Source organism: Leptothrix sp. (in: b-proteobacteria) (genome assembly GCF_965250675.1).
Lineage (GTDB): Bacteria > Pseudomonadota > Gammaproteobacteria > Burkholderiales > Burkholderiaceae_C > Sphaerotilus.
On record NZ_CBDFPH010000008.1, the window covers coordinates 442,083 to 495,553 of the forward strand.

A 53,471-nucleotide genomic window follows, 5' to 3' on the forward strand; every position below is an offset into this window, starting at 1 on the left:
GCGCAGCACATCCAGTTCCACTACGACGTGTCGGACGACTTCTACGCGCTGTGGCTCGACCCGCGCCGGGTCTACTCGTGCGCCTACTGGCCCACCGGTGTGGACGATCTGGCGGCGGCGCAGGAGGCCAAGCTCGACCTGATCTGCCGCAAGCTGCGCCTGCAGCCCGGCCAGCACTTTCTGGACGTGGGCGCCGGCTGGGGCGGGCTGCTGTTCTGGGCTGCGCAGCATTACGGCGTGCGGGCCACCGGCATCACGCTGTCGCGCAACCAGCACGCACACGTCACGCAGCAGATTGCTGCGCTGGGGCTGGCCGGCCAGGTGCACATCGAGTTGGTCGATTACCGCGAGCTGAGCGCGCCCCGCCGCAGCGACAGCCCCTACGGCTTCGACCGCATCGCCTCGGTGGGCATGTTCGAGCACGTCGGCCGCGCCCAGCTCAGCGCCTATTTCGGCCACCTGCACGACCTGCTGGCGCCGGGCGGGCTGCTGCTCAACCACGGCATCACGGCCGGCGGCCTGCACAACCGCCAGCTGGGTGCCGGGCTGGGCGACTTCGTCGAGCGCCACATCTTCCCTGGCGGCGAACTGGTGCACGTCGCCCACGTCGCCACCGACCTGGCCGCCAGCGGGCTGGAACTGCTCGACCTGGAAAACCTGCGCCCGCACTACGCGCGCACGCTCTGGGCCTGGTCCGACGCGCTCGAAGCGCACCTGGACGCCGCTGCTGCGCTGGTGCGCTCCGACACCCTGCGCGCCTACCGGCTCTACCTGGCCGGCAGCGCGATGGGTTTCGAGCAGGGCTGGATGTCGCTCAACCAGCTGCTGGCCGCCCGGCCGGATGGTCATATCGACGCCACCGCCACCCGGCGCCTGCGCGGCGCACAATCCGACCATCCGTTCGAACGCTCCGTGCCCCCATGCTCTACAAGTTCAAGTCCAAAGCCGCCGGCGACGTGATCATGACCGGCCCGATCGGCGACCGCCTGATGGCGCTGCTCGACCGCGAACCTGCGCCGCAAGGCATCTTCCAGCCCGACGACATGCCCGGCACCATCGCCGCGCTGGAGGCGGCCATCGCCGCCGAAGAAGCCACCTACCGCGCGCTGCAGGCCGACGCCGAGCGCGAAGGCCGCCCGCTGCCGCGCCGCGAAGCCATCAGCCTGCGCCAGCGCGCCTGGCCGCTGATCGAGATGCTCAAGCGCGCCCACGCCGCCGACCAGAACATCGTCTGGGGCGTCTGACGGCCCTTTCCTCTGCCCCTTTTTTCCGACAAGAAAGCACCTGAATGAAACTCTGGAGCCACAGCTTCGCCGACGGCCAGCCCATTCCCGCCCGCTACGCCGCCGGCCAGCCCGATGCGCAAAGCATCGTCACCTTCTCCGACAACCTCAGCCCGCACCTGGCCTGGAGCGACCTGCCCGCCGGCACGCAAAGCCTGGTGCTGGTCTGCTGCGACCCCGACGTGCCCAGCTGCGGCGACGACGTCAACCAGACCGACCGCGAAGTGCCCGCCGACCTGCCGCGCGTCGACTTCTTCCACTGGGTGCTGGTCGACGTGCCCGCCACGCTGGCCGGCTTCGCCGAAGGCGAGTTCAGCACCGGCTTCACCACCCGCGGCAAGCCCGGCCCGGCCACATTGCACGGCGCCCGCCACGGCCTGAACGATTACACCGGCTGGTTTGCCGGCAACGCCGACATGGCCGGTCAATACCACGGCTACGACGGCCCGTTCCCGCCCTTCAACGACAGCCTCGTGCACCACTACGTCTTCACGCTCTATGCGCTCGACGTGGCGCACTGTGCCGTGCAAGGCAGCTTCACCGGCGCGGAAGTGCGCGCGGCCATCGACGGCCACGTGCTCGGCCAGGCCAGCCTCACCGGCACCTACAGCCTGAACGCCCGCCTACGTTGACGTCCTGTCCGAGATCGCCCTGATGCCCTACAGCCAGACCACCCGCGTCATCGCCATCCGCCATGGTGAAACCGCCTGGAACCGTGACACCCGCATCCAGGGCTTTCTGGACATCGACCTCAACGACGCCGGCCGCGCCCAGGCTGCCCGGCTGGCGGCGGCGCTGGCGCACGAAGAGTTGCACGCCGTCTACAGCTCCGACCTGTCCCGCGCCCGCGAAACCGCCGCTGCACTGGCCCACCAGCGCGGCCTGGCGCTGCAGCAGGACGCCCGCCTGCGCGAGCGCAACTTCGGCTGCTTCGAGGGTCGCAGCTTCACCGAGTTGGAGGCGCTCTACCCCGAAGACACCCGCCGCTGGCGCCAGCGCGACCCCGATTTCGGCCCCGCAGGCGGCGAACGCCTCAGCGAGTTCTACGCCCGCTGCGTGGCCGCGCTGTCCCGCATCGCCGCCGCCCACGCCGGCCAGACCATCGCCATCGTCAGCCACGGCGGCGTGCTCGACTGCCTCTACCGCGCCGCCACCCGCCTCGACCTGCAAGCCCCCCGCACCTGGTCGGTGGCCAACACCAGCGTCAACCGCCTGCTGTATTCGCCCGAAGGCTTCACGCTGGTCGGCTGGGGTGATGTGCAGCACCTGGACGGCGACCCGCTCGACAGCGGCATCGTGCCGGCGCAGCGGGTGCTGGATGAGGGTGGGGATGGGGGCAGGGCGGGCTGAGGCAGATCGCGGCTGAAGCCGCTCCTACAAAAGCCCGATGCTGCGGACCTCGTGTGTGCTTTGTTCGGACTTTGTGGGAGCGCCTTCAGGCGCGAGTCTTCAATGTCGCAACGTGCTGCTTTACGTCACAAGCCAGCGCGTTTGAGCAGGTCCGACACAGACAGCCCCAGCGCCACTGCGACCTTGGTCAGATTGACCAGCGTCAGATTGTGCTCGCCGCGCTCAATGCCGCCCAGGTAAAACCGGTCGATTTCTATTTCTGCTTCCAAGGCGAGCGCTTCTTGGGACTGACCGAATTCCAACCGCAAGCCACGAATGGCGTCACCCACCGCCCGCAGGGAGGGGTGTTGTTCGTGGTGGGGTGACTTGCGTGGCACATGGCGGATAGTCCGTATGTACGGGATCAAGAACCACGGGATATGATACCCATCAGGCAGTTGACAGAGATCAACTGACCGCGAGACGCGTCAGCGGTCTGGCGCGTTAATTTAATCTAAGGGAGTTCTATCTTGCGTAAATCTTTGGCGCTAAACATTTTATTCGTGGCTGCGGGTCTTAATGCTTGCGGTGGGGGCGAAGAATTAGTCGTAGATGATTTCTTGTATTACGAGGAGTCTGCGGCTCCTATATCAAATTGGACGCCAACTACCGCGGCCAAGACAGTAGATAATGTTGCGGCTAACGTTTATCTTTTCCCGCTGTCACTGCATCAGAGAACAATATCAAAATCGTATGTTTCTAAGGTTGGCACGACAGCAACAAGCAAATATAAAATTACAGGAGTAATGACGACGCCGACAGTTGCTGCAGGATCATACTCTGCCAATCAAACCACCAAAAAATATTTTGACTCCTCTGTTGCATTTGAAAATTTTTCTGTCACGCCTGTGGTTAATGAAAACAAAAGGTATGCAATAACACTTAATGGTCAAGCCGTCGAAGAGTTGAATTCAAATTCGACTAGCTATTTTGACACGACGTACGGATTCTATGTTGGTAGCAGTTCCGCAGGCTCCTACGTCGTACTCGACACTGCATTTTCAAATGCATTGCCGGTCCTGGCTGCGCCCGGTGATTATGGGGATTTCGTTGTATATAGGGTTTACTTGGATTCAACAAAAACAGTTCAAATCGGGGCTCGAGTTAGATCGTATAAAATTTTAAATGTGCTTGCGGTAGCATCAGATCAGTACAGGGCACGTGTTGAATGGACTACGCGAGATTACTCTTCACAGAAGATACTCCTCAGGCAAGCGGCAGTCGTTCAGGACTTGACTTACAGTGTCACGAAAGGTGCTGCAGTAACGACAGTTTCTGATGTAAGCGCTGATGTCAGCGGCACAATTACCTCGCACTTGACTTGGACAAAAATTTAATAATTTAATTAATCAAAAGTAAAATCCTCATAAAATAGGTAAAAATTTCATGGTCCTCAAAAAATTTATCCTTCTGTTCGCTAGCATTATTTTAATCGGCTGCGCTACGCCAGCTCCCTCAAAAGAAGATCGTGATGATGTTGAATCATTGGTTTCTATGTCTGAGGGTGGTGGTTTATGTGACTTGAATACTGCTCTCGATAAATTTGATGATGAACTTCTTATTCGTTTTGTCGGACACAAAATTTTAACAGGCGGCACACCGAAGGCGACTTCTGCGAAGCAGGCTGATTTTTATAGGCTTGCCCTAGAATCAAAAAAATTTCCGACTGATAAAGATAAAGAGGTTTTAATTGATGCCTACTCTGTTGGAGTTTCGGAAAAGTGTCGAAATGCAATGTTTTCTTTTAATAGCCCTATTTTGAGAGATGCGTTGGCTTCTGGATACCAAAAGAATTTACAGCTCATATCTGATATAAAAGCGGGTAGATTAACTTATGAGCAAATTTCTGTTAGAGCATCAGACCAAAATCTTCAGGGTTTTGAGCGTACTCTTTTTGCTGTTTTGCAACAGGATGCCGCTCTTCGGGCGCGTCTTGACAAGGCGTTGGAGAATTCCATCGGGGTGCGAGTTTTTGACCTATTGACAAAATATGATATCAACCCAAATTCTCGGTGATTTAGGTTGAAGAAATTTTTCTGAAACGGTGGTCTTGTCATGAATTGCAAGCCGGTTGAAGCTGCGGGTCCAGGTTTTGACAAGGCCGATCTGATCCGTGAGGCGGTCAAGGTGTTTGTGCGGGTGCAGGCGGGCAAGAGATTGGCTGCGCTGGGTGGAGTTGCTCCTGAAATGCAGGATATTCCACGCCGGCAGCCCGCTGCGGCGGTGGGTCAATAATGATATTTTTCTAAGCGCCGTGCGCCACTGGTAATTTGCGCGTTGAGCCTGACGGGCGTCACTTCCACCCATCGCGGCTAAAGCCGCTCCTACACAAGAAAATAAAAAGGAGCGGCTTTTTGCTTTTCTCAATAGCAATACCCTACCTGCGCCACCCACAGCGCATCCCCTTCCACCCGATAAACCATCCGATGCTCGTCTGTGATCCGGCGTGACCAGAAGCCGGACAGGGCGTGTTTCAGGGGCTCGGGTTTGCCGACGCCCGAGAAGGGTTCGCGCTGAACCTCGCGGATGAGTTTGTTGATGCGCTCGACCATGCGGCGGTCTTGCTTCTGCCAATAGAGGTAGTCGTCCCAGGCTGCGTCGGCAAAGATCAGTTTCACGGCACCAAGTCCCGCTCCGTGCCTTGGCCGGCGGCCAATTGGGCGGTGGCCGAGAGCAGGCGGCGTGCGTTGGCGGGGCTGCGCAGCAGGTAGGCGGTTTCCTCCAGCGCCTGGAAGTCTTCCAGCGACAGCATCACGACCGACTGTTCGCCGTTGCGCGTGATGATGAGCGGCTCATGGTCGTTGCAGACCCGATCCATGGTGCGGGCGAGGTTGGCGCGTGCGCCGGAGTAAGTGATGGCGTCCATAGCGGCTCCTAATTTGTACGGGTTATTGTACAAATGCAGGGTGCTTGTCAGATGCCGTGTGCAGCCAATGCAGTGGTGCTGAGTGGCGCAATTGGCTGAATCGCGCCACTTTTTCCTAAAATCGCGCCAAAATCGCGCCACTTTTTCTGGGAATCGCGCCATGACCACCGCCGCCGATCTGCTCATCACCCTTCAGCGTTTCTCGGATGGCCTGACGTTGGCCGAGGTGTTGGCGCACCACGCAGATGTGCCGCGCCGTACTGCGCAGCGCTGGATGCGTCAGGCGCTCAGCGAGGGGCGGGCTTTGGCTCAGGGCGAGGGACGGGCGCGCCGCTACTTCCTGGGCGAGCGAGCCGCGGTGCCGGCAGGGTTGCGTGTCGATGCCACGGATGAGGGAGTTTGGACGGGCGCGATTGCGCTCTCAGCCGATAGTCGAGACATCCTGGCTTATGTGGCGCAAGCGCCGCAGGCGCGCAGGCCGGTGGGCTACCAGCCGGAGTTTCTGGACAGCTATCAGCCCAATGTCACGGCCTACCTCAGTGAGCCACTGCGCCGCCAGTTGCACAACATGGGACGCACGGCGCAGGTGAAGGAAGCGGCCGGCACCTACAGCCGGGCGATATTGGGGCGCTTGCTGATCGATCTGTCGTGGGCCTCCAGTCATTTGGAAGGCAACACGTATTCGCGACTGGACACACTGGAACTGATCGAGCATGGCCGTGCCGCGCGGGGCAAGGGCGTGATCGAGACGCAGATGATCCTGAACCACAAGTCGGCGATCGAGTTGCTGGTGGAAAACATCGACAGCGTCGGATTGAACCGCTTCACGCTGTTGAACCTGCACAGCGCCTTGTCAGAAAACCTGTTGCCCAATCCCGCCGATGAGGGCCGACTGCGCCAGCATGCGGTGGACATTGGTCTGAGCGTTTATCGGCCCCTGTCTGTGCCGGCGCAGATCGAGGCGGCTTTCACGGCCTTGCTCGACAAGGTCAATCGCATTGACGATCCGTTCGAGCAGGCGTTTTTCATGATGGTGCACCTGCCGTATCTGCAGCCGTTTGCCGACATGAACAAGCGCACCTCGCGGCTGGCGGCGAACTTGCCGCTGTTTCGGGCCAACCTGTGCCCGCTGACGTTTCTGGATGTGCCCGAGCCGGCTTACAGCCGTGCCATTCTGGGCGTGTATGAACTGACGCGGGTCGAATTGCTGCGCGACCTGTTCGTCTGGGCTTATGAACGATCGACGCAGGAATATCTGGCGCTCAAGCAGGACGTGGCGGAGCCTGATCCGCTGCGGTTGGCATGGCGCGATTTGATCAAGGCTACCGTGCGCGCAGTGGTCAGCCAGCCCGACACGGATGCGCTGACGCAGATTGAGGCGGCCGTGGCGGCCGCCGTGCCGATGAACGAGCAGGCAAGCGTCAAGGCCTTGGTTATTGAGGAGTTGCGGCGCCTGCACGAAGGTGTGTTGGCGCGTTATGGCCTGCGCCCGGCTGTATTCGCTGCGTGGAAAGCTGCGGCTCGCGCTGCCTGACGGATCACACCCCGAACAAATCCGCCGCCCCGGCCTTGCTCGGCGGCGTCACGCCCAGGTGCCGGTATGCGGCCAGCGTGGCGATGCGACCGCGTGGGGTGCGTTGCAGGAAGCCTTGCTGGATGAGGTAGGGCTCGATGACGTCTTCGATGGTGCCGGACTCTTCGCCGATGGCGGCGGCGACGTTGTCGAGTCCGACCGGGCCGCCGTCGAAGCGGTGGACCACGGCTTCGAGCAGTTTGCGGTCCATGACGTCGAAGCCGCGCGGGTCGACGTCGAGCATGGCCAGCGCCAGGTCGGCCAGGGTCTTGACGATGCGGCCGTCGCCCTTGACGTCGGCGTAGTCGCGCACGCGACGCAGCAGGCGGTTGGCGATGCGCGGGGTGCCGCGCGAGCGGCGCGCCACTTCCATGGCGCCTTCCGGGTCGATCGGGGCGTTGAGCAGGCTGGCTGAGCGGGTGACGATGCGGCAGAGTTCTTCGGGCGTGTAGAACTCCAGCCGGGCGACGATGCCGAAGCGGTCGCGCAGCGGGTTGGTCAGCATGCCGGCGCGCGTGGTGGCGCCCACCAGCGTGAAGGGCTGCAGGTCGAGCTTGATGCTGCGGGCGGCCGGGCCCTCGCCGATCATGATGTCGATCTGGTAGTCCTCCAGCGCGGGGTAGAGGATTTCCTCGACCACGGGGCTGAGGCGGTGGATTTCGTCGATGAAGAGGACGTCGTTCTTCTCGAGGTTGGTCAGGATGGCGGCCAGGTCCTTGGGTTTCTCCAGCACCGGGCCGCTGGTCTGGCGCAGGTTGACGCCCAGCTCGGCCGCGATGATGTGGCTGAGCGTGGTCTTGCCCAGGCCGGGCGGGCCGAAGAGCAGCACGTGGTCGAGTGCCTCGCCGCGCATCCTGGCCGCGCCGATGAAGATCTCCAGCTGCTCGCGCGCCTTGGCCTGGCCGACGTATTCATCGAGCAGCTTGGGGCGCAGCGCGCGCTCAAGGGCTTCCTCGCGCGGCGAGGTCGGCGCGGTGCTGACCATGCGCAGCGGGGAGGGCGGCGCGGCGGCGAAGGAGTCGGTCTGGATGGCCATGGGCGCTCCTCAGTGAAGTGTCATCAGGGGATTTCGCAGGCGTCGGCCGCGTCAGGCCAGGCCCTTGAGCGCGAGCTTGATGCCGTCGCTCACGCTCACGTCGGCCGGCAGCGACTTGATGGCGGCGGCGGCGTCACGGTCGTTGTAGCCGAGCGCGATCAGCGCCTGGACGATGTCGGCCTGGGCGTCGCTCTGCGGCGTGGCGCCGGGCAGGCCCAGGTCGGCGCCGAGCTTGCCCTTGAGCTCAAGCAGCAGGCGCTCGGCGGTTTTCTTGCCGATGCCGGGCACCTTGACGAGCCGGCCGACCTGCTGGGTGGTGACGGCCTGCGCCAGCTCGGCCACGCTCAGGCCCGACAGCAGCGACAGCGCCATGCGCGCGCCGATGCCGCTGATCTTGAGCAGCTGGCGGAAGGTGCCGCGCTCTTCGGCGGTCAGGAAGCCGAACAGCAGCTGCGCGTCCTCGCGCACGACGAAGTGCGTCAGCAGCACGACGCGCTCGCCCAGCGGCGGCAGGTTGTAGAAGGTGCTCATCGGCACGTCGACGTTGTAGCCGACGCCTTGTACATCGATGAGGAGATGCGGCGGAGACTTCTCCGCCAGGGTGCCCGTGAGTCGTCCGATCATGGCAGTCAGTGTAGTCAGCACGCCAGCCCGTGGCCTTGCCTGGGGGCGGTGATGGTCGAAGCCGCACGGGCCAGCGCCGGACCGCCCCCAGCCGGCCCGCGACCCCCACGGGGGGGGTGGCTGCGGTACGCCGCAGCCGGGGGCAGACATTCAGCGGCCGAACAGGCCCAGGCGCTGGGCTTCGAGGGCGGCTTCGGCGCGCGAGCTCACGTTGAGCTTGCGGTAGATCTGCTTGACGTAGTCGGCGATGGTGTGGCGGCTCAGGCCGAGCTGGGTGCCGATTTCGGGCAGCGTGTAGCCCTTGGCGACGCGCAGCAGCACCTCGCGCTCGCGGTCGGTGAGCGACACGCTGGGCATGAGCTGGTCGACCACGGCGGCGGGCAGGCCGGCCAGCGGCTTGCGCGCCTGGGCCGAGAAGTAGGAAATCATGCGCCGGGCGATCGACGGCGACAGCGGCGGCTCGCCCTGGCTGATGCGCTGCAGGTGCTCCATCAGCTGCTCGCGCGGCTGCTCTTTCAGCAGGTAGCCGTAGGCGCCGGCCTGCAGCGCGGGGAAGAGGTGGTCGTCGTCGTCGTGGATGGTGACCACGACCGATTGCGCGTCGGGCTGCGCATCGCGCAGCGCCTGCACGACCTTGACGCCCGAGCCGTCGGGCAGGCCGAGGTCGACCATCGCCAGGTCGAAGCGGTGGTGGGTGACCTGTTGCAGCGCGTCGTGGACGCGTGCGGCCTCCACCACGGTCGAGCCGGGGAACACTTGCAGCACCAGGGCGCGCAGGTAGGCACGGATCTCGGGCAGGTCTTCGAGCAGCAGGATCTGTTTCATGGGCGCTCCGCCTGGGGGCGGCCGGTTAAAGGGCTAAAGGGGTGAAATTGCGGGTTGTTTCAGTATCGGCGTACTGCAGCAAATCTTGAGCCGCGCTGCGGCTGCGGTGGCGCTCGCTGTCTTTGTCGCTCTCACAGCGGCAGCGTCAGCCGGATGGTGGTGCCATAGCCCGGGCCGGACTCGACCAGGCACTGGCCCTGCAGCTGCTTGGCGCGGCCCTTCATGGTCGACATGCCGTGGCCGCGGTCGAGCTTGCCGTCCATCTCGGTCGGGATGCCACGGCCGTTGTCGGAGATGGTCAGTTCGAAGTCGTTGAGGTCCTGCCGGATGGTGATCTCGCTGCGCGTGGCGCCGCTGTGCTTGAGCACGTTGCTGACCGCCTCGCGCAGGATGCGGGTGGTCTGCACGTAGGCGCGGGCACTCAGCGCGCGTTCGCTCATCAGCAGCTCGTCGGGGGTGTTCCAGGCCAGCTCGACCCCGCCTTGCGAGAGCCGGCTCATGACCTCGCTGCGCCAGTCGCCGATGGCGTCGCCCAGCAGCATGGCGCGGCCGGTCAGGCCGCGCACCGACAGGCGCATTTCTTCCAGCGCCTCGCGCGCCAGGGTGGCGATGCGCTCGTTCTCGCTGGTGTGGACGATGGTCAGCAGCTTGGCGCCCAGGTCGTCATGCAGGTCGGCGGCGATGCGCTTGCGCTCCTTGGTGGTGACCTGCTCGACGCGCAGTTCGGCCATCTGGACGTAGTTCTGCTCCATGTTGGCGCTGACGTCGATGGCGCGCTGGTCGGCCTCGGCGCGGGCCTGCTCGGCCACCTCGATGGCGTTCTGGAACAGCTGGTGCATGCGCCAGACCATGCCGGCAAACATCACCGCCAGCCCCACGCTCACGGCGTGCTTGCCGGGCAGCAGCACCGGGCCGGGGCTCATCAGCAGTTCATGCAGCAGGGTCAGCGCAAAGCTGGCGAGCGCGCTGGTGGCGATCCAGAAATCGGCGCGCGAATATTGCCAGGCGCGGCGCAGAAACACGCACAGCGTCACAGCCACCTCCAGCACCATGATGATCTGCCACGGCCGTGCCACGCTGTTGAGGCGATCGAGCGAGGCCACCGCCAGCGTCAGCGGCACGATCAGGCACTGCAGCGCGAGCGAGGTTTCCAGCCACGCCAGCCGCAGGCCGCAGTAGCGCAGCAGGAACAGCACGCCGGCCACCGCCACCGCCTGGCTCAGTGCGCACAGCAGCACCTCGGTCCAGGCGGCCGACAGCGGCAGGCTCGCGCCGCTGAGCAGCGCCAGCAGCGCCGCCCAGCCCAGGCTGGCACTGCCGAAATAGACCAGATAGTTCAGCCGGCTGAGCGCGGCCAGCGCCAGCGCAGCCAGCCCGATCACGCCAGCCAGCGTGGCCAGCGCGTGGGTGGTTTCCAGGTTGTAGGCCACGCTGCGCCGCAGCAGCGGCTCCAGCGCGGCGAGCGGCGCGATCGTGACCGGGGCGAGCCGGCCGGCGCGCTCGGGCGTGACCACCTGTGCCAGCAGCGGCGCGTCCAGGCGCACGTCGAGCAGGTTGCCGGCGGGCAAGAGCAGCGCCGGCGGCAGGGCCAGCAGCGCGGCTTCCAGGCAGCGGGTCGGGCGGGACTCGGTGCCGGAGGCGGTGGCCAGGCCGCGGCTGTGGATGCGGTGGCCGTTGAGCTGTACCTCGAAATCGGAGCAGATCTGTGGCACGTACGCGCCCAGCAGCGGGGCCTGCTGAGTCAGCGCCGCTGCGCCGCCGGGCAGGTCGAAGCGCAGGCGATACCAGTAGGGGCTGTCGCCGCGCGAGGTGAAGCGCCAGGCGTCGGGCAGCGCCACGGTGCTGGCGGCCAGCGCGGCGGGGTATTGGCTGGCGTCGCTGTGCACGCGCTCGGCGCGGGTCAGTTGCAGCGTGCCGGCGGGCAGCGCGGGGGCGGTGCGAGCGAGCATCCACAGCCCGATCAGCGCCACCGCCAGCAGCAGCGCGCCCCAGCGGGCCGGGTGGAGGATGGACAACAGCGCCGACCCTGCCGGCCATGCGCCTTGACCGCCGGCCTGCATCAGACGGCCCCACCATCCGGCGGGGTCTTGCGTATTACTGGGCGCGGCAGATTCGGTCACAAGCAGGGTTCAGATGAGGGTCAAACGCAGAATTTTTGATTCTGCCGGAGCCCACCTGCCGGAAGGGACCCGGCGACAATCACAGCCCCGGGCCTTGCCCGAAATATCACGCGCCAGCCCTTGATCCTCAGCCACGCCTTCATTTCGCCCGACAACCGCCGATTGGCGCATGTCTGTGGCCCGCTCGACGAGCACCTGCGCAGCATCGAGGCAGCGTTGAACGTCGACATCCGCCGCCGCAACGACACCTTCCGGGTCGAAGGCGAGCGCAGCGATGCCGAACGCACCGTCGCCCTGCTGCAGCAAATCTACGACCAGGCCGCCGGGCCGCTGGAGCCGGTGCAGCTGCAGCTGATGCTGCTGCAGGCCATGCAGGGCGACGAGCGCCCGGGCGCCGCCGGCGAGGCCAGCGCCGCCGAGCCCGATCTGGTGCTGCGCACGCGCCGCCCCCCGATCTGGCCGGGCGCACCGTCAACCAGACGACCTACCTGCGCAACATCCTCAGCCACGACATCACCTTCGGCATCGGCCCGGCCGGCACCGGCAAGACCTTTCTGGCGGTGGCGTGTGCGGTCGACGCGTTGGAGCGCAACGCCGTGCAGCGCATCATCCTGACGCGCCCGGCGGTCGAGGCCGGCGAGCGGCTGGGCTTCCTGCCCGGCGACCTGTCGCAGAAGGTCGACCCCTACCTGCGCCCGCTCTACGACGCGCTCTACGACCTGATGGGGCTGGACCGCGTGGCCAAGGCCTTCGAGAAGGGCCTGATCGAGGTCGCGCCGCTGGCCTTCATGCGCGGGCGCACGCTCAACCACGCCTTCATCATCCTCGACGAGGCGCAGAACACCACGCCCGAGCAGATGAAGATGTTCCTGACCCGCATCGGCTTCGGCTCGCGCTGCGTCGTCACCGGCGACGTCAGCCAGATCGACCTGGCCCGCGGCCAGAAAAGCGGCCTGATCGACGCCGCCGAGGTGCTGCGCGACGTGCGCGGCATCGCCCACACCCGCTTCATCGCCGCCGACGTGGTGCGCCACCCGCTGGTCGCGCGCATCGTGCAGGCCTATGACGCGGTGTCCGCCCCGCCGCCGATCCCGCGCCACCGCTGATTTCACCCCGAACCGAGTCACCTGCCATGCCCGCTGCCCGCCCCGAACTGAGCCTGTCGCTGCAATTCGCCGATCCGCGCCACCGCGCGCTGCTGCCGCGCCACAAGGTGGCGCGCTGGGTGCGCGCCGCGCTGGAAGCGCCCGGCGAGATCACCGTGCGCATCGTCGGCGCCGAAGAGGGCCTGGCCCTGAACCGCGACTACCGCCAGAAGGACTACGCCACCAACGTGCTGACCTTCGACTACACCGCCGAGCCGGTGGTGACCGCCGACCTGGTGCTGTGCGCGCCGGTGGTCGAGGCCGAGGCGCTGGCCGCCGGCAAGGACCTGGCCGCCCACTACGCCCACCTGCTGGTCCACGGCACGCTGCACGCGCAGGGCTACGACCATGAAGGCGAGGACCCCGAATCGCTCGAAGCCGCCGAGTTCATGGAAAGCCGCGAGCGCGAGGTGCTGGCCGCGCTCGGCTTTGCCGATCCCTACGCTTGAGGTGAACTCACCATGTCCGACGTCCTGAAGGCCCCGCAAGATCCGCAAGACCCGTATCTCTGGCTGGAGGACGTCGACAGCGACGCCGCACTGGCCTGGGTGCGCGAGCGCAACGCCGAGTCGCAGGCCGAGCTGACCGCCCGGCCCGAGTACCAGGCGCTGCAGCCGCAGCTGCTGGCGCTGCTGAACGACCGCGCGCGCATCCCGGCCGTGGCCCGGCGCGGTGAGTTCTTCTACAACTTCTGGCAGGACGCCGACCACCCGCGTGGCCTGTGGCGCCGCACCTCGCTGGCGAGCTACCGCGAGGCCGAGCCGTTGTGGGACACGCTGCTCGACCTGGACGCGCTGGGCGCCGCCGAGGGCGAGAACTGGGTCTGGAAAGGCGCCTCCGTGCTGGCGCCCGAGCGCCGCCGGGCGCTGCTGAGCCTGTCGCGTGGCGGCGCTGATGCCGCGGTGGTGCGCGAGTTCGATCTGGCCAGTCGCGCCTTCGTCCCCGACGGCTTCACGCTGCCCGAGGCCAAGAGCGATGTGTCCTGGCTGGACGAAGACACCCTGCTGGTCGGCACCGATTTCGGTCCCGGCAGCCTGACCGATTCGGGCTACCCGCGCATCGTCAAGCGCTGGCGGCGCGGCACGCCGCTGACGGCGGCTGAGACGCTGTTCGAAGGCCAGGCCAGCGACGTGTCCGCCTGGGCCAGCGTCGAACGCGCGCCCGGACTGCTGCGCGTTTGTGTGGGGCGCTCGGTCGACTTCTACAGCAGCGAGGCCTTTCTGCTCGACGACGCGCAGGCTGCTGCGCCCGCGCTACAGCGCCTGGACAAGCCCGACGACGCCAGCCTCGATCTGCATCAAGGCTGGGCGCTGCTGCAGCTGCGCAGCGATGGCTTGATCGGCGGCACCGCGCGTACCGCCGGCACGCTGCTCGCCAGCCCGGCCGACGCCTATTTGCGCGGCGCGCCGCAATGGCAGGCGCTGTTCACGCCGACGCCGACCTGCTCGCTGGACGATTACGACTGGACGCGCGACGCACTGCTGCTCAACGTGATGGACCAGGTCGCCAACCGCGTCGAGGTGCTGCGCTGGGATGCGGCGGCACAGGTCTGGAGCCGCCAGCCGCTGGCGTTGCCCGGTCCCGGCACGCTGAGCCTGCAGACGCTGCACGATCCGTGGACCGCCAACGACGCGCTGGCCGAGGCCACCTTCGTCAGCTACGCCGACTTCCTGACGCCCGATTCGCTGCTGCTGTGCCAGATCGACCAGCCCGATGACTCGTCCGAAAGTGCGCCCGAGATCGTCAAGCAGCGCCCCAGCCACTTCGACGCCACCGGCATGCGCGCCGAGCAGCGCTTTGCCACCAGCGCCGACGGCACGCGGGTACCGTACTTCGTCGTCTGGCCTGCGGGTGTGACGGCGACCGGCGACAACCCGACGCTGCTTTACGGCTATGGCGGCTTCGAGGTGTCGATGCAGCCCTGGTATTCGGGCGCCTTCGGGCTGGCCTGGTACCAGCGCGGCGGCGTGCTGGTGGTGGCCAACATCCGCGGCGGCGGCGAGTTCGGGCCGGACTGGCACCAGGCCGCCATCCAGCAGCACAAACAGCGCAGCTATGACGACTTCATCGCCGTGGCCGAAGACCTGGTCGCCACCGGCGTGACCCGCCCGGCGCGGCTGGGCATCATGGGCGGCAGCAACGGCGGGCTGCTGGTGGGCGCGGCGTTCACGCAGCGGCCGGAGCTGTTCGGCGCGGTGGTCTGCCAGGTGCCGCTGCTGGACATGCAGCGCTACCACCGCCTGCTGGCGGGCGCCTCGTGGATGGCCGAGTACGGCGACCCGGATCAGGCCGAGGAATGGGCCTGGATCTCGAAGTACAGCCCTTACCAGCAGCTGCGCGCCGATGCGAAGTACCCGCGCGTGCTGTTCTGCACCTCGACCCGCGACGACCGCGTCCACCCGGCGCACGCCCGCAAGATGGTCGCCCGCCTGCGCGAACTGGGCCACCCGGTGCTGTACTTCGAGAACATCGAAGGCGGCCACGGCGGCGCGGCCGACAACCGCCAGCGGGCGCATTTGCAGGCGCTGGAGTATGCGTATCTGTGGGCGGAGTTGACGGCTCGCTGAGAGAACGGCTGGGCGAGCGATGCCACTCCGTCGTCCCCGCGAAGGCGGGGACCCAGGCGCTCGGTGAGGGTGGCGCGCCTGGATTCCCGCCTTCGCGGGAATGACGGGAGGGGCGCGGGGACGACGGGTTCAGTGCGGTGCCACCTCGATGATCTGCTGCAGCAGCCAGCTCACCGCCGGCTGGCGGTCGTGGCGGCGGTGCCAGACGCCGCTGACCTGCAGCGGCGGCAGCGTCAGCGGCAGGTCGCGCACCACCAGCTGATCGGCCACGCCGGTCACGGCCAGAAAGGCGCGTGGCAGCACGGTCAGCAGGTCGGTCTGCGCCACCACCAGCCCGGCGGTGAAGAACTGGTTCACGGCCAGCACCACGCGCCGGCTGCGGTTGAGCGGCGCCAGCGTTTCGTCGACCCGGCCCTGGCCCCGGCCTGAAAAGCTCACCAGCAGGTGCTGGGCGGCGCAGTAGTCGTCCAGCGTCAGCGTGTCCTTGGCCGCCAGCGGATGGCCGGCGCGCATGACGCAGATGTACTCGCTCTCGTAGAGCGTCTGGTGGCGCAGCGGCGAGTGCGCGCCCTGCACGTTCAGGCGTGAGATCAGTTCCGGAAAGTGGCCGACGGCGATGTCGGCCTCGCCCTGGTCGAGCAGCTTGCTGGGGTCGCGCGTGCCCAGCGGCAGCACGCGCAGGTCGGCCAGTGCACCGTCGGCCTCCAGCCGCTGCATCAGCGCGGGCAGCAGGCGCGACGAGGTGGCGTCGGCCATGGCCAGATGGAAGGTGTGCGGCTGGGTCCGCGGGTCGTAGTCGCGCGGGTCGAGCGCCTCGCGCAGCTGGGTCAGCGCGGCGCGCACCTCGGGCCACAGCGCGTCGGCGTGGGCGGTGGGCTTGACACCGAAGGCCGCGCGGGTGAACAGCGTCTCGCCCACGGCGTCCTTCAGCCGGCGCAGCGCATTGCTGACGGCGGGCTGGGTCATGGCGAGCTGTTCTGCGGCGCGCGTGAGGTTGCGCTCGGCCATCACCGAGTCAAAGACGCGCAGCAGGTTGAGGTCGAGGGTGCGGAAGTTCATGGGCCAAGTTATACGCTACATGAATACCAAAAATTCACAAAAGCACCGTTGCGCATAACAAGGGTTAACCCTAGACTTCATCCCATTGGTACTAACCCTTAGGAGTTTCAAATGTCTGCATCAATGACCTTCCAGCACGCCAACGCTTTTGACGCTTTCGGTTCGCGCTTCTTCGCCGCCGTTTCGAGCATGATCAACAAGCTGACCCATGCACTGACCTCGGTTCAAACCGGCGAGCCGCGCACCGCTGAAGAGCTGATCGAGTGGGCCCACACCTACGAATCGACCCAGCCTTCATACGCTGCCGACCTGCGCGCTGCTGCACTGCGTTATCAAGACGACATCAGCCGCTGAGCCTTGGCTCCCATGTCGCGCCCAGAAAAAAGCCCGCCGTGATCGGCGGGCTCCTGAGTGGCGATGAACGATCCGTTTTACCGACCCAGACGCGCCTCGATGCGTACCTTGGTCTCCAGCAGTGAAGCGGGCAGGCCGTAGGCCAGTTGCTCGAACAGATCGCCGTGCAGGGCCATTTCCTGCTGCCATGCGGCTTGATCAATGCTGATGACGCTCTCGAACTGCGCTTCGTCGAAGTCCAGTCCCGACCAGTCCAGATCCGCGTAGTCCGGGCTGACGCCGAAGATGTTCTCGGTGCCCTGCGCCGTGCCTTCCTGGCGGCCCAGCATCCACTGCAGCACGCGCATGTTGTCGCCGTAGCCCGGCCAGACGAACTTGCCGTCCGCGCCCTTGCGGAACCAGTTGACGCAGAAGATGCCCGGCAGCGCCGCGCCTTCGGCCTGCAACTGCGCGCCCAGGTTGAGCCAGTGCTGGAAGTACTCGCTCATGTTGTAGCCCATGAAGGGCAGCATGGCGAACGGGTCGCGGCGCACCACGCCCATCTGGCCTGCGGCGGCTGCGGTGGTCTCGGAGCCCATCGTCGCGGCCATGTAGACGCCTTCGACCCAGTCGCGCGCTTCGGTCACCAGCGGCACGGTGGTCGAGCGGCGGCCACCGAAGATGAAGGCGTCGATCGCCACGCCGGCCGGGTTGTCCCACTCGGGGTCGAGTGCCGGGTTGTTGGTGGCGGCCACGGTGAAGCGCGCATTCGGGTGCGCGGCCGGGCGGCGCTTGCCGTCGGCACCGAGCGCTGACTCGGGCGTCCAGTCCTTGCCCTGCCAGTCGATCAGGTGGGTGGGCAGCTCATCGGTCATACCTTCCCACCAGACATCGCCATCGTCGGTCAGCGCGACGTTGGTGAAGATGACGTTCTTGTCCAGGCTCGCCATGCAGTTCGGGTTGGTCTTGAAGTTGGTGCCCGGCGCGACGCCGAAGTAACCCGCTTCCGGGTTGATGGCACGCAGCTTGCCGTCGACCGGCTTGATCCAGGCAATGTCATCGCCGATGGTCGTGACCTTCCAGTCGCCCAGTTCGGACGGCGGAATCAGCATGGCGAAGTTGGTCTTGCCGCAGGCGCTCGGGAAGGCGGCGGCGACGTGGCTCTTCTTGCCTTCGGGCGAGGTCACGCCCAGGATCAGCATGTGCTCGGCCAGCCAGCCCTGGTCACGGCCCATCGTCGAGGCAATCCGCAGCGCGAAGCACTTCTTGCCCAGCAGCGCGTTGCCGCCGTAGCCGGAGCCGTACGACCAGATCTCGCGTGCCTCCGGGTAGTGGACGATGTACTTGGTCTTGTTGCACGGCCAGGTCACGTCCTTTTGACCGGCTTCCAGCGGTGCCGCCACGGTGTGCACGCAGGGCACGAAGTCGCCGTCAGTGCCGAGCACGTCGTACACGGCCTTGCCCATGCGGGTCATGATGCGCATGTTGACGGCCACGTACGGGCTGTCCGACAGCTCGATGCCGATGTGCGCAATCGGCGAGCCCAGCGGGCCCATGCTGAACGGCACGACATACATCGTGCGGCCGCGCATCGCGCCCTTGAACAGCGCGTTTTCACCCGTCTGCAGCAGCGCGCGCATCTCGGCGGGCGCCATCCAGTTGTTGGTCGGGCCGGCGTCCTGCTTGCGCTCGCTGCAGATGTAGGTGCGGTCTTCGACGCGCGCCACATCGCTCGGGTCCGAGCAGGCCAGGAAGCTGTTCGGGCGCTTGGCGGGGTTGAGTTTCTTGAAGGTGCCGGCGTCGACCAGTTGCTGGCAGAGGCGGTCGTACTCTTCCTGGCTGCCATCGCACCAGTAGATGTGGGCGGGCTCGGTCAGCGCGGCCACTTCAGCCACCCAGGCGATCAGTTTGGCGTTCTTGACGTAGGTGGGTGCATTCAGCTGCACACCAGCCATGGCGGGATGGTTCATCGGGAGGGCTCCAAGGTTAAAAAAGCATCTCGAAAACACTGCGCGGCAGGGCTTTCGGGATGCGTTTGGAGCAGTGTCAGTCTCGGCTTGACCGATTACATGGCGATTACATGCATTTTTTGCATAAACAAATGCTGAGTGCTGTCATGCCGGCGTCACGCTTGCCACCATCGGGCCGGGCGCTCACACTGTGGTGCAGCCCATGAGCCCCCCCATTCCCGGTTTCAATGCCCGCCTCTGGCAGCGCTTCACGCGCATGGCCGCGCCCTATTGGCGGTCTGATGAGCGCTGGCGCGCGCGCGGCTGGCTGGCGTTGCTGGTCGTGCTGTTGCTGGGCCAGACCGGCTTCAACGTGATGTTCAACGAAGAAACCGGCGAGCTGACCTCGGCGCTGGCGGCCGGTGATGCCGGACGCTTCTGGGATGCGATCCGCCGCTTCACCATCATCCTGGTGGCGGCGGTGCCGATCTACGCGCTGTACTACTACGTGCGCGACACGTTGGGTGTGAACTGGCGCCGCTGGCTGACGCACCAGCTGCTGGAGCGGTACTTCAGCCAGCGCGCCTACTACCACCTCAACGCGAAGGCCGCGCTGGACAACCCCGACCAGCGCATCGCCGAAGACGTCAGCAGCTTCTGCCACCAGTCGATCTACTTCCTGCTGGTGGTGCTGGGCGGGGTGATCCAGCTGGCTGCGTTCACGAGCGTGCTGTGGTCGATCTCGCAGACGCTGGTGTACTTTCTGCTGGGCTATGCGGTGGTGGCGACCTGGTTCACCGCGTCGCTGTTCGGCCAGCGGCTGATCGGGCTGAATTTTCTGCAGCTGCGCCGCGAGGCGGACTTCCGCTTCGGACTGGTGCGGGTGCGCGAGCAGGCCGAGTCGATCGCCTTCCACAGCGGCGAGGCGCAGGAGATGTCGGTGCTTCGGCGCGTGTTCGACGCACTGTTCCGCAACTACCAGCAGGTGCTGCGCTGGCAGTTCAAGCTCAACCTGTTCCAGTACGCGCACAGCTTCGTGACGCTGGTGCTGCCCAGCATCATCGTGGCCGACGACGTGCTCTCCGGCCGCCTGGAAGTGGGCCGGGCGGTGCAGGCGGCGGGCGCGTTCGCGGCGATCCTGAGCGCGCTGACGCTGATCGTCGAGCACTTCGAGAGCCTGAGCCGCTTCGCCGCCGGCGTCGACCGCCTGCACGAGTTCACCGCGACCCTGGCGGTGCCGCAGGCCGAAGACGGCGCGCTGATCCAGTCCAGCCATGGCGCGCAGCTGGAGGTCGCGCACCTGACCGTGCTCACGCCCAACCGCGAGCACCTGCTGCTGCGCGACCTGTCGCTGCGGGTGCGCCCGGGCGAGGGGCTGCTGATCGTCGGGCCGAGCGGTACGGGCAAGAGTTCGCTGCTGCGCGTCATCGCCGGGTTGTGGTCCACCGGTTCCGGCCACGTGTTGCGCCCGGCCGGGCCGGAGTTGATGTTCCTGCCGCAGCGGCCCTACCTGACGCTGGGTGACTTGCGCGGCCAGCTGCTCTACCCGCACCCCGAGCGCGAGGTCTCGGATGAAGAGCTGCTCGCGCTGCTGCGCCAAGTCAACCTGCCGACGCTGGCCGACCGGGTCGGCGGCCTCGACATCGAGCACGACTGGGCCAAGCTGCTGTCGGTGGGCGAGCAGCAGCGCCTCGCCTTCGCCCGCGTGCTGCTGAGCCGGCCGCGCTACGTCATGCTCGACGAGGCCACCAGCGCGCTCGACGCCGCCAATGAGGCGCTGCTCTACCGCCAGCTGGCCGACGTGTCCATCACGCCGGTCAGCGTCAGCCACCGCCCCGCGCTGCTGGCGTACCACCAGCAGGTGCTGGAGTTTGCTGGCGACGGTGGCTGGGCGCTGCACGCGGCGCAGGGCTACCGGCTGGAGTAATCGCTGGAGTAATGGCCGGAGTGAGGGCCGGAGCGTGGTGCGCCTAACGCATCAGCAGGAACAGCAGCACCACGCCGCCCGGCCCCATGCCCAGCGCGTAGCCACGCAGCACCGACACGCCCATCGCTTGCCCGCCCACGCTCCATGCCATGCCGGCCTTGGTCAGCATGTTGACGCCGATGGTCAGGCTGAGCGCCAGCACGGTGGTCTGGGTGGTGAGGCCGCCCTGGCTGTGCAGGCTCGACAGCGAGATCAGCATCGCATCAACATCGGCCAGTCCCGACAGCGCTGCCAGCCCGTAGACGCCACTCGCGCCCAGCCATTCGCGCACGGTGGGCACCAGCACCGCGATCAGCGCCAGAAACACGCCGAAGCCCAGCGCAGTGCTGAGGTCGAAGGGCGCGACCTGTTCGCCCTCGCTGGCGGGCGGCACGGCGTCCGAGCGCTGCCGCCAGATGCGCACGCCGCCCAGCAGCAGCAAGGCGCCCGACACCAGCAGCGGCAGGCCCAGGTCGATCAGCAGGCCCGGCGCCAGCATGGCCAGCAGTGCAGTCATGCGCAGGCACATGGTGCCGCTGGCCGCCAGCGTGCCGGCCACCGCCGCGCTGCGCAGTGCCGGGTCCTGGCGGGCGTGGCGCGACAGCGCGAGCGTGGCGGCGGTGGACGACGCCAGCCCGCCCAGCAGGCCGCTGAGCAGCATGCCGCGCTGCGGGCCGCTCACGCGCATGGCCAGGTGCCCGGCCATCGACAGCCCGGCAATCAGCACCACCGCCCACCACAGCCGGTACGGGTTGAGCGCCTGGTAGGGGCCGAAGCCGGCGTCGGGCAGGTTGGGCAGGATCACCACCGACAGCACCAGCAACTGCAGCCCGGCGGCGAGTTCGCGGTGCTCGATCAGGCGCAGCCCCTGGTGCAGCGTCTGCTTGAGGTCGAGCAGCACCGTGACGATCACCGCCGCGCTGAGTGCCAGCTCGATCTGACCGCGCGCGGCCATGGCGCCGAGCGCCAGCGTCAGCAGCATGGCGATGTGCGAGGTGATGCTGCGGTTGCCGGTCGACTGCAGTGTGTTCCAGTAGGCCACCGCCAGCAGCGCCGTCAGCGCCAGCAGGCCCAGCGCCAGCGGCCACGGGCCGAAGTCGTCGACCAGATGGCCCAGCACGCCGCCGAGCAGGCCCAGCAGCGCAAAGGTGCGCAGCCCGGCGACGCGTGTGCCTTCGGCCTGTTCACGGTCGCGCCAGCCGCGCTCCAGCCCGATCAGCAGGCCGATCGCCAGCGCGGTCAGCAAGCCCATGGCGGCTGGAAGTGATTGCAGGACGTCGGGTTTCATCGGGTTTCCTCGGCTTTAGGATGCCTGTCCTGTTCTGACTGCAGTTTGCCTCTGCCCGCCATGAAAATTGATTTCGTTTCCGATGTGTCCTGCCCCTGGTGCGCGATCGGCCTGCGCGCGCTGGAAGAAGCCGTGCAGCGCGTCGGCCCCGCCGTGCCGGTGGAATTGCACTTCCAGCCCTTCGAGCTCAACCCGAAGATGCCCCCTGAAGGCCAGGAGCTCGGCGAGCACCTGGGCCATAAGTACGGCATGGCGCCCGAGCAGACCGCGCACAACCGCGAGGCCATCCGCCAGCGCGGCGCGGCCCTCGGCTTCACCTTCCGCATGGATTTGCGCGACCGCATCTACAACACGTTTGATGCCCACCGCCTGCTGCACTGGGCCGGGCTGGAGGCGCCGGGCTTGCAGTTGGCGCTCAAGAAAGCACTGTTTGCCGCCTACTTCACCGAGGGCCAGAACCCCGGCGCGTCCGACGTGCTGCTGCGCTGCGCCGCCCAAGCCGGGCTGGACGCCGAACGCGCAGCCCAGGTGCTGGCCTCAGGTGACTACGCCGACGAGGTGCGCGAGGCCGAGCAGTTCTACCAGCAGCAGGGCATCCGCTCGGTGCCGGCCATCATCATCAACGACCGTCACCTGATCCAGGGCGGCCAGCCGGTCGAGGTGTTCGAGCAGGCGCTGCGCCAGATCGCCACCCAAACCTGACCGCACAAAAAAGCGGGCCTGGTGCGTTGGCACCAAGCCCGTTACAAGACCTCACGCAGAGGCCAGGAGGAGACTCACCACAAGAAAACCATTGCAAAACTATTGCATCTGCAAACCGCCAGCGGCCTTGCCCTTGCCGGCGCGTGCCGGTGGGTTGCACAGGCCGCAGACGTAGTGCTTGGCGATTTCGTGCGGATGCGTCACGAAATGCCCGCCACATTTGGAACACGCCGTCATCGTCAGCATGCCGTTGTCGATGAACTTGACCAGGCGCCACGCCCGGGTGATCGACAGCTGCGGCTCCAGCCCCTGCGCCTGGGTCTGCTCCAGATACAGCTGGTAGGCCTTGATGATGGTGTCGATCTCTTCGAGTTCGGCCACCTTGTTCAGGTATTCGTGCGTGTTCAGGAACAGGCTGGCGTGGATGTTGGGCTGCCAGGTCATGAACCAGTCGGTCGAGAACGGCAGCTGGCCCTTGCTGGGCGACTTGCCCGCCACTTCCTTGTAGAGCCGCAGCAGCCGTTCGTAGGACAGGTCGGTTTCCGACTCCAGCACCTGCAACCGGGCCCCGAGCTTGATCAGCGTGACAGCACGTTCGATCTGCTTCGCCTCGGTCAGGATGCTTTTGGTGGCCATGGTGCTCGTTCCTTGAATCGCTGGAACGCGCAGCTTAACGCGATCCCGATGTCAGCGCCCGGCAACAGTAGACACCCGGTTCAGACCATTCAAGCGGCTTCGCGGTGACGGCCGGCGATGAGGATGCTGGCGTGCAGGCGGGAGACGCCTTCGTTGGCGGCGCTCTTGCCGTGGTTGGTCAGCAGGCTCCAGACGAGGTCTTCGTCGAAGCGCATGCGGCACAGCAGGGTGTTGCTGGCGGCGATTTTCATCATCTGCGAGGGCGAGAGCACTTCGAGGATGGCGGCGGTTTCTTCGGAGACGCCGAGGCGGAAGAGGGCCTGTTCGCGATCGGCGCGAATGAGGCTCTGGGCCAGCATCAGGTAGGACAAATTCGTTTCGCGGATTTCGGCGAGGATTTGTTCGGTGTTCATGATGCGGCTCCTGGGGTGTGGCGGTGAAGGTGTTGCGATGTGTGGGGCTGATGTGTCAGCGTGGTTTGAATTGTGAAGATTCGAACTGGACCCGAACATCAGCCCATTTCTCGCACTTGAGTCGGTCGTGCGCCATCGGGCCTGTCAGACAAACACCTACATGGCCTGCGCGATGACTGCCGGCGGCGGCCTCCTTGTCAAGCCGGTGCGGGGCTGGCCTTGTGCGCGGCCGGGGCTTCATGACGGTGTCACCGAAGGTGTCAAGACTGTGAAGTTCCCCACCACTGTCACACGAGCCCCGCATGAGCCTCCGCCCGAGATCCCTGTTTTCCGTTCAACGTCCGGCGCGCGCGCTGTGGGGTGCCGCCACTCTGGTTCTCACCGGTCTGGTGCTGACGGCCTGCGGTGGCGGCGGGACCCGTCTGGTGTTCAAGCCGATCGAGCTGAACATTGCCCACATCAACGATCACCACTCGCAGCTGGACGCTTTTGCGGCCACCGAACTGACGCTCGACGGCGTGGCCACGCAGGTGGAGCTGGGCGGCTTCGCGCGCCAGACCACGGTGTTCAAGTCGCTGGCGTCGACCCCCAACCTGCTCAAGCTCCATGCGGGGGACGCCATGACCGGCTCCCTGTACTACACCTTCTTCAAGGGCCGTGCCGATGCCGAGATGATGAACACGGTGTGCTTCGACGCCTTCATTCCCGGAAACCACGAGTTTGATGATGGCGACGGCGTGCTCAAGGGCTTTCTGGACGAACTGGCCAAGGGCAGCTGCAAGACGCCCACGCTGTCGGCCAACATCGTGCCGCAGGCGGGCACCGCGCTGGCACCCGCGGGCGCGGCGCCCTATCTGACGCCTTACGTCATCAAGAAGATCGACGGCGTGAATGTCGGCATCGTCGGCATCACCGTCGCAGGCAAGACGCTCAACTCCTCGCGCCCGCTGGCCGCCACACAGTTCAACGACGAGACCGCCTCGGCCCAGAAGGCGATCGACGAGCTGAAGGCGCAGGACGTCCGCCACATCGTGCTGATGACCCACCAGGGCTATGAAACCGACAAGGCCATGGCCGCGCAGCTGACCGATGTCGACGTGATCATCGGTGGCGACTCCCACACCCTGCTGGGCGATTTCACGGCCCAGGGCGTGACCAGCAGCGCGGGCGCCTACCCGACCGTGGTCAGGAACAAGTCGGGCGAGACGGTCTGCATCGGCCAGTCCTGGGAGTATTCCAAGGCGTTCGGGCTCATGAACGTCAAGTTCAACGACGCCGGCAGCGTCAGCAGTTGCGGCGGCCAGTCATCGCTGGTCATCGGCAGCACCTTCAAGCGCAAGGACAGTGCAGGCGTGTGGCAGACCGTGGCCGAGGCGGATCGCACCGCGCTGATTGCCAAGCTGGCCAGCCAGCCGGCCGTCAAGGTCGTGGCGCCGGATGCTGCTGCCGTGACGACGCTGTCGACCTACAGCGGCCAGGTGGCGGCCCAGAAGGCCATCACCATCGGCACGGCGTCCGAGGCACTCTGCCTGGTGCGTGTCCCGGGCGAGAGCACCAATCGCAGTGCGGGTGTGGCCGGGTGTGAAACCGCCAACACCCTGGCGCGCGGCAGTGATGCCGCCCAGGTGGTGGCGGAAGCCTTCCTGAGCGCCAGCAAGCGGGCGGACTTCTCGCTGCAGAACGCTGGAGGGGTGCGTGTGCCGGTGGCTGCCGGGACGCTGAGCATGAACACCGCGTTCACGGTGCTGCCCTTCACCAACGTGCTGGTCGAACTCAGCCTGACGGGTGCCGAGATGCTGGCCGCGCTGGAGGACGGTGCTTCCAGCCATCTGGACGCCACCGTGCCGTCCACCGGCGCACACCCCTACGCTGCCGGCCTGCGCTGGAATCTCGACATGAGCAAGGCCAAGGGCTCACGCTTCACCAATGTCCAGATCCGCAACAAGACCACCGGCGCGTGGACGGCCATCGACCCCGCCAAGACCTACGTGCTGGTGACCAACGACTTCATCGCCTCGGGCCAGGACGGCTATGCCACCCTGGGCGTGGTGTACAAGGCGGGCCGCTACGTCAACACCTACCTGCTCTACACCCAGAGCTTCGTGGACGACGTGTTGGCCAAGCTCACCCTGGCACGCCCGGCAGCGGGCGACTATTCGCATCAGAGCGTGATCACCAAGGCCGGGGTTGCACTGCCTTGACGAAGAAGTCAGAACCGCTTCCGGGCGGCTCTGACCTGCGATCAACGGCTGGCGCTCAGCTCAGAAGAGATGGCCGACGTTCAGTAGCGTGAGCACGCCCAGTGCGGCAAAAATGGCTGCAGCCACGCCGTGCACCAGCCGCATCGAAATCTTGCGGGCAATCGTGTCCCCCAGGAAGACGGCCGGCACGTTGGCCAGCATCATGCCCAGCGTGGTGCCGGTCACCACCGCGAACAGGTCGTGATAGCGCGCGGCCAGCGCGACGGTGGCGATCTGGGTCTTGTCGCCCATTTCGGCCAGGAAGAAGGCGAGCACGGTGGTGCCGAAGACGCCAAAGCGCTGGTGGCCGGCGTTGACGTCGTCGATCTTGTCGGGAATCAGCATCCAGCCGGCCATGGCGATGAAGGAGACGCCGATCACCCAGCGCAGCAGGTTGGGGCCCAGCGCCTGCGCGACCCAGTCGCCTACGGCGCCGGCCAGCGCATGGTTGGCCAGGGTGGCGACCAGGATGCCGAGGATGATGGGGACGGGACGGCGGAACTTGGCGGCCAGCAGCATGGCCAGCAACTGGGTCTTGTCACCCATTTCGCCCAGGGCGACCACGCCGGTCGAGATCAGAAAGGCTTCCACAGTGTTTGCTCCGGGCCGGACGAAAGACAAATGACCACACCGCAACCCCGGCCCTCCGGAGGCGATGCAGTCAAAGGTCTTGCCAGGCTGGAAGCTGTGCGCGCCATGACCGGTGTGGCCAAGTGTGTTGACGCGAACCCCTGCAAGGCGCAGGGCGGCTACTCCCCAATGACGAGTGCGGCGCGGATTCTATCCGCGCCGTGGCGGTGTTCTAGCCTTGCGCCTGTGCCCGTGCCGCCATGACGGCCAGCACCGCCAGCGGCGCGGTTTCAGAGCGCAGCACGCGCGGGCCCAGGCTGGTTGGCAGGGCGCCGGCCTGGCGCAGCAGTGCTTCTTCGGTCGGGCTGAAGCCGCCTTCGGGGCCGCTGTAGAGGCGCAGGCGGGCGGGGGCTGAGTGGCTTTGCTCGTGGGTGTTCAGGCGTTGCGGCAGCGGTTGGGCGTCTGCCAGGCTGAGCAGCAGGCGCAGGTCGGCGGGGCAGGATGCGTCGCCGGCCTCGGCCTGCAGCGCGTGGCTCAGGGAGGTCGGCGTGGCGATCGCAGGCACCCGCGTGCGGCCGCATTGCTCGGCCGAAGCCTGGGCCACCGCCTGCCAGTGCTCGCGCTTGCGCTCGGCGCGCTCGCCGGAGAGGCGCAGCACCGAGCGCTCGGTCATCACCGGCACGATGGCCGCTGCGCCCAGTTCGGTGGCTTTTTCGATCAGCCACTCGAAGCGGTCGTTGGCCGGCATCGCCGCCACCAGCGTGATGTGGTCGGGCAGCTCGCGGTCGACGTCGTGCGGCGCACCGATCTCGACCTGCACCTGCTGGCGCCCGCTCATCTGCGTGATGGTGGCGGTCCATTCGCCGCCCTGGCCGTTGAACAGCCGCAACTCGCCGCCAGGCTGCAGCCGCAGCACCTGGACGTGGCGGGCGGGGCCGGCAGGCAGATCAAGCCGCAGGCCGGCTTGCAGGGGCAGGTCAACAAAGATGCGCACACTCATGCGCTGAATTGTCGCTGCCTCATCGATCTCAGCCACCAACCTCAGCCACCCGGCAGGGCACGGCGCAGCTGGATGGCCTCGGCGATGTGCGGAATCTGGACAGCCGGCGCGCCCGCCAGATCGGCCACGCTGCGCGCCACGCGCATCACCCGGTGCACGCTGCGCCCGGACCAGCCCAGCCGGCGCGCGGCGGCGTGCAGGAAGTCGGCGATGTTGACGGCCAGCGCGGCGTGGAGGTCGAGTCCGGCGGTGTCGAGTTCGGCGTTGCTGCAGCCTTGGCGCGCGGTCTGGCGTTCGCGCGCCAGCGCCACGCGTTCTGCTACCTGGACGCTGGGCTCGCCGTCGGGGGCGGCGCTCAGGGCTTCGGGAGCGACCGAGAGCACTTCCACCCGCAGATCAATGCGATCAAGCAGCGGGCCGGACAGCTTGCCCTGGTAGCGCGTGATCTGCTCCGGGCTGCAGCGACACGCCAGCAGCGGCGAGCCCAGTTGGCCGCACGGGCAGGGGTTCATGGCGGCGATCAATTGGCAGCGCGCCGGGAACTCGGCCTGCCGCGCGGCGCGGGAGATGGTGATGCGGCCGCTTTCCAGCGGCTCGCGCAGCGCCTCAAGTGCCGCACGGGGAAATTCGGGCAGTTCGTCAAGGAACAGCACGCCATGGTGCGCCAGCGAGATCTCGCCCGGCCGCGGTGGCGAGCCACCCCCCACCAGCGCCACCGATGACGCGCTGTGGTGCGGCGAGCGCAGCACCCGCCGGCCCCAGCGGTCGGCGTGAAACTGGCCCGCCAGACTCAGGATGGCGGCGGATTCCAGCGCCTGCGCCTCGGTCAGCGCCGGCAGCAATCCCGCCAGCCGCTGCGCCAGCATCGACTTGCCGGTGCCCGGCGGGCCGACCAGCAAAACGCTGTGGCCGCCTGCTGCTGCCACTTCCAGCGCCCGCTTGGCGACGGTCTGGCCTTTGACCTCACGCAGGTCTGGCAGCGGGGGTGGCGGTGCTGGTTCGCTCGGTTGCGGCGTGGACAGCGGCTGGGCGACGTCGGGGGCCTGCAGCGCCTGCACCACGTCGAGCAGATGACGGGCACTGCGCAGGCGCAAGCCGTGCACCCGGGCGGCTTCCTGTGCACTGGCCTGGGGCAACACCAGCCAGCGCGGGTGGGCGCTGCGCTGCAGGGCCAGCGCCATGGCGAGTGCGCCGCGTACCGGGCGCAGGTCGCCGGCCAGGGACAGCTCGCCGGCGAATTCCATCTCGGCGAGACCGGCCGTCTCGATCTGGCCGCTGGCGGCGAGGATGCCCAGCGCGATCGGCAGATCGAAGCGTCCGCCTTCCTTGGGCAGGTCGGCCGGCGCCAGATTGACGGTGATGCGCTTGTTGTGCGGGAAGTCCAGCCCGCTGTTCTGCAGTGCGGCGCGCACACGCTCGCGGGCTTCCTTGACCTCGGTCTCGGCCAGGCCGACCAAAGTAAAACCCGGCAAACCGTTGGCCAGATGGACTTCGACCGTGACTTCCGGGGCCTGCAGGCCCAGCAGGGCGCGGCTGTGAATCAGGGCGAGCGACATGGTGCATGCGCCCGGAGGCGAGAGCGGTCAGTGCGATGGATTGTGTGCACGATGCCGCAGATCGCGATTCCCCCTTTTGGGGGTTGCACCTTATTGGTGCAACTTGTGAGTGTGTGTACGGTGCATGGCGCCGATATGGCGCATGGATGGCGCGCCATATCGGGGCGTCCCGGCGGTAAATCCACATCTCAAAAGATGGCATGGAAGCTGCAGATAGAGGTCACTGAAACGCAGCGCTTATCTCAAGCAACCGCGTTCCCACTTTGTCCTGTTCCGTCAACTCCACCAGGAGAGCGCCATGAAAATGGTCACCGCCATCATCAAACCCTTCAAGCTCGACGAGGTGCGTGAAGCCCTCAGCAACATCGGCGTGCAAGGCATCACCGTGACCGAGGTCAAGGGCTTCGGCCGCCAGAAGGGCCACACCGAGTTGTACCGCGGCGCCGAGTACGTGGTCGATTTCTTGCCCAAGGTCAAGATCGAAGCGGCTGTCGATGACGCTGTCGTCGAACGTGTCATCGAGGCCATCGAAGGCGCCGCCCGCACCGGCAAGATCGGTGACGGCAAGATTTTCGTGACGACGCTGGAGCAGGTGCTGCGCATCCGCACCGGCGAAACCGGCAAAGACGCGCTCTGAGCGCCCGCGAGTCCTCTACCCGAGACAGACAACCATGAAGAAATTTCTAGCCAAACTTGTACTGGGCCTGGCCGTGCTGGGCTTTGCCGGCGGTGTGCTGGCGCAGGCGGCTTCCGAGCCTGCGGCGGCGGCATCGGCCGTGATGGAGGCCGCTTCGGCGGCTGTGGAAGCGGCCGCACCGGCTGCGGATGCTGCGCCCGCCGTTGCGGCGCCGGTGCCCAACAAGGCGGATACCGCCTGGATGATGGTCTCCACGCTGCTCGTCATCCTGATGACGGTGCCGGGCCTGGCGCTGTTCTACGGCGGCCTGGTGCGCGCCAAGAACATGCTGTCGGTGCTGATGCAGGTGATGGTCACGTTCTCGCTGATCGTTGTGCTGTGGGCCCTGTACGGCTACAGCCTGGCCTTCACCGAGGGCAACGCCTTCATCGGCGGCTTCGACCGCATCCTGATGCACGGCGTGTGGGACAACGTGGCGGGCACGTTCGCCAACGCCGCGACGTTCAGCAAGGGTGTCTACATCCCGGAAATCGTGTTTGCCGCTTTCCAGGCCACGTTCGCGGGCATCACCTGCGCACTGATCGTGGGCGCGTTCGCCGAGCGCATGAAGTTCAGCGCCGTGCTGCTGTTCATGGTGATCTGGTTCACCTTCAGCTACTTGCCGGTGGCTCACATGGTCTGGTTCTGGATGGGCCCGGACGCCTACAGTGCCGCAGGTGTGGTCGATGAGATGAATGCCAAGGCTGGCTACATCTGGCAGATGGGTGCTCTGGACTTTGCTGGCGGCACCGTGGTGCACATCAACGCGGCCGTGGCCGGTCTGGTGGGCGCGTACATGTCGGGCAAGCGCGTCGGTTATGGCCGCGAAGCCTTCACGCCGCACTCGCTGACGCTGACCATGGTCGGTGCCTCGCTGCTGTGGGTGGGCTGGTTCGGTTTCAACGCCGGCTCGGCACTGGAAGCCAACGGCTTTGCCGCCCTGGCCTTCATCAACACCTTCTTCGCGACCGCTGCTGCGGTGCTGGCCTGGTGCGTGGGTGAGTCGCTGCTCAAGGGCAAGGCGTCGATGCTGGGTGCCGCTTCGGGCGCCGTGGCCGGTCTGGTGGCGATCACGCCGGCAGCGGGCAACGTGGGCATCGTCGGTGGCCTGGTGATCGGCCTGATCGCCGGCTTCGCCTGCCTGTGGGGTGTGACCAGCCTGAAGAAGCTGCTGGGCGCGGACGACTCGCTCGACGTCTTCGGTGTGCACGGCATTGGCGGCATCGTCGGCGCGCTGCTGACCGGTGTCTTCAACTCGCCCAACCTGGGTGGCCCGAGCGCCGTGGGCGACTGGGTCACGGTCGGCATGATTGCGCCGGACGTCTATTCGGTGGCTGCGCAGTTCATGGTCCAGCTGAAGGCCGTGCTGATCACCGTGGTGTGGTCGGGTGTGGTCTCGGTGATCGCCTTCAAGGTGGTCGACCTGGTGATCGGCCTGCGCGTGACCGAAGAGGAAGAGCGCGAAGGTCTGGACATCAGCTCGCACGGCGAGACCGCTTATCACAAGTAAGGTCAGCAGCAGGTTTGCGGATCGGCTCGGGTTTCCGGGTCGTCCTCATCTGAAAGAGGGGTCGCCATGTGCGGCCCCTTTTGTTTTGGGTCGCCACCCCCACGTGCGGAGCTTCCTAGAATCGACCGACTCAGCACCGAACGGCACTCATCATGGTTCCTCACCTCGTCACCGCACTGAATGGCCCGATCAACGAGCTGGAGGCCCGTATCCTGGAATCGATGCCTGCCATCGAGCGCTGGTTCCGGCTGGAATGGATGGAGCACACGCCGCCGTTCTATAGCTCGGTAGATCTGCGTAACGCGGGCTTCAAGCTCGCGCCGGTCGACACCAATCTCTATCCGGGCGGCTGGAATAACCTGACGCCCGAGATGATGCCGCTGGCGGTCCAGGCGGCGATGGCCGCGATCGAGAAGATCTGCCCCGAAGCCAAGAACCTGCTGTTGATCCCCGAAAAGCACACGCGCAACACCTTCTACCTGACCAACGTGGCACGCCTGCGCGAGATCTTCACGCAGGCCGGCCTGAACGTGCGGCTGGGCACGCTCGACCCCGAGGTCAAGGAGCCGATGACGCTCGACCTGCCCAGCGGCGAGCAGCTGGTGATCGAGCCGCTGCTGCGCACGCCGCGCCGGCTGGGCTTGAAGGGTTTCGATCCCTGCACCATCCTGCTCAACAACGACCTGTCGGCGGGCATTCCGGCCGTGCTGCAGGGCCTGCACGAGCAATACCTGCTGCCACCGCTGCATGCGGGTTGGGCGGTACGGCGCAAGACGCATCATTTCCAGGCCTACGAGGAAGTGGCCAAGAAGTTCGCCAAGCTGCTGGGCATGGACCCGTGGCTGATCAACCCGATGTACACCTCATGCGGGCAGGTGAATTTCTCGGAGGGCGCCGGTATCGAGTGCATCCGCAGCAACGTCGACGCGCTGCTGGGCAAGATCCGCCGCAAGTACAAGGAATACGGCATCAACGAGAAGCCGTTCGTGATCGTCAAGGCCGACAACGGCACCTACGGCATGGGCATCATGACGGTGCGCGACACCAGGGAACTCGAAGAGATCAACCGCCGCACGCGCAACAAGATGAGCGTGGTGAAGGACGGCCAGGAGGTCACTGAAGTGATCATCCAGGAAGGTGTCCCCACCTATGAGCGCATGAATGAAGCGGTCGCCGAGCCTGTGGTCTACATGATGGACCGCTACGTGGTGGGCGGCTTCTACCGCGTGCACGCCGACCGGGGCATCGATGAGAACCTCAACGCACCCGGCGCGCAGTTCGTGCCTCTCGCATTTGCCGAGAGCCATCACCTGCCGCGCCCCGGTGCCAAACCGGGTGCAAGCGCGCCCAACCGCTTCTACATGTACGGCGTGATCGCCCGATTGGCGATGCTGGCGGCCAGCTACGAGCTTGAAGCGACCGATCCCGATGCCGAGGTGTATTGAGTGGGTCGAGCGCGTCGCGCATGGAACTCGAATCCTATGCAAATACAGCGAAAAGAGTGTTGACCTGATCTGATGTCCATGCCATACTAGTCGACTCTTCTGGCTTGCACTCGTGCCTAGCTGTACGTGGTGCAAATCAGTTTCCGCCCCAAGCGTGAACGCCAAGCTTATGACTGGCATTCATGACACGGGCCCAAGACTGACCGCGACACTAGCCGAGTGGGGCTGTAGCGCGGGATAAGTTGGGGATTCACATGATCCAAATGCAATCGCGACTTGATGTCGCGGACAACACCGGTGCGAAGTCCGTCATGTGCATTAAGGTGCTTGGCGGTTCTAAGCGTCGTTACGCCGGCATCGGCGACGTGATCAAGGTCAGCATCAAAGAAGCTGCACCGCGTGGTCGCGTGAAAAAAGGCGAGGTGTACAACGCCGTGGTGGTTCGCACTGCCAAGGGCGTCCGTCGTCAAGACGGTTCACTCGTCAAGTTTGATGGCAATGCGGCCGTGCTGCTCAATGCCAAGCTGGAGCCTATCGGCACTCGCATCTTCGGCCCCGTGACGCGTGAACTGCGTACCGAGCGCTTCATGAAGATCGTTTCGCTGGCTCCGGAAGTGCTCTAAGAGCGGACCGCAAAGGACTGGCCATGAACAAGATTCGCAAAGGCGACCAGGTCATCGTGTTGACCGGTCGTGACAAGGGTAAGCGCGGAACAGTTTCGCTGCGCGTCGACGAAGACCACCTGGTGGTCGATGGCGTCAACGTGGTGAAAAAGCATGTGCGCCCGAATCCCCTCAAGGGTTCGACCGGTGGCATCGTTGATAAGACCATGCCGATTCATCAATCGAATGTGGCGATCTTCAACTCCGCGACCGGCAAGGCCGATCGCGTGGGTATCAAGCTCCTGGCAGACGGCAAGAAAGTGCGTGTCTACAAGTCCAGTGGCGAAGAGATCAAAGCCTGAGGCTGAGGAAAAAGCAAATGGCTCAACAACAAGCTCGTCTGCAGGACTTCTATCGTGAAACCATCGTTCCGGCGCTGGTTGAGAAGTTCGGCTACAAGTCGGTGATGCAAGTTCCGCGTCTCGAAAAAATCACGCTCAACATGGGTGTGAGCGAGGCTGTGTCGGACAAGAAGGTCATGGATCACGCCGTCGGCGACCTGACCAAGATCGCAGGCCAAAAGCCCGTGGTCACCAAGTCCCGCAAAGCTATCGCCGGTTTCAAGATCCGCGAAAACGTGCCGATCGGCTGCATGGTCACGCTGCGTGGCGTGCGCATGTATGAATTCCTGGATCGCTTCGTCACCATCGCGCTTCCGCGTGTTCGTGACTTCCGCGGTATTTCTGGTCGCTCGTTCGATGGTCGTGGTAACTACAACATCGGCGTTAAAGAGCAGATCATTTTCCCGGAAATCGAATACGACAAGGTTGACGCTCTGCGTGGTCTGAACATCAGCATCACGACGACCGCGCAAACCGACGATGAGTGCAAGGCGCTGCTGACGGCCTTCCGTTTCCCGTTCAAGAACTGAGGTTAGCTGTGGCAAAACTCTCACTCATTCAGCGCGAAGAAAAGCGCGAGAAGCTGGTTGCCAAGTTCGCCAAGAAATACGCGGAACTGAAAGCCATCATCGACGACCAAAGCAAGTCGGAAGAAGAGCGCTATGCGGCTCGTCTGACGCTGCAAAAATTGCCCCGTAATGCGAACCCGACACGTCTGCGCGCTCGTTGCGCAATGACGGGTCGTCCGCGCGGCACCTTCCGAAAGTTCGGCCTGGGCCGTACCAAGATTCGTGAACTGGCCTTCCGTGGCGACATCCCCGGTGTCGTCAAGGCGAGCTGGTAATTCGGCAACCCCCAGGGCACGAACAGGAGTTATTCCATGAGCATGAGTGATCCTATCGCCGACATGCTGACCCGCATTCGCAACGCTCAGATGGTCGAGAAGACCAGCGTTGTGATGCCGTCTTCCAAGCTTAAATCTGCCATCGCGCAGGTGCTGAAGGACGAGGGTTACATCGACGGTTTCGCAGTCAAGTCGACTGACGGTAAATCTCAACTCGAGATTGCGCTGAAATACTACGCGGGTCGCCCCGTGATCGAGCGCATCGAGCGAGTCAGCCGCCCCGGCCTGCGTATCTACAAGGGTCGCCACGATATTCCCACCGTGCAAAACGGTTTGGGTGTCGCTATTGTCACCACGCCCCAGGGCGTGATGACCGATCGCAAAGCACGCGCTGCCGGTATCGGTGGTGAAGTGCTGTGCTACGTCGCTTAAGGCAGGAGGTCGCAGATGTCCCGCGTTGGAAAGATGCCGGTCGCCGTCCCGCAAGGCGTGGATGTGGCGATCACCGCTGATCAGATCAGTGTGAAGGGTGTGCTGGGTGCCTTGGTGCGTCCGGTTCACCCCCTGGTCAAGGTCGAAAATGATGCTGGCAAGCTCAGCTTCACCCCGCTCAATGAGTCGGCTGAAGCGAATGCGATGTCAGGAACCATTCGCGCATTGGTGGCCAATATGGTCGTCGGTGTCAGCAAGGGTTTCGAGAAGAAATTGAACCTGGTTGGCGTGGGTTTCCGCGCACAGGCTCAAGGTCAGAAACTGAATCTGCAGATCGGGTTTTCGCATCCGGTGGTCAAGGAAATGCCTGCTGGCATCAAGGTCGAGTGCGCAACTCAGACCGAAATCCTGATCAAGGGTGCCGATCGCCAGGCTGTGGGTCAGCTTGCCGCTGAAGTGCGTGCCTTCCGTCCGCCGGAGCCTTACAAGGGTAAGGGCATTCGGTACTCGGACGAGAAGGTCTCTCTCAAAGAGACCAAGAAGAAGTAAGGAGCCGCATCATGTTGAACAAAAAAGAACAGCGTCTGCGTCGCTCCCGTCAGACTCGCGCTCGGATCGCACTGCAAGGTGTCGAGCGTTTGAGCGTCTTCCGCAGCAACCTGCACATCTACGCCAGCGTCATCTCTGCCGACGGCGGCAAGGTGCTGGCGTCAGCTTCCACGGTCGAGAAGAGCGTTCGCGCCGATCTCGTGGCAGCTGGCAAGGGTGGCAGCGTCGATGCAGCTCAGGTGATTGGCAAGCTCATCGCCGAGCGTGCCAAGGCCGCTGGCGTTGAGAAAGTCGCATTCGACCGTTCGGGCTTTGCCTATCACGGCCGCGTCAAAGCATTGGCTGAAGCAGCTCGCGAAGCTGGTCTGCAGTTCTAAGCGCCGCGCTGGCAAACGAAGGAACACGAAATGGCTAAGTTTCAACCGAAAATCGCTGACGAAGGTCGCGACGACGGCATGCGCGAAAAGATGATCCAAGTCAACCGCGTGACCAAAGTGGTCAAGGGCGGTCGGATCATGGCGTTTGCCACGCTGACGGTGGTGGGTGATGGTGATGGCCGTGTCGGCATGGGCAAGGGCAAGGCACGTGAAGTGCCCGTGTCCGTCCAGAAGGCGATGGAGCAGGCACGTCACAACCTCGTGAAGATTCCGCTGCGCAACGGCACCGTGCCGCACAACGCAACGGGCGAACATGGTGCAGCACGCGTGCTGCTGGCTCCGGCTCCTGCCGGTACCGGCATCATTGCTGGCGGCCCGATGCGCGCTGTCTTCGAAGTGCTGGGTATCACCGACATCGTGGCCAAGAGCCTCGGTTCGTCGAACCCTTACAACATGGTTCGCGCCACGTTTGATGCCCTGTCACGCATGACAACGGCTTCTGAAGTGGCTGCCAAGCGTGGCAAGTCGATCGAAGAGATCTTCAACTGAGCCACTGGGAGCAGATGATGTCTGAACAAAAAACGGTCAAGGTCAAGCTTGTTAGAAGCCCGATCGGTACCCGTGAATCCCATCGCGCCACCGTGCGTGGTCTGGGTTTGCGTGGCGTCAACAGCGAGTCGGTGTTGGAAGACACCCCTGCTGTGCGCGGCATGATCAACAAGATTGCGTATCTCGTGAAGGTGCTTTGAGCATCTGAACGCAGAGGAAGAACGACATGGAACTCAATTCGATCAAGCCGAGCTCGGGTGCCAAGCACGCCAAGCGTCGCGTCGGTCGCGGTATCGGTTCGGGCCTGGGCAAGACTGCAGGTCGTGGCCACAAGGGTCAGAAATCGCGCGCCGGTGGTTATCACAAGGTGGGTTTCGAAGGCGGTCAAATGCCTTTGCAACGTCGCCTGCCCAAGCGCGGTTTCAAGTCGCAGCTGCTGAAGTTCAATGCTGAAGTGACGCTGGGCCAACTGCAAGCACTGGCCGTCGATGAAATCGACGTGCTGACGCTCAAGCAAGCTGGCCTCGTGGGCGAGCTGGCCAAGGTGATCAAGGTCATCAATACCGGCGTGCTGACCAAGAAGGTCGTGCTCAAGGGTATCGGTGCAACCGCAGGTGCCAAGACCGCTATTGAAGCAGTCGGCGGCTCGCTGTCGGCTTGAGTCTGACTTCGCGACGACTCTGACAGAGCAACAGGTTTTTCGTGGCAACCAACGCAACTCAACTGGCCAAAAGCGGTAAGTTCGGCGACCTTCGTCGTCGCCTTGTCTTTCTGCTGCTGGCTTTGGTGGTGTACCGCATCGGTGCGCACATTCCCGTGCCTGGCATCAATCCTGATCAGCTCGCGCAGCTGTTCAAGGGCCAGCAAGGTGGCATCCTGAACTTGTTCAACATGTTCTCGGGTGGTGCGTTGTCACGATTCACCGTCTTCGCGCTGGGGATCATGCCGTACATCTCGGCATCGATCATCATGCAGTTGATGGGTTATGTTGTACCTGCCCTGGAGTCGCTCAAGAAAGAGGGTGAATCAGGTCGTCGCAAGCTGACCCAATACACCCGCTACGGCACACTGGGTTTGGCGCTGTTTCAATCCATGGGCATTGCCCTGGCATTGGAAGGTTCGGCTGGTCTGGTGATTGAGCCGGGCATGATGTTCCGGGTCGGAGCCATTGTCAGCTTGACCGCTGGCACGATGTTCCTGATGTGGTTGGGCGAGCAGATTACCGAACGCGGTCTGGGCAACGGGATTTCGATCCTGATCTTTGCAGGTATTGCTGCTGGCTTGCCCAGCGCAATCGGTGGTCTCTTGAATCTGGTCAATACCGGTTCGATGAGCATCATTGCTGCAATTTTCATCGTGGCGATCGTGTTCGGCGTGACATTTGTGGTGGTCTTTGTCGAGCGTGGTCAACGCAAGATTTTGGTCAACTACGCCAAGCGTCAGGTTGGTAATAAAGTTTATGGTGGTCAGTCTTCGCACTTGCCGCTGAAAATCAATATGGCGGGCGTGATTCCGCCGATCTTTGCCTCGTCGATCATCCTCCTGCCGGCAACGGTGGTGGGTTGGTTTGCAACGGGTGAAGACTTTCGGTGGCTGAAGGATATTTCTTCAGCACTGTCGCCCGGACAGCCGATTTATGTGCTGTTGTATGCAGCAATGATTGTGTTCTTCTGCTTTTTCTATACGGCGTTGGTTTTCAACAGCCGCGAGACAGCAGATAACCTGAAGAAGAGTGGCGCTTTCATCCCAGGCATTCGGCCTGGTGATCAAACCGCACGTCACATTGACAAGATTCTGGCCCGACTGACCTTGGGTGGAGCGGTCTACATCACTGCGGTGTGTCTGCTGCCCGAGTTTCTTGTCTTGAAGTACAACGTGCCGTTCTACTTTGGCGGTACCTCGCTCCTGATCATCGTGGTTGTCACGATGGACTTCTGGGCGCAGGTTCAGTCTTATGTGATGTCGCAGCAGTACGAAACGCTGCTCAAGAAGTCCAGCTTCAAAGCAGGATGACCCTGTAAGAGTAGCAAGCAAGAGGCAAGCGACTAATGGCCAAGGATGACGTCATCCAAATGCAGGGGGAGGTGGTGGAAAACCTTCCCAATGCGACGTTTAGAGTGAAACTGGAAAACGGGCATATTGTGCTCGGCCACATTTCCGGCAAGATGCGTATGCACTACATCCGTATCCTGCCTGGCGACAAGGTGACAGTGGAACTCACACCGTACGATCTTTCCCGTGCTCGCATCGTTTTCCGGGCGAAGTGAGCTGATTTCTTAGTCCCGGAAGACGAGCACAAGCTGATCAAGGAGAAGACCATGAAAGTCTCCGCATCCGTAAAGAAGATCTGCCGCAATTGCAAGATCATCCGTCGCAAGGGTGTGGTTCGTGTCATCTGCACCGACCCGCGCCACAAGCAGCGTCAAGGCTGAGCCTGACCTACGCTGCAACCGTATAGAGGACGCACATGGCACGTATTGCTGGTATTAATATCCCGCCGCACAAGCATTCCGAGATCGGTCTGACTTCGATCTACGGCATTGGCCGCACCACGGCGCAGAAAATCTGCGACGCTTGTGGCATTGCTTACAACAAAAAGATCAAAGATCTGACCGATAGCGATCTTGAAAAGATTCGCGATGAGGTGGGTCGTTTGACGATCGAGGGCGACTTGCGTCGCGAAATCTCGATCAACATCAAGCGCCTGATGGACTTGGGCTGCTATCGCGGCTTCCGCCATCGTCGTGGTCTGCCTGTGCGCGGACAACGGACACGCACCAATTCCCGTACCCGCAAGGGTCCGAAGAAGGGCGCTGCTGCGCTGAAGAAGTAAGCACCGCACTGCTTCGGAGAGATCACAGTTATGGCTAAAGCACCCGTTAATAACGCATCACGTCGCGTCAGCAAGAAGGTTCGCAAGAACATTGCCGATGGTGTCGCACACGTGCACGCGTCGTTCAACAACACCATCATCACCATCACCGACCGCCAGGGCAATGCCTTGTCCTGGGCGTCGAGCGGTGGCCAGGGCTTCAAGGGCTCGCGCAAGTCCACCCCGTTCGCTGCTCAAGTTGCAGCCGAAGTGGCGGGTCGCGCGGCTCAAGAGCAAGGCATTAAGAACCTGGACGTCAAGATCAAGGGCCCTGGCCCGGGTCGCGAGTCTTCGGTTCGCGCACTGGCCTCGTTGGGCATCCGTATCGCGTCGATCTCCGACGTGACGCCGGTTCCGCACAACGGTTGCCGTCCGCAGAAGCGCCGTCGCATCTAAAGCTGAGTCAGGTTGCACTTCATCAGTGCAGCTTGTCAAAAGCTCTATAATGCTCGGCTGATCCGGCGAGCGCTTTATGCGCCGCCGGTTTTCTTGTTGAAGAAGCCTCCGCATTCGCTTTGTGAAGCGGTCGTTGGCCTTCACCGACTAAGACCACCGTTTGCGTGAGTTTCGACTCATCAGACTTGCGCGCGCTTCCGTGAAGCACGCGTCAGCATCATCCTCAAGGACATATCCGTGGCACGTTACCTCGGCCCCAAGGCCAAGCTCTCCCGCCGTGAAGGCACCGACCTCTTCCTGAAGAGCGCACGCCGCTCGATCAGCGACAAGTCGAAGTTCGAAACCAAGCCGGGCCAGCATGGTCGCACTTCGGGTTCGCGTACGTCGGACTTCGGTCTGCAACTGCGTGAAAAGCAGAAGGTCAAGCGCATGTACGGCGTGCTGGAAAAGCAATTCCGCCGCTACTTCGCTGAAGCCGATCGCCGCAAGGGCAACACCGGCGCCAACCTGCTGTTCATCCTCGAGTCCCGTCTGGACAACGTGGTGTACCGCATGGGTTTCGGCTCGACCCGTGCTGAAGCGCGTCAGCTGGTTTCCCACAAGGCCGTGACGGTCAACGGCGGTGTCGTGAACATCTCGTCGTTCATGGTCAAGGCGGGTGACGTGGTTGCTGTGCGCGAAAAGTCGAAGAAGCAGCTGCGCATCGTTGATGCCCTGAAGCTGGCGGACTCGATCGGCCTGCCGGCCTGGGTGTCGGTGGATCTGGCCAAGATGGAAGGCATCTTCAAGAAGACGCCGGACCGCGACGAATTCGGCGCCGAGATCAACGAATCGCTGATCGTCGAACTGTATTCGCGCTGATCTGCCTGCTCGGGCGCGACTCATTCATTGAATCTGCGCCCCAAGCCGCTGTGTGTCCCGGGCATGCAGCGGCTTTATGCTTCCCGGTGGGTTCATCAGCCTTATCGGTGTAACGAGCCGAGGGTATTGACAGGAACTATCAATGCAAACAAATCTGCTGAAACCCAAAGCCATCAATGTCGATCCGCTTGGCGGTCATCGCGCCAAAGTGACGCTCGAGCCTTTCGAGCGTGGCTATGGCCACACGCTAGGCAATGCGCTGCGCCGTGTGCTGCTGTCGTCGATGGTTGGCTATGCGCCCACCGAAGTGACGATCGCCGGCGTGCTGCACGAGTACTCGACGATCGACGGTGTGCAAGAGGACGTGGTTCACATCATGCTGAACCTCAAGGGCGTGGTTTTCCGCCTGCACAACCGCGACGAAGTCACGCTGGTGCTGCGCAAGGAAGGCGAAGGCCCCGTGCGCGCGTCCGACATCCAGACGCCGCATGACGTCGAGATCATCAACCCGGACCACGTGATCGCTCACCTGGCCCAGGGTGGCAAGCTCGACATGCAGATCAAGGTCGAGAAGGGCCGTGGCTATGTGCCGGGCAGCATGCGTCGTTATGCCGACGAGCCGACCCGTGGCATCGGCCGCATCGTGCTGGACGCGTCGTTCTCGCCGGTCAAGCGCGTGAGCTACACGGTCGAGAGCGCCCGCGTCGAGCAGCGCACCGACCTCGACAAGCTCGTAATGGAGATTGAGACCAACGGCGCCATCTCGCCCGAGGAAGCGATCCGTGCATCGGCCAAGATCCTGGTCGAGCAGCTGGCGGTGTTCGCACAGCTGGAAGGCAGCGATCTGGCGGTCTTCGACCAGCCGGTGCAGCGCACCCAGCATTTCGACCCGATCCTGTTGCGTCCGGTCGATGAGCTGGAGTTGACGGTGCGTTCGGCCAACTGCCTGAAGGCCGAAAACATCTACTACATCGGCGACCTGATCCAGCGGACCGAAACCGAACTGCTCAAGACCCCGAACTTGGGCCGCAAGTCGCTCAACGAGATCAAGGAAGTCCTCGCCTCGCGCGGCCTGACCCTGGGTGCTCGCCTTGAGAACTGGCCGCCGCAAGGTCTCGACAAGCGTTGATTTTTTAGTGTGTGCACCCGGCAGTACCTGATCCGGCTGCCGGTTTTATAAAGAAAGGAAAGCACCATGCGTCACGGAAATGGACTCCGTAAACTGAACCGCACGTCTGCGCACCGCCTCGCGATGCTGCGCAACATGGCCAACTCGCTGATCCAGCACGAAGCCATCAAGACCACCGTGCCCAAGGCCAAGGAACTGCGTCGCGTCGTCGAGCCCCTGCTCACGCTCGGCAAGACCCCGACCCTGGCCAACAAGCGTCTGGCCTTCGACCGTCTGCGTGACCGTGACAACGTCGTCAAGCTGTTCGCCGTGCTCGGCCCGCGCTATGCAGCGCGTCCGGGTGGCTACACCCGCATCCTGAAGATGGGCTTCCGTGTTGGCGACAACGCGCCGATGGCCTTCGTCGAGTTGGTGGACCGTCCGGATCCCTCCGCTGAAGCGGCAGTCGATACGGCTGAATAAGCACCACAGACCAGGACGCCGTCGGGCGTCCTGACTGTTCAAAAAAGGGTCGGCGCTGCCGGCCCTTTTGCTTTGGTGGCTGCGGTTCGTTGATCAGGACACCAGCCGCTGCGCCAGGGTGCGCAGTGCGTGGAAGGCGGTCTGCTGACGCACCGCCGCACGGTCGCCGCCAAAACGCAGTTGCTCGCTCCAGCACTGGTCGCCCACCGCCCAGCCGAAGCAGACGGTGCCGACCGGCTTGTCGGCATTGCCGCCGGTCGGGCCGGCGATGCCTGTGACGGCCAGCGCGCATTGCGCCGGTGAGTGTTGCAGCGCGCCGCGCGCCATCGCTTCGGCCACGGCCAGGCTGACGGCGCCGTGCTGCTCGATCAGTGCGGCTGGCACGCCCAGCATCTCGGTCTTGGCGGCGTTGCTGTAGGTGACGAAGCCGCGCTCGAACCAGACGCTGGAGCCGCTCAGTTCGGTGCATGCCGCCGCGATGAGGCCGCCGGTACAGCTCTCGGCGCAGGCCAGCATCCAGCCGCGCGCCAGCAGGCGGCCGGCGAGCAGCGTCACTTCGGCGCTCAGGTCTTGGTGGATGGCGAGCATGGCGGCTGTCCTCAGTTCCAGTGCCGCAGCAGTGCCACGCCCACGGCGATGACGAACAGGCTGCAGCCGGCGGCCACCAGGTCGTCGACCATGATGCCGAAGCCGCCGCGCAAGCTGCGGCCCTTGAAGTGCTGATCGGCCCAGCGCACCGGGCCGGGCTTGGCGGCGTCAAAGTAGCGGAACAGCCCGAACGCGAGCAACTGCATCGCCCAGCCCGCCGGCGCCAGCACCCACAGCATCAGCCAGAAGGCGAGCACCTCGTCCCAGACGATGAAACCGGGGTCGGCAATGCCGGCGTGTTCCGCCGTCACCGTGCAGGCCCACCAGCCGACGAAGGCGCCGACCAGCAGCACGACGCCCCAGGCGGCGGCATCGAGCCAAACGCTCAGGCACAGGTAGGCCGCCCAGGCCCAGAGCGTGCCGACGGTGCCGGGGGCGACCGGGCTCAGCCCGCTGCCAGCGCCGAGGGCGATGAAATGCGCCGGATGGCTGAACATGAAGCGCGCCGAGACGCGCGCTTTGGGAGCCGTGGCTGAATTCATGCGCGGAAGTGGTCGAAAGAGGCCCAATGCGCCGTCAGCGGCTGGCCGTCCTGCAGCACACGAAGGCCGCTGCCCAGCTCGATGGCGCCGATGCGCGTGACCGGTGTGCCGCTGGTCTGCGCGGCGCGCTGGACGGCATCGCGCCGCGCCGCGGGCGCCGTGAACAGCAGTTCGTAGTCGTCGCCGCCGCTGAGCAGGCATTCGAGCTGAACTTCGGCGGCGACCGATGCCAGCACGGCGCTGCGCGGCAGTGCGTCAGCGTCGATCACGGCACCGAGTGCGCTGCCGGCACGTGCGCCGGAGCGTTCCAGAATGTGCGCCAGGTCACCTTGCAGGCCGTCGGACAGGTCGATGGCGCTGCTGGCGATGCCGCGCAGCGCCCGGCCCAGGGCCACGCGTGGCTGCGGCAACTCCAGCGCGTGAAGCGTATGGGCGCTGCCGGCGGCGTCGAGCGTCAGCCGGCCGAGCAGCACTTCCAGGCCCAGGCGTGCATCGCCCAGCGTGCCGCTGACCCACAGGTCATCGCCCGCCGCCGCGCCGCTGCGCAGCAGGGCCTGGCCGGGTGGTACTTCGCCGAACACCGTGATGCAGATGTTGAGCGGCCCGGCGGTGGTGTCGCCGCCGACCAGTTCGATGCCGTGCTCATCGGCCAGCGTGTGCAGGCCGAGCGCGAAGGGCGCCAGGAAGGCTTCGTCGGCGCGCGGCAGCGCCAGCGCCAGGGTGTAGGCCAGCGGCTCGGCACCGCAGGCGGCCAGGTCTGACAGATTGACCGCCAGCGCCTTGTGGCCGAGGTGCCGGGGCGCGACGCTGGGCAGGAAATGGCGGCCTTCGACCAGCATGTCGCACGACACCGCCAGCTGCATGCCGGGGCGCGGGCTGAGCAGCGCGCAGTCGTCGCCGATGCCGAGCGCGGCGCGGCGCACCGGGCGGTCGAAGTAGTGGCCGATCAGATCGAATTCACCCAGGGGCATGAGACAGCGGCGTGTTGCGGAGGTCAGCGATTCTGGATCATCGGCCAGCCGGCCTCACGCAGCAGGTTGGCCAGTTCCACGGCCGACTTGACGGCCATCTTCTCGAACACCCGGGCGCGGTGGACTTCGACCGTGCGCACGCTGATGTCGAGCGCGTCGGCGATGAGCTTGTTGGGCCGGCCGGCGATGACTTCGCGCATGACCTCGCGCTCGCGCTCGGTCAGGTCGGCCAGATCGCGCGCCAGCTTCTGGTGGCCGGCCCAGCGCTGCAGGGCCTGGGCGCTGCGGGCCTGGGCTTCGATCACCCGGTCGACCAGCGCGTTGTCGGAGAACGGCTTCTCGACGAAGTCGAACGCGCCGCGCTTGACGGCGGTCACGGCGGTGGCGACGTCGGCGTGGCCGGTCAGGAAGATGACCGGAATGCGCTCGGTCAGGCCACGCTCGGCCAGGCGCTCGAACAGGGCCATGCCGTTCATGCCGGGCATGCGCATGTCCAGCAGCAGGCAGGCGGGGCTGTCGGGCTTGACGTCGCCGGACTCGACGGCGGCCCAGAAGGCGTCGCCGGAGGCGAAGCCGCGCGGCAGCAGCCGGCGCGAGCGCAGCAGCCAGGCCAGTGCGTCGCGCAGCACCTCTTCATCGTCGACGACGTACACGGTGGCGGAGGGGAATGGATTCATGGGGGGGACTCCGCAAGAGGCTGGGCCGGCATCGCCGCCGGCAGGGTGAAGCGAAAGGTGGTGCGGCTCGGGTCACTGTCGAAGTCGAGCGCGCCGCCGTGCTGCTCGACCACCGTGCGGCACATCGCCAGCCCCATGCCCATGCCTTCGGGCTTGGTGGTGAAAAACGGCGTGAAGAGCTGGGCGGCGACTTCGGCGCTGATGCCCGCGCCGTGGTCGATCACGGCGAACTCCAGCCAGCGTTCGTCCACGCGCCGCACGCGCAGGCACAGCACGCGGTCGTCGGCGGGCGTGGGGTCTTCCATGGCCTGGATGCCGTTGCGTGCCAGGTTGAGCAGCACCTGCTCGACCATGGTGCGGTCGCACGACACGCGCGGCACCGGCCGGGGCAGGTCGATTTCGATGCGGGTGTGGCTGCGCCGGGCGGTCAGGCGCATCAGCGGCAGCACGGCTTCGATCAGCTCGTCGGCGCGCAGCGTCTCATGCAGGCGGTGGCGGCGGCGCACGAACTGGTGAACGCTGCGGATGACGCGGCCGGCGCGCTCGGCCTGCTCGGCCACGCGGCTGATGGCGCCGCGAATCATGCGCTGGGTTTCCAGATCGGCGGCGGGGTCGCCGGCCTGATCGGGCAGCAGGTTGAGCGTGCCGGTGGCGTAGCTGGCAATGGCCGACAGCGGCTGGTTCAGCTCGTGGCTGAGCAGCGTGGCCATCTCGCCCATGGTGGCCAGGCGGGCGGCGGCCTGCAGTTTTTCCTGCTGCTGGCGCGAGAGCTCCTCGACCTTGCGCTGCGCGCTCACGTCCAGCACGGTGCTCATCCAGCCGGTCTGCCGGCCCAGGCCGTCGACCAGCGGTGCTTCGAAGATCAGCACCGCGAAGCGCTCGCCGTTGCGGCGCATGAAGAGGGTTTCGTGGCCTTCGCGCGGCGGTGCGTTGCCGGCCACGCGCACGGCGTGGCGGCGGGTGTATTCCTCGACCTGCTCGGGCGGCCAGTAGGGCGGGTGGTGCGGGTCGTTGACATGCCGGCCCGGGTCGGGCGCGGCCAGCAGCTCTTCGGCGCTGTAGCCCACCATGGTGCAGAAGGCCGGGTTGACGTAGGTGATGCGGCCGTCCAGCGCGCGGGCGCGCAGGCCGGTGACGAGCGAATCCTCCATCGCCTTGCGGAAGGCGAGCGATTCGGCCAGCTTGCGCTCGGCGGCCGAGCGCCGCCGCACGTCGTAGGCCAGCAGCACCACGACCGCGCTGAGGGCGATCGACAGCACCACCACCAGCGCCGCGCTGAGGTTGGCGATCCGTGGTGGGCGGTTGGCGATGCTGTCGAGCCGCAGCAGCAGCGGCAGTCCGGCCAGCTCGACCAGGCGGTCGGCGCGGAACACGCCGCGCCCGCGGCTGGAGCCGGCGTGCGCGAGCCGGCTGCCATCGGACTCGACCAGCAGCACTTCATGGGTGCGCACCAGCGCGGCGGGCACGGCAGCTTCGAGCAGATCGGGCAGCGCGAACGTGGCGATCACCAGCCCCAGGGTCTGCCCACCCTGCAGCCGGGGGATGCAGAGGTCGACCATCTCGGCCCCCATGCCCGTGCCGGTGGGCAGGAAGTAGCTGCGCGAAAACGTGGGCGCCACAAAGCGCCGGGCCGCAGCACACGCCACCTCGGCGTCCACCTGCATGTCGCTGCGGGCGAGCCGGGTGAAGCGGCTGTCGTGCAAGGCCGACACCACGCTGTGTCCGAGTTCGAAGCTGGCGTTGCGCCATTCGATGCGCGCCAGCTCGCGACGATCGCGCAGCAGGCCCTGCACCTGCGCCGCCCAGGCCGGGGAGTCGGGCGCCGGGTCGGTCCAGAGCAGTTGCTGCAGCGCCTGGATGTCATCGACCAGACGCTGGCGCAACTCCGCCGCGGCATGGGCAGCGGCTGTTTCGGTGGCGTCCTGCAGCTGGTTGTGCTCATGCTGCCAGGTCAGCCACAGCAGAGCAGCCTGCACCGCCAGCAGCAGCGCGACCAGGGCGGCCCAGAGCAGCACCCGACGGCGGCTTCGGCCTGCAAAGGGCGGCGAGGGAGCGGTGTCTGACATGACCCGAAGTATCGGCGCGGCCCGTGGCGTCTCGATCTACGTGCTTTCCGGTAGCCGTCCGGCTGCGCGCTTCCTACAATCCCGCACCCCGAACCGGAAACCAACACCATGTCGACCTTTGATGAAAAGAGCGCGGAACTGCGCCGCAGTGCCCTCGAATATCACGAGTTTCCGACCCCAGGCAAGATCGCCATCGCGCCGACCAAGCAGCTGATCAACCAGCGCGATCTGGCGCTGGCGTACTCGCCCGGTGTGGCGGCGGCGTGCGAGGAAATCGTGGCCGACCCGGCCAACGCCTTCCGCTACACCGCACGCGGCAACCTGGTGGCCGTGGTCACCAACGGCACGGCCGTGCTGGGCCTGGGCGACATCGGCCCGCTGGCGTCCAAGCCGGTGATGGAAGGCAAAGGGGTGCTGTTCAAGAAGTTCGCCGGCATCGACGTGTTCGACCTGGAACTCGAAGAGCGCAACCTCGACAAGCTGGTCGACATCATCGCGGCGCTGGAGCCGACGTTCGGTGGCATCAACCTTGAGGACATCAAGGCGCCGGACTGCTTCTACGTCGAGCGCAAGCTGCGCGAGCGCATGAAGATCCCCGTTTTCCATGACGACCAGCACGGCACTGCCATCGTGGTGGGCGCGGCGCTGCTCAACGGCCTGAAGGTCATCGGCAAGGACATCACCCAGGTCAAGCTGGTGTCGTCGGGCGCGGGCGCCGCGGCGTTGGCCTGCCTGAACCTGCTGGTCAAGCTCGGCATGCCGCGCGAGAACATCTTCGTCACCGACCTGGCCGGCGTGGTCTACCAGGGCCGTGTCGAGCTGATGGACCCGGACAAGGCCGAGTTCGCACAGGACACGCCGCACCGCACGCTGCGCGAGGCGATTGCTGGCGCGGACATCTTCCTCGGCCTGTCGGCCGGCGGCGTGCTCAAGGGCGACATGGTGGCGAGCATGGGCCCGCGCCCGCTGATCTTCGCGCTGGCCAACCCGAATCCCGAGATCCAGCCCGAGGACGTCAAGGCGGTGCGCGACGACGCCATCATGGCCACCGGCCGCACCGACTACCCGAACCAGGTCAACAACGTCCTGTGTTTCCCGTACATCTTCCGCGGCGCGCTGGACTGCGGCGCCACCACCATCACCGACGCGATGGAAGTGGCGGCGGTGCACGCGATTGCCGAACTCGCCCAGGCCGAGCAGAGCGAGGTGGTGGCGGCGGCCTACGCCGGCGCCAACCTGAGCTTCGGGCCGGAGTACCTGATTCCGAAGCCGTTTGATCCGCGCCTGATGATGAAGATCGCGCCGGCCGTGGCGCTGGCGGCGGCCGAGTCGGGCGTGGCGGCGCGGCCGATCAAGGACTTCGACGCCTACCGCGAGAAGCTGCAGGCCTTCGTCTACGCCTCGGGCACGACGATGAAGCCGATTTTCAACCTCGCCAAGCGCGCCACCGCCAAGCGCGTGGCCTATGCCGAGGGCGAAGAAGAGCGCGTGCTGCGCGCGGTGCAGGTGGTGGTCGATGAAGGCCTGGCGCAGCCGACGCTGATCGGCCGCCCCAAGGTGATCGCCCAGCGCATCGAGACCTTCGGCCTGCGCCTGAAGGAGGGCATCGATTACGCGGTGGTCAACACCGACTTCGACCACCGCTACCGCGACTACTGGCAGACCTACCACCAGATGACCGAGCGCAAGGGCGTGACCCAGCAGCTCGCCAAGATCGAGATGCGCCGCCGCCTGACGCTGATCGGCTCGATGCTGCTGCACAAGGGCGAGGTCGACGGCATGATCTGCGGCACCTGGGGCTCGACCTCCGGTCACCTGGCCTACATCGACCAGGTCATCGGCCGCCGCGCCGGGGTCAAGACCTACGCCTGCATGAACGGCCTGATCCTGCCGGGCCGCCAGGTCTTCCTGGTCGACACCCATGTCAACTACGACCCGACCGCCGAGCAGCTGGCCGAGATCACCGTGCTGGCGGCCGAGGAGCTGATGCGCTTCGGCATCCAGCCCAAGGCGGCGCTGCTGTCGCACTCGAACTACGGCTCCAGCCAGCACCCGTCGGCGCAGAAGATGCGCGACGCCTTCGTGCTGATCCGCGACCGCGCGCCCTGGCTCGAAGTGGACGGCGAGATGCACGGTGACGCTGCGCTCGACCCGGCCTACCGCAGCGAGCTGATGCCGCACACCACGCTCACCGGCGAAGCCAACCTGCTGGTCATGCCCAACATCGACGCGGCCAACATCAGCTACAACCTGCTCAAGACGGCGGCGGGCGGTGGCATTGCCATCGGCCCGGTCCTGCTGGGCGCAGCCAAGCCGGTGCACATCCTCACGCCGTCGGCGACGGTGCGCCGTATCGTCAACATGACGGCCCTGACCGTGGCGGACGCCAACGCCGCGCGCTGACCTGCTGCGCTTTACAGCAGTTTCAGACGGAAGGCGCCTACTCGCATGAGTGGGTGCCTGCTTACTTTCGTCTGAAGCCCCTCATTTCTGCTGAAAATTGAGGCAGAGCCTTGAGCTTTTGGCCCTCTTTCGCTACCATTCGGGCCTTGAAATTAAGGATAACCCGTGGTTCATCAAGGCTTGCTTGACGTTTGTAAAAGCAGCCTCATCGGGTCGGGCCAAGAGTGCAGCGAACCACGCCGTGCCAAAACAGCCCGCCGATGGACGACAGCACTCGCGGTGCTGGCAACGCTGGTAGGGACATCCGGGTGGACGTCAGGCGCTGCACTAGCCCGCGAGCCTGCGACCCAACCCAGCGCATTGGCCACGACCGCACTCAGTGCGTTGCCCCATGAAGCGCGTCAGACCTACAGCTTGATCAAGACCGGTGGCCCCTTCCCTTTCCCCTATAAGGACGGGACGGTCTTCGGAAACCGGGAGAGGATTCTGCCTTCCCAGCAGCGCGGCTACTACCGCGAGTACACCGTATCAACACCCAAATCGCGCGACCGGGGCGCGCGACGCATCGTATGCGGCGGGCGTGAGCCCACGACTCCGGACACTTGTTACTACACACAGGATCACTACGCGAGCTTCAGCCGCATCGTGCCGTGATTCCTGACAGGATTGAAGAGCCCCAAGGGTCCATCATGCTTTTGCAGACCGTGCGTCCGAACATCGTGCAGGCCATCCGCGCCTTCCGCGTGGACGATCTCCTCGCGGAGGCCCAGAACCTGGGTCACCACTTCTTATATGCGAACCTCTCCGGGACGCAATCCAAGCAGGAAGTGCTGGAACAAATCGCCTCGAGCTTCTTGTTTCCGGCGCATTTCGGCAAAAACCTGGATGCGCTCTTTGATTGCATGACCGATCTGGTTCACAAATCAGGCAGCCAGCCCGGCTTTGTCGTGGTGCTGGAGCAGTTGCCTGACAACGCCAAGTTCGACCGTGAAGCGCGCGAGCAACTGCTCGACGTCTTCCGCGAGGCTGCAGACTTCTGGGGGGAACGCAAGATACCCTTCAGGTGCTTCTATTCTTTTCAGTAGCCCGCTCCCAGGAACAAGGCCAATGGGAGCGGGCTGAGATGGCCCAAGTCGAACAACCCGTCAAGCCGGCGCCCAAGCCGAGCAAGAACGCCGCACCGAGTTTCGCGCCGCACATGCCCGTCATGAGCAGCGCATTCGACACCTCGGCGCTGGTGGTGGTCGTGTAAGACGACCCGCGATTCGACGTACAAAAAAACCCGGCTGACGCGACGTCAGCCGGGTTTTTTCATGGCGTTCGCCCGTTCAAGCCGTTGGCGTTGGTGCGGGCTTTGACGCCGCAGCCACGTCCAGCGCCAGGGCGATGAACTCGGCCACCGGCACCTCTTCGGCGCGCCGCTGCATGTCGAAGGTGGTGGCGTGCTGGCGCTCTTCGAGCCAGCGTCCCAGGCTGTGCCGCAACAGCTTGCGGCGCTGCGAGAAGGCCGCGGTGACCAGCGCGCCCAGCAGCGCCGGGTCGAGCGCTGCCGGTGCGGCGATCGGCACCATGCGGACCACGGCCGAGTCCACGCGCGGCGGCGGCTCGAAGGCCTCTGGCGGCACGTCGAACAGCGCTTCGATGTGATAGCGCCACTGCAGCATCACCGACAGCCGGCCGAAATCCTTGCAGCCCGGGCTGGCGGCCATGCGGTCGACCACCTCTTTCTGCAGCATGAAATGCTGGTCGATCACCGCATCCACGTGCGTCAGCAGGTGGAACAGGATCGGGCTGGAGATGTTGTACGGCAGGTTGCCGATCACGCGCAGCTTCTGCCCGGCGGCAGCGGCCAGCGCGGTGAAGTCGACCTTCAGCACGTCGGACTCGATCACCTCGATCTCGGGCCGTTTGCGCAGCTTGGCGGCCAGATCGCGGTCGAGTTCGACCACGGTCAGGCGCTCGCAGCGCTCCAGCACCGGGTTGGTCATGGCGCCCAGGCCGGGGCCGATCTCGACCAGTGCCTCGCCAGGATGCGGGGCGATGCTGCGGACGATGTTGTCGAGGACCGAGCCGTCGGTCAGGAAATGTTGGCCGAAGCGCTTGCGCGCAATGTGTTTGCTCAAAACGGCAGACTCAGGGGTAGGGGATCAGGCCGTCACAGGCCGGGCGGCTCGCGCAGCTCGACGTAGGCGCGCGCACGGATCTCGCGCGCCCAGTCGGCATAGGTTGCCTCGTATTTCTGCTCGCGCAGGGCCGCGCGGGCGGCCTCGCGTTGCTGGCGCACGGTCAGGTTGACCTGTCGTCGTTCGAGCAGTTGGATCAGGTGCACGCCGAAGCGTGACACCAGCGGCTCGGAGATCTCGTTGGGCCGCAGTTGCAGCATGACTTTCTCGAACTCCGGTACGAACTGGCCCGGCCCGGCCCAGCCGAGATCGCCGCCGTTGGGCGCGCTGCCGTCTTCGGAGTGCTGGCGCGCCAGCTCCTCGAATCGGGCGCGTTTGCTCAGGATCTGCTGGCGGTAGTCGCTCAGGCGCGCCAAAGCGGCTGCCTGTGTCAGGCCCGCGCCCGGGCGCAGCAGGATGTGGCGGGCGCGGTTCTGCACCACCGACAACGTTGCCTCCTTGCGCTCGACCAGCTTGAGCACGTGCAGGCCGGCGTCCGAGCGGATCACCTGCGGCGCCACTTCACCGGCCCGCAGCGGCCGCACCGCTTCCACGAACACGTCCGGCAGACGGTCGGCGCGGCGCATGCCCAGCTCGCCGCCCTGTTCCTTGTTGCCGTCGGAGAGCTCGCGCACCAGCGCGGCAAAGTCTTCGCCCGCGCGCAGGCGCTGCAGCGCGCTCACGGCCCGAACGCGGCGCTCGGCCACCTGGGCCGGCGTGGCGTTCTCGGGCAGCCGGACCAGGATCTGCGCGACGTTGTATTCGCTGGCGGCGCCGGCCTTCTGGCGCTGGTCGTCGAGCCAGTTCTCGATGTCGGCATCGCTGATGCGCAGACGGGCCTGCACCTCGCGCTCGCGCACGCGCTCCAGCAGCATCTGGTCGCGGATATTGCTGCGAAAGCGCAGGTAATCGACGCCATCTTCGCGCAACCGCTCGCGCAGCGCAGGCAGTGTCAGCTCGTTCTGCGAGGCGATGCCGCTGATGGTGCGGTCGATTTCGGCCTCCTCGATGCGCAGGCCGCTGTCGCGGGCGTAGCCGAGCTGGGCGCGCTCGTCGATCAGCTGGTCGAGCGCGTCGGCCTGCAGCGTGGCCGGGTCGAGCCGGCTGCCGCGTGGCGCTTCCTGCTCGGCACGGAGAGCGCGCTGCTGCACCTCGGTGTTGGTGACCAGCTCGCGGTTGACCACGGCGACGATGTAGTCGGCGTTCAGCCGCGGCGCAGCCTGCAACTGCGCTTGTACCGGCGCTGCCAGGCTGGCCGCCGTCGCCAGGAGCAGCGTCACGCGTCGGGGCGCGCGCCGGAGGAAGGTCAACAGGTCAGTCATCGGGAGGTTTCTGTGCTGGGTTCGGCGCTGGCATCAGCGCGTGCGGATCGCGGCTCGCTCAGGAGCTGGTAGCCGGGAATATTGTCCTTCAGGACGGTCAGCGGATTGGTACCCAGGCGTGACAGGCCGGTCAGCTCCAGTTGCAGCATCAATCGCGTGGTGGCGGCATTCTGGCCGGTGGACTGGCGGTTGGCGACGATGCGGCCGATCCAGCAGCCCGCGTCGTACTCCAGCCCGGCGATGGCGCCGCTCATGCGCCGGTCGCGCACGCTGTAGTCGAGCCGGCCGACGCCGTAGAGCGTGCCTTCGCAGCGGGCGCTGGCCGAGGCCCGCGGCAGCGGATTCGTGGCCGACGCCTCGGCGCCGGCGCGCACCGCCTGCGCGGCCGGGCTGAAGTCCGGCAGCGGCCCGTGCAGCGGCCATTGCCAGCCCAGGCCGAGCTGTTCGCTCACGCCGCGCTGCAGCCGGTGGCTGACGTAGAGGGTGCGAAACGGC

Annotated in this window: 62 protein-coding genes, 1 pseudogene and 1 riboswitch (2 of these 64 cut by a window edge); of the genes and pseudogenes, 40 read left to right on the forward strand and 23 right to left on the reverse strand. The window is 65.2% G+C overall.

What is annotated here, in order from left to right:
* The 4 genes in view from AC5IG3_RS11300 to AC5IG3_RS11315 are tightly spaced (at most 44 nt apart) and all read left to right on the forward strand, a layout consistent with a single transcriptional unit that may run on beyond the window.
* Positions 1-960, forward strand: partial view of a class I SAM-dependent methyltransferase gene (locus AC5IG3_RS11300; protein WP_491906402.1) — the 3' portion only. It extends 321 nt beyond the left edge of the window; only the last 960 of its 1,281 coding nucleotides appear in the window; the start codon falls outside the window, past its left edge; its stop codon occupies positions 958-960.
* Positions 921-1,244: a DUF1840 domain-containing protein gene (locus AC5IG3_RS11305; protein ID WP_491906403.1), complete on the forward strand. Its 324-nt coding sequence runs from the start codon at positions 921-923 to the stop codon at positions 1,242-1,244. The genes AC5IG3_RS11300 and AC5IG3_RS11305 overlap by 40 nt, the downstream gene beginning before the upstream one ends.
* Before the next feature lie 44 nt (positions 1,245-1,288).
* Complete coding sequence (locus AC5IG3_RS11310; protein ID WP_491906404.1) at positions 1,289-1,915, forward strand: YbhB/YbcL family Raf kinase inhibitor-like protein; 627 nt, start codon at positions 1,289-1,291, stop codon at positions 1,913-1,915.
* Positions 1,916-1,937: 22 nt separating this feature from the next.
* A complete protein-coding gene (locus AC5IG3_RS11315; protein WP_491906405.1) occupies positions 1,938-2,633 on the forward strand; it encodes a histidine phosphatase family protein in 696 nt (231 codons plus the stop codon).
* Between the two features lie 125 nt (positions 2,634-2,758).
* On the opposite strand, the gene AC5IG3_RS11320 is transcribed toward AC5IG3_RS11315, so the two are convergent.
* Complete coding sequence (locus tag AC5IG3_RS11320) at positions 2,759-2,962, reverse strand: helix-turn-helix transcriptional regulator (RefSeq protein WP_491906406.1); 204 nt, start codon at positions 2,960-2,962, stop codon at positions 2,759-2,761.
* A gap of 180 nt (positions 2,963-3,142) precedes the next feature.
* Between AC5IG3_RS11320 and AC5IG3_RS11325 the strand changes: the two genes are divergently transcribed.
* From AC5IG3_RS11325 to AC5IG3_RS11335, 3 genes are read left to right on the forward strand one after another with little or no spacing between them, the layout of a single operon-like run.
* The gene (locus AC5IG3_RS11325) at positions 3,143-4,009 is read left to right on the forward strand and encodes a hypothetical protein (protein WP_491906407.1); all 867 of its coding nucleotides are present in this window, start codon (positions 3,143-3,145) and stop codon (positions 4,007-4,009) included.
* 49 nt (positions 4,010-4,058) lie between these two features.
* Positions 4,059-4,688, forward strand: a complete 630-nt coding sequence (locus tag AC5IG3_RS11330) for a hypothetical protein (protein WP_491906408.1) — start codon at positions 4,059-4,061, stop codon at positions 4,686-4,688.
* A gap of 39 nt (positions 4,689-4,727) precedes the next feature.
* Positions 4,728-4,907: a type II toxin-antitoxin system VapB family antitoxin gene (locus AC5IG3_RS11335; protein WP_491906409.1), complete on the forward strand. Its 180-nt coding sequence runs from the start codon at positions 4,728-4,730 to the stop codon at positions 4,905-4,907.
* Positions 4,908-5,035: 128 nt separating this feature from the next.
* Here AC5IG3_RS11335 and AC5IG3_RS11340 read toward each other — a convergent pair whose 3' ends face one another.
* Both AC5IG3_RS11340 and AC5IG3_RS11345 read right to left on the reverse strand, forming a co-directional pair.
* Positions 5,036-5,290: a Txe/YoeB family addiction module toxin gene (locus AC5IG3_RS11340; protein WP_491906410.1), complete on the reverse strand. Its 255-nt coding sequence runs from the start codon at positions 5,288-5,290 to the stop codon at positions 5,036-5,038.
* On the reverse strand, positions 5,287-5,538 hold the full coding sequence (locus AC5IG3_RS11345; RefSeq protein WP_491906411.1) for a type II toxin-antitoxin system Phd/YefM family antitoxin: 252 nt from the start codon (positions 5,536-5,538) through the stop codon (positions 5,287-5,289). The genes AC5IG3_RS11340 and AC5IG3_RS11345 overlap by 4 nt, the downstream gene beginning before the upstream one ends.
* A 160-nt stretch (positions 5,539-5,698) precedes the next feature.
* Here AC5IG3_RS11345 and AC5IG3_RS11350 point away from each other — a divergent pair, with 160 nt between their 5' ends.
* Entirely contained in the window at positions 5,699-7,072 is a 1,374-nt protein-coding gene (locus AC5IG3_RS11350) for a Fic family protein (RefSeq protein ID WP_491906412.1), read from the forward strand.
* 4 nt (positions 7,073-7,076) lie between these two features.
* Here the strand turns inward: AC5IG3_RS11350 and ruvB are convergent, their stop codons facing one another.
* From ruvB to AC5IG3_RS11370, 4 genes are all read right to left on the reverse strand, one after another.
* Positions 7,077-8,147 (reverse strand): Holliday junction branch migration DNA helicase RuvB, encoded by a 1,071-nt coding sequence (gene ruvB, locus AC5IG3_RS11355; RefSeq protein WP_491906413.1) that lies wholly within the window; start codon positions 8,145-8,147, stop codon positions 7,077-7,079.
* A gap of 51 nt (positions 8,148-8,198) precedes the next feature.
* Positions 8,199-8,771: a Holliday junction branch migration protein RuvA gene (gene ruvA / locus AC5IG3_RS11360; RefSeq protein WP_491906414.1), complete on the reverse strand. Its 573-nt coding sequence runs from the start codon at positions 8,769-8,771 to the stop codon at positions 8,199-8,201.
* Positions 8,772-8,921: 150 nt separating this feature from the next.
* On the reverse strand, positions 8,922-9,596 hold the full coding sequence (locus AC5IG3_RS11365) for a response regulator (RefSeq protein WP_491906415.1): 675 nt from the start codon (positions 9,594-9,596) through the stop codon (positions 8,922-8,924).
* 131 nt (positions 9,597-9,727) lie between these two features.
* A complete protein-coding gene (locus tag AC5IG3_RS11370; protein ID WP_491906416.1) occupies positions 9,728-11,611 on the reverse strand; it encodes a sensor histidine kinase in 1,884 nt (627 codons plus the stop codon).
* Positions 11,612-11,836: 225 nt separating this feature from the next.
* Between AC5IG3_RS11370 and AC5IG3_RS11375 the strand changes: the two are divergent.
* The 3 genes and pseudogenes from AC5IG3_RS11375 to AC5IG3_RS11385 all read left to right on the forward strand — a co-directional run bounded on the left by AC5IG3_RS11375 (position 11,837) and on the right by AC5IG3_RS11385 (position 15,428).
* A pseudogene (locus tag AC5IG3_RS11375) lies at positions 11,837-12,822 on the forward strand (PhoH family protein).
* A gap of 26 nt (positions 12,823-12,848) precedes the next feature.
* Positions 12,849-13,310, forward strand: a complete 462-nt coding sequence (gene ybeY / locus AC5IG3_RS11380; protein ID WP_491906417.1) for an rRNA maturation RNase YbeY — start codon at positions 12,849-12,851, stop codon at positions 13,308-13,310.
* Between the two features lie 12 nt (positions 13,311-13,322).
* Complete coding sequence (locus AC5IG3_RS11385) at positions 13,323-15,428, forward strand: prolyl oligopeptidase family serine peptidase (protein ID WP_491906418.1); 2,106 nt, start codon at positions 13,323-13,325, stop codon at positions 15,426-15,428.
* A 129-nt stretch (positions 15,429-15,557) separates the two neighbouring features.
* On the opposite strand, the gene AC5IG3_RS11390 is transcribed toward AC5IG3_RS11385, so the two are convergent.
* Positions 15,558-16,487: a LysR family transcriptional regulator gene (locus AC5IG3_RS11390; protein ID WP_491906419.1), complete on the reverse strand. Its 930-nt coding sequence runs from the start codon at positions 16,485-16,487 to the stop codon at positions 15,558-15,560.
* 111 nt (positions 16,488-16,598) lie between these two features.
* On the opposite strand from AC5IG3_RS11390, the gene AC5IG3_RS11395 reads away from it, so the two are divergent.
* Positions 16,599-16,841: a hypothetical protein gene (locus AC5IG3_RS11395; protein ID WP_491906420.1), complete on the forward strand. Its 243-nt coding sequence runs from the start codon at positions 16,599-16,601 to the stop codon at positions 16,839-16,841.
* 77 nt (positions 16,842-16,918) lie between these two features.
* On the opposite strand, the gene AC5IG3_RS11400 is transcribed toward AC5IG3_RS11395, so the two are convergent.
* A complete protein-coding gene (locus tag AC5IG3_RS11400) occupies positions 16,919-18,790 on the reverse strand; it encodes a phosphoenolpyruvate carboxykinase (GTP) (protein ID WP_491906421.1) in 1,872 nt (623 codons plus the stop codon).
* A gap of 202 nt (positions 18,791-18,992) precedes the next feature.
* Between AC5IG3_RS11400 and AC5IG3_RS11405 the strand changes: the two genes are divergently transcribed.
* Complete coding sequence (locus AC5IG3_RS11405) at positions 18,993-20,696, forward strand: ABC transporter ATP-binding protein/permease (RefSeq protein ID WP_491906422.1); 1,704 nt, start codon at positions 18,993-18,995, stop codon at positions 20,694-20,696.
* A 43-nt stretch (positions 20,697-20,739) separates the two neighbouring features.
* Here AC5IG3_RS11405 and AC5IG3_RS11410 read toward each other — a convergent pair whose 3' ends face one another.
* Positions 20,740-22,023, reverse strand: coding sequence for an MgtC/SapB family protein (locus tag AC5IG3_RS11410; RefSeq protein WP_491906423.1), 1,284 nt, complete (start codon positions 22,021-22,023; stop codon positions 20,740-20,742).
* 60 nt (positions 22,024-22,083) lie between these two features.
* On the opposite strand from AC5IG3_RS11410, the gene AC5IG3_RS11415 reads away from it, so the two are divergent.
* On the forward strand, positions 22,084-22,725 hold the full coding sequence (locus AC5IG3_RS11415) for a DsbA family oxidoreductase (protein ID WP_491906424.1): 642 nt from the start codon (positions 22,084-22,086) through the stop codon (positions 22,723-22,725).
* Between the two features lie 99 nt (positions 22,726-22,824).
* On the opposite strand, the gene flhC is transcribed toward AC5IG3_RS11415, so the two are convergent.
* Together flhC and flhD are read right to left on the reverse strand one after the other, a co-directional pair.
* The gene (gene flhC / locus AC5IG3_RS11420; RefSeq protein WP_491906425.1) at positions 22,825-23,361 is read right to left on the reverse strand and encodes a flagellar transcriptional regulator FlhC; all 537 of its coding nucleotides are present in this window, start codon (positions 23,359-23,361) and stop codon (positions 22,825-22,827) included.
* Between the two features lie 89 nt (positions 23,362-23,450).
* Entirely contained in the window at positions 23,451-23,774 is a 324-nt protein-coding gene (gene flhD, locus AC5IG3_RS11425) for a flagellar transcriptional regulator FlhD (protein WP_491906426.1), read from the reverse strand.
* 302 nt (positions 23,775-24,076) lie between these two features.
* On the opposite strand from flhD, the gene AC5IG3_RS11430 reads away from it, so the two are divergent.
* Positions 24,077-25,975: a bifunctional metallophosphatase/5'-nucleotidase gene (locus AC5IG3_RS11430; RefSeq protein ID WP_491906427.1), complete on the forward strand. Its 1,899-nt coding sequence runs from the start codon at positions 24,077-24,079 to the stop codon at positions 25,973-25,975.
* A gap of 60 nt (positions 25,976-26,035) precedes the next feature.
* Here AC5IG3_RS11430 and AC5IG3_RS11435 read toward each other — a convergent pair whose 3' ends face one another.
* The 3 genes from AC5IG3_RS11435 to AC5IG3_RS11445 all read right to left on the reverse strand — a co-directional run bounded on the left by AC5IG3_RS11435 (position 26,036) and on the right by AC5IG3_RS11445 (position 29,140).
* Complete coding sequence (locus AC5IG3_RS11435) at positions 26,036-26,605, reverse strand: TMEM165/GDT1 family protein (RefSeq protein WP_491906428.1); 570 nt, start codon at positions 26,603-26,605, stop codon at positions 26,036-26,038.
* Positions 26,606-26,612: 7 nt separating this feature from the next.
* Positions 26,613-26,784: riboswitch (yybP-ykoY riboswitch) on the reverse strand.
* Between the two features lie 32 nt (positions 26,785-26,816).
* Complete coding sequence (locus tag AC5IG3_RS11440) at positions 26,817-27,584, reverse strand: 16S rRNA (uracil(1498)-N(3))-methyltransferase (protein WP_491906429.1); 768 nt, start codon at positions 27,582-27,584, stop codon at positions 26,817-26,819.
* Positions 27,585-27,625: 41 nt separating this feature from the next.
* Positions 27,626-29,140, reverse strand: a complete 1,515-nt coding sequence (locus tag AC5IG3_RS11445; protein ID WP_491906430.1) for a YifB family Mg chelatase-like AAA ATPase — start codon at positions 29,138-29,140, stop codon at positions 27,626-27,628.
* A 298-nt stretch (positions 29,141-29,438) separates the two neighbouring features.
* Between AC5IG3_RS11445 and AC5IG3_RS11450 the strand changes: the two genes are divergently transcribed.
* The 21 genes from AC5IG3_RS11450 to rplQ all read left to right on the forward strand — a co-directional run bounded on the left by AC5IG3_RS11450 (position 29,439) and on the right by rplQ (position 42,245).
* A complete protein-coding gene (locus AC5IG3_RS11450) occupies positions 29,439-29,777 on the forward strand; it encodes a P-II family nitrogen regulator (protein ID WP_491906431.1) in 339 nt (112 codons plus the stop codon).
* 34 nt (positions 29,778-29,811) lie between these two features.
* Positions 29,812-31,326, forward strand: coding sequence for an ammonium transporter (locus tag AC5IG3_RS11455; protein ID WP_491906432.1), 1,515 nt, complete (start codon positions 29,812-29,814; stop codon positions 31,324-31,326).
* Between the two features lie 152 nt (positions 31,327-31,478).
* Positions 31,479-32,771 (forward strand): glutamate--cysteine ligase, encoded by a 1,293-nt coding sequence (gene gshA, locus AC5IG3_RS11460; protein WP_491906433.1) that lies wholly within the window; start codon positions 31,479-31,481, stop codon positions 32,769-32,771.
* Positions 32,772-33,025: 254 nt separating this feature from the next.
* On the forward strand, positions 33,026-33,394 hold the full coding sequence (gene rplN, locus AC5IG3_RS11465) for a 50S ribosomal protein L14 (protein WP_173805738.1): 369 nt from the start codon (positions 33,026-33,028) through the stop codon (positions 33,392-33,394).
* 23 nt (positions 33,395-33,417) lie between these two features.
* Positions 33,418-33,735 carry a 50S ribosomal protein L24 gene (gene rplX / locus AC5IG3_RS11470; RefSeq protein WP_491906434.1) on the forward strand — a complete coding sequence of 106 codons (318 nt, stop codon included), beginning with the start codon at positions 33,418-33,420 and terminating at the stop codon, positions 33,733-33,735.
* Between the two features lie 17 nt (positions 33,736-33,752).
* The gene (rplE, locus tag AC5IG3_RS11475) at positions 33,753-34,304 is read left to right on the forward strand and encodes a 50S ribosomal protein L5 (RefSeq protein ID WP_491906435.1); all 552 of its coding nucleotides are present in this window, start codon (positions 33,753-33,755) and stop codon (positions 34,302-34,304) included.
* 8 nt (positions 34,305-34,312) lie between these two features.
* Entirely contained in the window at positions 34,313-34,618 is a 306-nt protein-coding gene (rpsN, locus tag AC5IG3_RS11480; RefSeq protein ID WP_491906436.1) for a 30S ribosomal protein S14, read from the forward strand.
* 36 nt (positions 34,619-34,654) lie between these two features.
* Positions 34,655-35,050 carry a 30S ribosomal protein S8 gene (gene rpsH / locus AC5IG3_RS11485; protein ID WP_491906437.1) on the forward strand — a complete coding sequence of 132 codons (396 nt, stop codon included), beginning with the start codon at positions 34,655-34,657 and terminating at the stop codon, positions 35,048-35,050.
* Between the two features lie 15 nt (positions 35,051-35,065).
* Positions 35,066-35,599 carry a 50S ribosomal protein L6 gene (gene rplF, locus AC5IG3_RS11490; protein ID WP_491906438.1) on the forward strand — a complete coding sequence of 178 codons (534 nt, stop codon included), beginning with the start codon at positions 35,066-35,068 and terminating at the stop codon, positions 35,597-35,599.
* A gap of 11 nt (positions 35,600-35,610) precedes the next feature.
* Positions 35,611-35,976 (forward strand): 50S ribosomal protein L18, encoded by a 366-nt coding sequence (gene rplR, locus AC5IG3_RS11495; RefSeq protein ID WP_491906439.1) that lies wholly within the window; start codon positions 35,611-35,613, stop codon positions 35,974-35,976.
* Between the two features lie 30 nt (positions 35,977-36,006).
* The gene (gene rpsE / locus AC5IG3_RS11500) at positions 36,007-36,525 is read left to right on the forward strand and encodes a 30S ribosomal protein S5 (RefSeq protein WP_491906440.1); all 519 of its coding nucleotides are present in this window, start codon (positions 36,007-36,009) and stop codon (positions 36,523-36,525) included.
* A 17-nt stretch (positions 36,526-36,542) separates the two neighbouring features.
* Complete coding sequence (gene rpmD / locus AC5IG3_RS11505) at positions 36,543-36,725, forward strand: 50S ribosomal protein L30 (RefSeq protein ID WP_491906441.1); 183 nt, start codon at positions 36,543-36,545, stop codon at positions 36,723-36,725.
* Positions 36,726-36,751: 26 nt separating this feature from the next.
* A complete protein-coding gene (gene rplO, locus AC5IG3_RS11510) occupies positions 36,752-37,186 on the forward strand; it encodes a 50S ribosomal protein L15 (protein WP_491906442.1) in 435 nt (144 codons plus the stop codon).
* 41 nt (positions 37,187-37,227) lie between these two features.
* Positions 37,228-38,538: a preprotein translocase subunit SecY gene (secY, locus tag AC5IG3_RS11515; RefSeq protein WP_491906443.1), complete on the forward strand. Its 1,311-nt coding sequence runs from the start codon at positions 37,228-37,230 to the stop codon at positions 38,536-38,538.
* A gap of 35 nt (positions 38,539-38,573) precedes the next feature.
* Entirely contained in the window at positions 38,574-38,792 is a 219-nt protein-coding gene (gene infA, locus AC5IG3_RS11520) for a translation initiation factor IF-1 (RefSeq protein ID WP_198969230.1), read from the forward strand.
* 51 nt (positions 38,793-38,843) lie between these two features.
* Positions 38,844-38,957 (forward strand): 50S ribosomal protein L36, encoded by a 114-nt coding sequence (gene rpmJ / locus AC5IG3_RS11525; protein ID WP_012348927.1) that lies wholly within the window; start codon positions 38,844-38,846, stop codon positions 38,955-38,957.
* A 35-nt stretch (positions 38,958-38,992) separates the two neighbouring features.
* Positions 38,993-39,358, forward strand: a complete 366-nt coding sequence (gene rpsM / locus AC5IG3_RS11530; protein ID WP_491906444.1) for a 30S ribosomal protein S13 — start codon at positions 38,993-38,995, stop codon at positions 39,356-39,358.
* 30 nt (positions 39,359-39,388) lie between these two features.
* On the forward strand, positions 39,389-39,793 hold the full coding sequence (gene rpsK, locus AC5IG3_RS11535; protein ID WP_491906445.1) for a 30S ribosomal protein S11: 405 nt from the start codon (positions 39,389-39,391) through the stop codon (positions 39,791-39,793).
* 237 nt (positions 39,794-40,030) lie between these two features.
* The gene (gene rpsD / locus AC5IG3_RS11540) at positions 40,031-40,654 is read left to right on the forward strand and encodes a 30S ribosomal protein S4 (RefSeq protein ID WP_491906446.1); all 624 of its coding nucleotides are present in this window, start codon (positions 40,031-40,033) and stop codon (positions 40,652-40,654) included.
* Positions 40,655-40,796: 142 nt separating this feature from the next.
* Positions 40,797-41,783 carry a DNA-directed RNA polymerase subunit alpha gene (locus AC5IG3_RS11545; protein WP_491906447.1) on the forward strand — a complete coding sequence of 329 codons (987 nt, stop codon included), beginning with the start codon at positions 40,797-40,799 and terminating at the stop codon, positions 41,781-41,783.
* A 66-nt stretch (positions 41,784-41,849) separates the two neighbouring features.
* Positions 41,850-42,245 (forward strand): 50S ribosomal protein L17, encoded by a 396-nt coding sequence (gene rplQ, locus AC5IG3_RS11550; RefSeq protein WP_491906448.1) that lies wholly within the window; start codon positions 41,850-41,852, stop codon positions 42,243-42,245.
* Between the two features lie 93 nt (positions 42,246-42,338).
* Here rplQ and AC5IG3_RS11555 read toward each other — a convergent pair whose 3' ends face one another.
* From AC5IG3_RS11555 to AC5IG3_RS11575, 5 genes are read right to left on the reverse strand one after another with little or no spacing between them, the layout of a single operon-like run.
* Positions 42,339-42,833, reverse strand: a complete 495-nt coding sequence (locus AC5IG3_RS11555) for a CinA family protein (protein ID WP_491906449.1) — start codon at positions 42,831-42,833, stop codon at positions 42,339-42,341.
* A gap of 11 nt (positions 42,834-42,844) precedes the next feature.
* The gene (locus AC5IG3_RS11560) at positions 42,845-43,375 is read right to left on the reverse strand and encodes a phosphatidylglycerophosphatase A family protein (protein WP_491906450.1); all 531 of its coding nucleotides are present in this window, start codon (positions 43,373-43,375) and stop codon (positions 42,845-42,847) included.
* Entirely contained in the window at positions 43,372-44,340 is a 969-nt protein-coding gene (gene thiL, locus AC5IG3_RS11565) for a thiamine-phosphate kinase (RefSeq protein ID WP_491906780.1), read from the reverse strand. Before thiL ends, AC5IG3_RS11560 begins: the two co-directional genes overlap by 4 nt.
* A gap of 29 nt (positions 44,341-44,369) precedes the next feature.
* Positions 44,370-45,023, reverse strand: a complete 654-nt coding sequence (locus tag AC5IG3_RS11570; RefSeq protein ID WP_491906451.1) for a response regulator transcription factor — start codon at positions 45,021-45,023, stop codon at positions 44,370-44,372.
* A complete protein-coding gene (locus AC5IG3_RS11575) occupies positions 45,020-47,089 on the reverse strand; it encodes a sensor histidine kinase (protein ID WP_491906452.1) in 2,070 nt (689 codons plus the stop codon). The genes AC5IG3_RS11570 and AC5IG3_RS11575 overlap by 4 nt, the downstream gene beginning before the upstream one ends.
* Positions 47,090-47,197: 108 nt before the next feature.
* On the opposite strand from AC5IG3_RS11575, the gene AC5IG3_RS11580 reads away from it, so the two are divergent.
* The 4 genes from AC5IG3_RS11580 (at position 47,198) to AC5IG3_RS11595 (ending at position 50,744) form a co-directional block, all read left to right on the forward strand.
* Positions 47,198-49,492 carry an NADP-dependent malic enzyme gene (locus tag AC5IG3_RS11580; RefSeq protein WP_491906453.1) on the forward strand — a complete coding sequence of 765 codons (2,295 nt, stop codon included), beginning with the start codon at positions 47,198-47,200 and terminating at the stop codon, positions 49,490-49,492.
* A 279-nt stretch (positions 49,493-49,771) separates the two neighbouring features.
* On the forward strand, positions 49,772-50,146 hold the full coding sequence (locus AC5IG3_RS11585; RefSeq protein WP_491906781.1) for a guanyl-specific ribonuclease: 375 nt from the start codon (positions 49,772-49,774) through the stop codon (positions 50,144-50,146).
* Positions 50,147-50,181: 35 nt separating this feature from the next.
* The gene (locus tag AC5IG3_RS11590) at positions 50,182-50,577 is read left to right on the forward strand and encodes a barstar family protein (RefSeq protein WP_491906454.1); all 396 of its coding nucleotides are present in this window, start codon (positions 50,182-50,184) and stop codon (positions 50,575-50,577) included.
* A 38-nt stretch (positions 50,578-50,615) separates the two neighbouring features.
* A complete protein-coding gene (locus AC5IG3_RS11595; protein ID WP_491906455.1) occupies positions 50,616-50,744 on the forward strand; it encodes a hypothetical protein in 129 nt (42 codons plus the stop codon).
* A 76-nt stretch (positions 50,745-50,820) separates the two neighbouring features.
* On the opposite strand, the gene rsmA is transcribed toward AC5IG3_RS11595, so the two are convergent.
* The 3 genes in view from rsmA to AC5IG3_RS11610 are tightly spaced (at most 32 nt apart) and all read right to left on the reverse strand, a layout consistent with a single transcriptional unit that may run on beyond the window.
* Positions 50,821-51,615 carry a 16S rRNA (adenine(1518)-N(6)/adenine(1519)-N(6))-dimethyltransferase RsmA gene (gene rsmA, locus AC5IG3_RS11600; RefSeq protein WP_491906456.1) on the reverse strand — a complete coding sequence of 265 codons (795 nt, stop codon included), beginning with the start codon at positions 51,613-51,615 and terminating at the stop codon, positions 50,821-50,823.
* A 32-nt stretch (positions 51,616-51,647) separates the two neighbouring features.
* Positions 51,648-52,976 (reverse strand): peptidylprolyl isomerase, encoded by a 1,329-nt coding sequence (locus tag AC5IG3_RS11605; RefSeq protein WP_491906457.1) that lies wholly within the window; start codon positions 52,974-52,976, stop codon positions 51,648-51,650.
* On the reverse strand, positions 52,973-53,471 hold the end of the coding sequence (locus AC5IG3_RS11610) for an LPS-assembly protein LptD (RefSeq protein WP_491906458.1). Its footprint extends 1,931 nt past the window's final position; the window shows 499 of its 2,430 coding nt (coding positions 1,932-2,430); its start codon lies beyond the right edge, outside the window; the stop codon is at positions 52,973-52,975. The genes AC5IG3_RS11605 and AC5IG3_RS11610 overlap by 4 nt, the downstream gene beginning before the upstream one ends.

Excerpts from the sequence above, each read along its gene's own strand:
- AC5IG3_RS11305 (WP_491906403.1), top strand. The coding sequence starts at position 921 with ATGCTCTACAAGTTCAAGTCCAAAGCCGCCGGCGACGTGATCATGACC.
- AC5IG3_RS11310 (WP_491906404.1), top strand. The coding sequence starts at position 1,289 with ATGAAACTCTGGAGCCACAGCTTCGCCGACGGCCAGCCCATTCCCGCC.
- AC5IG3_RS11315 (WP_491906405.1), top strand. The coding sequence starts at position 1,938 with ATGCCCTACAGCCAGACCACCCGCGTCATCGCCATCCGCCATGGTGAA.
- AC5IG3_RS11330 (WP_491906408.1), top strand. The coding sequence starts at position 4,059 with ATGGTCCTCAAAAAATTTATCCTTCTGTTCGCTAGCATTATTTTAATC.
- AC5IG3_RS11335 (WP_491906409.1), top strand. The coding sequence starts at position 4,728 with ATGAATTGCAAGCCGGTTGAAGCTGCGGGTCCAGGTTTTGACAAGGCC.
- AC5IG3_RS11345 (WP_491906411.1), bottom strand. The coding sequence starts at position 5,538 with ATGGACGCCATCACTTACTCCGGCGCACGCGCCAACCTCGCCCGCACC.
- AC5IG3_RS11350 (WP_491906412.1), top strand. The coding sequence starts at position 5,699 with ATGACCACCGCCGCCGATCTGCTCATCACCCTTCAGCGTTTCTCGGAT.
- ruvB (WP_491906413.1), bottom strand. The coding sequence starts at position 8,147 with ATGGCCATCCAGACCGACTCCTTCGCCGCCGCGCCGCCCTCCCCGCTG.
- ruvA (WP_491906414.1), bottom strand. The coding sequence starts at position 8,771 with ATGATCGGACGACTCACGGGCACCCTGGCGGAGAAGTCTCCGCCGCAT.
- AC5IG3_RS11365 (WP_491906415.1), bottom strand. The coding sequence starts at position 9,596 with ATGAAACAGATCCTGCTGCTCGAAGACCTGCCCGAGATCCGTGCCTAC.
- ybeY (WP_491906417.1), top strand. The coding sequence starts at position 12,849 with ATGCCCGCTGCCCGCCCCGAACTGAGCCTGTCGCTGCAATTCGCCGAT.
- AC5IG3_RS11385 (WP_491906418.1), top strand. The coding sequence starts at position 13,323 with ATGTCCGACGTCCTGAAGGCCCCGCAAGATCCGCAAGACCCGTATCTC.
- AC5IG3_RS11390 (WP_491906419.1), bottom strand. The coding sequence starts at position 16,487 with ATGAACTTCCGCACCCTCGACCTCAACCTGCTGCGCGTCTTTGACTCG.
- AC5IG3_RS11395 (WP_491906420.1), top strand. The coding sequence starts at position 16,599 with ATGTCTGCATCAATGACCTTCCAGCACGCCAACGCTTTTGACGCTTTC.
- AC5IG3_RS11400 (WP_491906421.1), bottom strand. The coding sequence starts at position 18,790 with ATGAACCATCCCGCCATGGCTGGTGTGCAGCTGAATGCACCCACCTAC.
- AC5IG3_RS11405 (WP_491906422.1), top strand. The coding sequence starts at position 18,993 with ATGAGCCCCCCCATTCCCGGTTTCAATGCCCGCCTCTGGCAGCGCTTC.
- AC5IG3_RS11410 (WP_491906423.1), bottom strand. The coding sequence starts at position 22,023 with ATGAAACCCGACGTCCTGCAATCACTTCCAGCCGCCATGGGCTTGCTG.
- AC5IG3_RS11415 (WP_491906424.1), top strand. The coding sequence starts at position 22,084 with ATGAAAATTGATTTCGTTTCCGATGTGTCCTGCCCCTGGTGCGCGATC.
- flhC (WP_491906425.1), bottom strand. The coding sequence starts at position 23,361 with ATGGCCACCAAAAGCATCCTGACCGAGGCGAAGCAGATCGAACGTGCT.
- flhD (WP_491906426.1), bottom strand. The coding sequence starts at position 23,774 with ATGAACACCGAACAAATCCTCGCCGAAATCCGCGAAACGAATTTGTCC.
- AC5IG3_RS11430 (WP_491906427.1), top strand. The coding sequence starts at position 24,077 with ATGAGCCTCCGCCCGAGATCCCTGTTTTCCGTTCAACGTCCGGCGCGC.
- AC5IG3_RS11440 (WP_491906429.1), bottom strand. The coding sequence starts at position 27,584 with ATGAGTGTGCGCATCTTTGTTGACCTGCCCCTGCAAGCCGGCCTGCGG.
- AC5IG3_RS11445 (WP_491906430.1), bottom strand. The coding sequence starts at position 29,140 with ATGTCGCTCGCCCTGATTCACAGCCGCGCCCTGCTGGGCCTGCAGGCC.
- AC5IG3_RS11450 (WP_491906431.1), top strand. The coding sequence starts at position 29,439 with ATGAAAATGGTCACCGCCATCATCAAACCCTTCAAGCTCGACGAGGTG.
- AC5IG3_RS11455 (WP_491906432.1), top strand. The coding sequence starts at position 29,812 with ATGAAGAAATTTCTAGCCAAACTTGTACTGGGCCTGGCCGTGCTGGGC.
- gshA (WP_491906433.1), top strand. The coding sequence starts at position 31,479 with ATGGTTCCTCACCTCGTCACCGCACTGAATGGCCCGATCAACGAGCTG.
- rplN (WP_173805738.1), top strand. The coding sequence starts at position 33,026 with ATGATCCAAATGCAATCGCGACTTGATGTCGCGGACAACACCGGTGCG.
- rplX (WP_491906434.1), top strand. The coding sequence starts at position 33,418 with ATGAACAAGATTCGCAAAGGCGACCAGGTCATCGTGTTGACCGGTCGT.
- rplE (WP_491906435.1), top strand. The coding sequence starts at position 33,753 with ATGGCTCAACAACAAGCTCGTCTGCAGGACTTCTATCGTGAAACCATC.
- rpsH (WP_491906437.1), top strand. The coding sequence starts at position 34,655 with ATGAGCATGAGTGATCCTATCGCCGACATGCTGACCCGCATTCGCAAC.
- rplF (WP_491906438.1), top strand. The coding sequence starts at position 35,066 with ATGTCCCGCGTTGGAAAGATGCCGGTCGCCGTCCCGCAAGGCGTGGAT.
- rplR (WP_491906439.1), top strand. The coding sequence starts at position 35,611 with ATGTTGAACAAAAAAGAACAGCGTCTGCGTCGCTCCCGTCAGACTCGC.
- rpsE (WP_491906440.1), top strand. The coding sequence starts at position 36,007 with ATGGCTAAGTTTCAACCGAAAATCGCTGACGAAGGTCGCGACGACGGC.
- rpmD (WP_491906441.1), top strand. The coding sequence starts at position 36,543 with ATGTCTGAACAAAAAACGGTCAAGGTCAAGCTTGTTAGAAGCCCGATC.
- rplO (WP_491906442.1), top strand. The coding sequence starts at position 36,752 with ATGGAACTCAATTCGATCAAGCCGAGCTCGGGTGCCAAGCACGCCAAG.
- infA (WP_198969230.1), top strand. The coding sequence starts at position 38,574 with ATGGCCAAGGATGACGTCATCCAAATGCAGGGGGAGGTGGTGGAAAAC.
- rpmJ (WP_012348927.1), top strand. The coding sequence starts at position 38,844 with ATGAAAGTCTCCGCATCCGTAAAGAAGATCTGCCGCAATTGCAAGATC.
- rpsM (WP_491906444.1), top strand. The coding sequence starts at position 38,993 with ATGGCACGTATTGCTGGTATTAATATCCCGCCGCACAAGCATTCCGAG.
- rpsK (WP_491906445.1), top strand. The coding sequence starts at position 39,389 with ATGGCTAAAGCACCCGTTAATAACGCATCACGTCGCGTCAGCAAGAAG.
- AC5IG3_RS11545 (WP_491906447.1), top strand. The coding sequence starts at position 40,797 with ATGCAAACAAATCTGCTGAAACCCAAAGCCATCAATGTCGATCCGCTT.
- rplQ (WP_491906448.1), top strand. The coding sequence starts at position 41,850 with ATGCGTCACGGAAATGGACTCCGTAAACTGAACCGCACGTCTGCGCAC.
- AC5IG3_RS11555 (WP_491906449.1), bottom strand. The coding sequence starts at position 42,833 with ATGCTCGCCATCCACCAAGACCTGAGCGCCGAAGTGACGCTGCTCGCC.
- AC5IG3_RS11560 (WP_491906450.1), bottom strand. The coding sequence starts at position 43,375 with ATGAATTCAGCCACGGCTCCCAAAGCGCGCGTCTCGGCGCGCTTCATG.
- AC5IG3_RS11570 (WP_491906451.1), bottom strand. The coding sequence starts at position 45,023 with ATGAATCCATTCCCCTCCGCCACCGTGTACGTCGTCGACGATGAAGAG.
- AC5IG3_RS11575 (WP_491906452.1), bottom strand. The coding sequence starts at position 47,089 with ATGTCAGACACCGCTCCCTCGCCGCCCTTTGCAGGCCGAAGCCGCCGT.
- AC5IG3_RS11580 (WP_491906453.1), top strand. The coding sequence starts at position 47,198 with ATGTCGACCTTTGATGAAAAGAGCGCGGAACTGCGCCGCAGTGCCCTC.
- AC5IG3_RS11590 (WP_491906454.1), top strand. The coding sequence starts at position 50,182 with ATGCTTTTGCAGACCGTGCGTCCGAACATCGTGCAGGCCATCCGCGCC.
- AC5IG3_RS11595 (WP_491906455.1), top strand. The coding sequence starts at position 50,616 with ATGGCCCAAGTCGAACAACCCGTCAAGCCGGCGCCCAAGCCGAGCAAG.
- AC5IG3_RS11605 (WP_491906457.1), bottom strand. The coding sequence starts at position 52,976 with ATGACTGACCTGTTGACCTTCCTCCGGCGCGCGCCCCGACGCGTGACG.